We start from the raw sequence: 57,671 nt of genomic DNA, 5'->3' as shown, positions 1-57,671 counted from the left end.
ATCATTTTCCCCTTTTTTCAGCGATGACATGAGCGAAGTTGCTAGATAAATCTAACGAAAACGCAACATTGTTTCTTTAAAATATCCGTTATAATAAGCCGTTTTCAAGAGTCTGACTTCTTTCCCTTTCTGCTAACAGTAGGTTGCAACTTTTTCATGTTCAAACCCCTACCCCTTTTTATTGGTTTTCGTTATACCCGTGCGAAACGTCGCAATCACTTTATTTCGTTTATCTCTCTTACTTCCATGCTCGGCATTGCCTTAGGCGTGACTGCATTGATTACTGTGCTGTCCGTGATGAACGGCTTTGAAAAAGAATTGCGCGAACGGATGTTAGGCATGGCGGCGCATGTTGTGGTCACAACCTTTGATACAGGTTGGAGCGGTTGGCGTGAGTGGCAGGATAAATTAAAAACCTATCCACATGTCACAGGCGTTGCGCCTTTTATCCAAGGGCAAGGCATGATTACTTATAATCGCGCGGTTTATGGCACTTATTTCCAAGGGATAGAGCCAACCCTTGAAGCAAAAATTTCCCAAGTCACGAATAAAATGCAAGAAGGCAGTTTAGACGCGCTCAAAGCAGGCGAATTCGGCGTTGTGATTGGGCGCGAATTGCAAAAATCGTTACAAGCAAAGCTCGGCGATAAAATCACGTTGGTTGTGCCTGAAACCACAGTGACTCCCGTCGGGGTTTTGCCACGGATGAAACGGCTCACGGTTGTTGGTATTTTTGAAGTCGGTATGCACGAGTTTGATAGTGCTTATTTACTCATGCACGTTGATGATGCGGCAAAATTAATGCGTATTCCAGAGGGTGAAGTACATGGGCTTAATTTGAAATTAGATGATATTTTTTTAGCCAAGCAAGTGAGTTATGACATTCGTGAACAGTTACCATTTGGCGTGAGTGCTTATGATTGGACTTATCGCCACGCGAATTTTTTCAAAGCCATACAAATGGAAAAACGGGTGATGTTCGTGATTCTTGCCCTGATTGTTGCGGTTGCTGCTTTTAATATTGTTTCTACCCTCGTGATGGTCGTCACGGATAAACAAGCGGATATTGCTATCTTGCGCACGCTAGGCGCGACACCCTTCAATATCATGCTGATATTTATCGTACAAGGGACATTAATCGGCATTTTTGGCACGTTGCTAGGACTTGCGGGCGGGATTAGTCTTGCCCTGAATGTAGAAACAATTGTGCCTTTCTTAGAAAGAATGTTTAACGTGCAATTCCTACCGGGGGATGTTTATTACATCAGCGATTTACCCTCAGAACTACAATGGTTTGATGTTTACCGCATTACTATCATGTCCATGCTTATCAGCTTATTTGCAACCCTTTATCCTGCATGGCGTGCGTCACGCACCCAACCTGCGGAGGCTTTACGTTATGAATAATGCACCCGCTGACGATGTCGTCTTAATGTGTGACCAATTATCAAAAAGTTTTAAAGATGCAGGCTTATTTGTCGATGTCTTAAAACAAGTCAGTTTAAGCATTAAAAAAGGCGAACAAGTCGCTATTGTGGGCAGTTCTGGCTCAGGTAAAAGTACGCTTTTACACTTACTCGGTGGACTGGATAACCCAACAGAAGGGGATGTCTGGGTGGCAGGGCAACAAATTAATCATTTAAGTCCTGCTAAACGGGGCAAATGGCGCAATCAATATTTAGGATTTGTCTATCAATTTCACCATTTATTGCCAGAATTCACTGCTTTAGAAAATGTCGCTATGCCTTTATTAATTCGGGGTTTAGCGGTAAAAGTGGCGACAGAAAAAGCAAGTTATTTACTCGATGAAGTTGGTTTAGGGCATCGTTTACAACACAAACCTGCTGAGTTATCAGGCGGTGAGCGACAACGTACCGCGATTGCTCGCGCCTTAGTCACTGAACCACATTGTATTTTAGCGGATGAACCAACAGGTAATTTGGATAATCGTACTGCTGACCATGTTTATGAAAAAATGCTCACGTTAAATAAAACTATCGGAACGAGCTTAGTTTTAGTCACACATGACCCTAATTTAGCGGCGAAAATGGATAGAACGCTTCATTTAACCGATGGAATGTTGACAGGGGAGAAATAAAAAACAGGAAACATGGTTTTTTATTCAGGACTGCTAGTCCTTTGGCACATTTCAATAGACCTGCTAGGTTTTCAAAACCTAACAGGTCTTTTTTTGTTTGAATCAGGATTAGCAGGATTTTTAAAACCATGAAAAATAAGTGAATCAACTAGGAGTTTTTAAGTGAGGTTTATTTGGTTTCTACTTTGATTCTTTATGGCTTGAACCTTTCGTTCTGGTTGATGACACGCTCTAAGGCGAAACGAGAAAACTATATCAGTACTATTGTTTATCTTATTAACCACTAAAACATATCACTGCTTGCTTGTTCAGTACCACCCAATTTGGCTTTGGTGTGTTGAGTAGCTAATTTCATGAAGGAGATTTACGAATAAAAACGAAGTGCCCGCCTTCATCATCTAATTCAGGAATTTTATCATACTCAGGATGTAAGCTTATTTCTTTGTCACGGAGAATTATTTTTTCTTTTTGAATAGCTTCATGTATTTGAGAGAATAACTTATATGTAACTAAATGTGTTTCAGTATTATCTTTTAGAAATTGCAATAAATACTGCATAAAAATACTTTTACTAGGCACTTTATGTAATGCACCGCTAGTTAACGCTTTTCGGCTTTTTTTCTGAGAGGCTTGTTCGTATGTACTTAAATCATAATTGTCAACATTTCGAGTAATGCTACCTGCAAAACAAGTGTCATTAATTAGCAATATATGTTTAACATCCATTTGTTTTAAATGTAAACGAATGTCACTATACGTTATCCATTCTGCTTTATTCTTATCATGTGCTTCTGCATTTTTCGTTAACCAAAATCCTTCATCAAGCTTTTTATCCCAATAACCATGCCCAGAATAAAAAATAATCAAACTATCATTTTCTTTGAGTTTTTTCGTGAGCAACTCAAGTTGTTCAAAAATGTCTCTGCGGGTTGCATCTTCCAACATGATGATATTATCTTCATTAAATGAGTAATGAGACAATAATACTTCTTTTAACTCATGAGTTTCCTGAATAGGACATCTAAGTTTACTAATATACTCATAATCATTGATAGCAATTAACAAAGCATAAAAATGCTCTTTTGGTTCAAAGCTACTAATTTTATTAAAAATAATATCAAATAAATTGCCTTCACTCCCTTTATAAATATAACTATTTTTAAACTCTTGTGAATAAAATTCTTTTTTATGAAAAAAGAAATCATTGTTAATTTTTTTATTGAAAAAATCAATTACTTCTTCAAATAAAAAACCAGAAACGACAATAGTCTTTATAGCAGGATAGGCAATTTTAATGGATAAAAAGACATCTATTCCACCATACTCTGTTTGGTTATCTAACTGTAAGTCAATAATAATATAGCGAAATAACCCACTATTATCTCTTATAATTGATAGTGCCTCCTCTTTTGTATTAGCATTAATTACTTCATAGTTTTTTCTTTTAAAGAAATTAGAAAAATTTTCGCAATATTCTATTGTGTCATCAACCAATAATATTTTTTTCATTTTTACCCTTTTTACTTTTCTTTCTTCAATTTCTTCTAATTTAGATAGAGTAGCAATTAAATAATTTATCTCTCCACCTTTAGATATATAGTTTTCTTTAAATTCATTAAGTAAGATAGTTTCATTCTCAATTAAAGAATTATCTTTGATTTGTTCAATCAGTTTTTCTTTTATTTCTTCAGAAAATGGGTAGGCAGATAGAATTATAGGTATTACAGAAGGATATAGCTCTTTAATAGCAATATAAACTTGTATGCCTCCATATTCCGATGGATTGTCTAACTTTAAATCAATAATTGCATATTCAAAACTATGTTTTTTTTCTTTAATTAAAGAGATTGCTTCCTTTAATGTTGAAGCTGTAATTGTAGAAAAATTTTTCTTTATCTTTAGATAAGAAGCTAAATCTTCTCTAATAGATTTTTCATCATCAACAATTAAAATATTTGTCATAATTATTTCTCCTCCGTAATGGGGAGTGTAATTTCAAAACAAGCACCTGTTTCATTTTCCTGCTCACATAATTTAATTTCTCCGCCGTGTACTTCAATTGTCTCTTTTACAGTTGCTAAACCTAAACCAGTGCCCTGTGGGTGTGTAGAGTTAAACGGAATAAATATAGGAAAATCTTTAGCGATTCCAGAACCATTGTCGGCTATTCTTATTTCTATTGTTTTCCCATTTTTGCCAAGTTTTGTACAAATATCTACCGCGCCAGCAGGACGATTAGCTGCTTTAATTGCCCGTTCTGAATTTCTTAATAATTCTTTGATATTTTCAGAGAGCCGAGTGCCATCCAACATAGAAGTAGGAATGTTTAAATCTAGCGTTGGATTAATTTGTATAGAATGATTATCCGCCTTAAATTGCTCAATTTCTGATTGAATAATTTCATTAATGTTTACTTTCTCTTTTTTCAATTGTAATGGCTTACCATAAGAACGAAGCTCATTAATGAGTCTTTTTAAACCAACGGTTGTATTATGTAATCTATCCATTAACTTTAAAATGTTTTCATTGGGTGAAGGCAATAACTCTTTTATTTCTTCTCGTAAAAAAACCTCTATAGAATCATAGTTTGTAACTTGGTTGTTAATTCTATGCGCAGCTTTCGATGAAATCGTTTTGAGCAGTTTTTCTGTTTGTTCTTGTAGATTAGTTTTGTCAATTAGAAATGACTTTTCAATTGTCAATGCAATTACATTTGCGATACTTTGAAAGACTGTTACATCTTGGTCAGTGAAATCCCCTCCCTTTTTATTTTCTACCTTGATGACCCCTAGTAGTTTATTCCCTATTTTTAGAGGATATGCTAATAAATTACGAAATTCTTCTTGTTTACTTGGAGTTTTATATTGAATATCATCATATTTCCCTTTCCACTGTCCTTTTTTAATTTTCGCTTCTAATTCAAAACGACTTTTAATGTGAATAAATGTATCTTCTTTAGCTACTACCCCTGTTAAACCTTCACCGAGTGTATATTCAGCTATATCAACAATATTTTTTGCAAAACCAGAGCCTGCAACACATTTAAGTAAATTATCCTCAGTAAGTAAAAAAATAGAGCAAACCTCGGCATCTAAAGTTTTCATTGTTGTTTCAATGATTTTATCCAGTAATTCTTTACGATTTAATTGACCAACAACAGCACTGGTAACATCTGATAAAGCTTGGAGAATAACTTTTGATTGTTCTTCTGTTTTTTGGTGGGACTTAGCATTTTCTACGGCAAGCGCAACAACGTTTGCAATAATTTTAAAAATAGTCTTATCTGTTTCTGTAAAAAATAAAGAATCATGACATTCTTTTTTATTTTCAACTTTAATAACGCCAAGAATTTGGTCTTTAATTTTTAAAGGAATTGCTATTCCATTTCTGTATTGACTTTTTCCACCTGATTCACTCCATTGTTCTTTATCAAACTTACCTTTCCATTTGTTTTTAGTTGACAGTTTTTGTAGTTCATCTCTATTCTGAATATTAAATTCTTCTCCTAATGCTACTGAGCCTGTGAAACCTTCACCAATACGATACTCGGCAATTCCTACAATTTTTTTTGCAAAACCAGACCCTGCAACACATTCTATAACATTAGGATTATCTTTTTTTCTTAAGAATATTGAACAAACTTCAGCATTCAATGTTCTCATAGTCGTTTCTAATACTTTTTCTAATAATCTATCTAGTGCAAGTTCGCCAACAACATCACTTGCTACTTCAGCTAAAACTGCTGTAATATCTCTTGGATGTGCTTCATTTGTCATGGGCAAATACCTATAATGTATAGGGAGCAATAAAAATGAATAAAGAGTAATAAAAATATATCAAGTTAACTATTAAATATCAATATAGTAACCGTACAATAAAGTGATTTTACGCCTGAGTTCACTGTTTAATTGATGAAATCTCGCCGAACTCAGATTATTTATGTTTCATCACTAACAACGTGATGTCATCGAATACGCGATGTTCGGCAATATGTTTTTTTACGTCATCCACAATACATTGGCAAATATCAACAGCACTTAATTGTCTCACTTCTCTGACTAATTCTGCTAAACGAGTCGTACCGTAAAACTCGCCTTGTATATTTTCTGCCTCAGTAATGCCATCAGTATAAAAAATCACAATATCATCTTTAAATAAAGTAATTGGGTGTTTTTCAACAAAAGATTCGATGTTTTCTTCCAACCCAATTGGAAATCCTAAGTCTAAGGTATCAATGGTTTCTAATGTTCCATCAGCACGAACAATAATGACTTCTTCGTGTTGTCCTGATACGGTTAATATGCCTTGTTTATAATCCGCTAATAGTAGGGTCGACATTTGTTCAGACCCCATGCGTTTGACATTGTGGTAAATCGTGCGATTAATCGTATTAATAAATTTGATAGGATCTGATTCCTGATGTTCGACCAGTGTACGGATAGCTGTTTGTAACATGAGCATGACAACACCGCTTTCTAGTCCGTGTCCTGTGACATCTCCGACTCCAATTTTTAACCCTTCTTCATGGGTCAGCACATCGTAATAATCGCCACCAACTTCGTGACAGGGTTCCATAAAACCCGCAACATCAAGTTCTTTAATTTGTGCTAATTCGACTAATTTTGGCGTGAGCATCGCTTGTAATTTTTGTGTAACGGCAAGCTCTGCTCCCATTCGAGTATTTTCTTGTTTTAATTGTTGGTTTAATTGGGTAATTTCTGCATTTGCTGCGGTTAATTCTATCGTGCGTTCTTCAATTTTAATTTCTAATTCAACGACTAAATCTTGAATCTGGTCGGACATATTATTAAAAGCAATTGCTAATTGTCCAAATTCATCATCTTCTTGTACGGGAATACGGTAGCCTAGATGGTTATTTGCAAATGCTTGTGCACCTAAAATGAGTTGGTAAATTTTTTGGGTAAAGTTATTGGCAATCATAATTGCTGCGACAATTACCATGCCTAATAAGATAATGGCAATTAGTCCTACTTCAAAAGCGGTTTGATGTACCTGTTGAATGGCTTTATCTTCATGCGTTTCAATAAATGTTTGCATGGTTTTGCTTTGTTGTTCTAGTACAGTATGAATATTTTTTTCTATCCCTGTCGCGTCTTTGTGAAATTCATCTAAATTTGCGCCTATGGTGATAAAACCAAAGCCACGCGCAGATTTGCCATATTTACCTGTAAAATAAGGGATACTGGCAGCGGTGGTAAATTTTAAAACGCCTGCCCATGAGATAATAAAGGACCCGTATCCCCCTTGTTCTGTAATTTGAGACCATCCATGACATTGAGGGGCTTTATTGAGATAACGGCAGTCTAGGGCAATTTCTCCGCGATGTTTTTGTTCTTCATCAAGGGTTTGTTGTGTGCTTTGATTTTTAAAAGGGGGATACGTAGCGAGAAAGTCGTTGAGTGAGCTGATGCCTGATTGTTGCCATTCTTGGCGAGTTTCTATGGTTATCCATGGTGGAACTCGTTCTCCTGTTTCTGCATTAAAGCCGACAATAAAGTAGTCTCGCGCATGGGTGATACAACGCCCTAAATAATCCCACATAAAGGCGTAATTGCCCGCGCTTGCGTCTGATATATCACTGAGAATGCGATCATCGGGCATGATGTAGTCGGTAAATTCGCTGAGGTGACGATGATCTAAGGCAAGTGTTAAATAGCCAATTTTTTCGTTATTGTCATAAACTGGGGTTACAAAACGGATAATGCCTTCAAAGGGTTTACCAACAGGGTTTTCAATGCCTGCATAGGCGTATTTTTCTGGCTCAAATGCAATACCTGCGGCTTTTGCGCTTTCTGGGCTGAAAATTCCATTGATTGGAGAGCGTCGATATTCGCCAATAACATCGGATACATAGATTTCACCTTGTTTTAGCGATTGTGCTTCTTGATAGTAGGTTTCTGCTTTTAAATAAGTTTGATTGCGCTGTGAAATATCTTTGAGATGGGTATCAATACTAGAGGCTTTGTATTGTTCTTGCCCTTGTAGATTATAAAAACTAATTTCTTTATATAGGGGAATACGTTGTTTTTTAAAAGTTGGTAGGTTTTTTTTATGAAAAGCCCGTTTATTTTCCTCCAAAATATCTTTTGTTGTTATTGGGTTTTCAGCAATAACTGGTGTTGTATCAGTAACCCATTTTTTTAGTTCATTATCAAAGTGATAAGTGCCATGTACGGTAATATCACGAGTGTTTAAGCGTTGAAATTGCGTTAACGTATTTTGATTAATGGGTAAACTTGCTAATGTTAATAAGTCGTTATCGCGCTCGTAGAGAAATTCGGCGACATTGTGGGCAATCCGAATGGTTGTTTGTTCTTGTGTTACTTGGGACTTTTGGTCTAAGGCGTAAATACTGTCTGCAATGGTGCTACTCGCTGTTTCTTGAATAACACTTTCTGTTTTAGTCAGGAGTGCTTGTCCGTTTTTTGTAAACGTATTGCCAAGTTGATAAACAGAATAAGTTGCAATAAACGCAATGATAATTAAGGGAACGATTTTTAAAACGATGAACGTTAAAATCAGTTTCTTTTTTATTTTCATAGGGAATATCACAACACACTTGATGAGAACAAGAGATATCGTCGATTATTCATTCAACATAAGTTGAGCAACTGCGGGTAATACAGTCGATTGTCGAATGACATCATTAACAGAATGGAAAAAACGTTGCGATTGTTAGAGGCAATTATATAACAATTGTTTGCTAACAGAATGTGAATAAAATGAAATGAAGAAATAACTAGGGGATATATGGAAAGGAGTATTGTTTAAAATGGCGCGCCCGGAGAGATTCGAACTCCCGACCGCCTGGTTCGTAGCCAGGTACTCTAATCCAACTGAGCTACGGGCGCGTACTTTAAAGATTGAGCATTATATAACAGTTTTCTTACTTGTCAAGTTTTACTGAAAAACTATTAAAAACTTGAATGGCGGAGAGGAAGGGATTCGAACCCTTGATAGAGGTTTTTGCCCCTATACTCCCTTAGCAGGGGAGCGCCTTCGACCAGCTCGGCCACCTCTCCGTCTTGGTAAAGAGTGGAAATTATATTTAGCCGTCTTAAAAAAAGCAAGTTTATTTTTCCGTTTTTTCCAATTTTAAGGCAACTGAGTTCATACAGTAGCGTAACCCTGTGGGGGCTGGGCCATCATCAAAAACATGCCCTAAGTGTGCGTGACAGGTTGCACATAAAACTTCTGTACGTTGCATAAATAAACTATTATCCACTTTCATGGCTAATGCTTCTTGATGAATTGGTTGCCAAAAACTGGGCCAACCAGAGCCAGAATCGTATTTAGTCTCTGAACTAAATAATGGTGTTCCACAGCAAACGCAGTGATAAACGCCTGCATCTTTTGTCGCGTAGTATTCTCCTGTAAAAGCGTGTTCAGTGCCTTTTTTGCGACAGACAGCAAATTGTGTTGGGGTTAAAGTTGCTTGCCATTCGGCATCTGTTTTATTTTTCCAATCAGGGGTTGATGTCATTTGTGTAAATGCCTTTTGTGAGTAGCTGGATGTCTTGCAAGGTTATTCAAGCAATATCAAAACATCGTTATGATGAGAGCGTTTTATGTTCACTGTTTTTTATCATTGTCCACTCACAAGTATATAAGTAAAGGAAAACAAGATGCGTGTTTTAATCTATGGTTTTTATGCCTTATTGTTGTTGACGGTTTCTGTTAAAGCAGAACAAGCCGTTTTTGGGGATTATGTGGTGCATTATGCGGCAATCCCTACGGTTGCGATTCCTGAGGAAATGGCGAAAAAATACCAGATTATGCAGGGAGCACATTATGGATTATTGAATGTTTCTGTTTTTCAAACAGCGAAAGAGGGGGCGGATAAAGCCGTTTTTGCCAATATCAGCGCGACTATGCGTGAAGCAAATGGGAAAGAACAGGAGATTTTATTGCGTTTAGTGCAGGAAACAGGGATTTCATATGTGGGGGTGTTTCCTTTTCGTGAGGGGGCATCATTAACATTTACGTTAATGGTTGATCCTAATTTACAAGGAACAGTGCAGCAGATTACCTTTTCACAGTCATTTTTTAGTGACTAACTTTTTTCCCATGACCAAGCTAGCTAGAAGGATAAATTCGTATGTTAAAACATTCTCGTTTAATATTTTTAGGCTTGTTTTTATTTTTTCAGTCAATTGCTTATGTTGAGGCTGCCTCACAAAAAGTCGTGATTCAAGTGAGTTCACCAGACCCACAAGTGCAACAACTCGCGCTTAATGTCGCCACGAATTTATTGAAAGATGTGGGGGCAGAAAATATTAAAATCGAAATTGTTGCCTTTGGACCGGGTTTATCCTTATTTACGCCTGCAAGTCCTGAGTCTATCCGTGTACCGACTTTGGCGGCACAAAATGTTGTATTTTCTGCTTGTGGAAATACGATTAATGAGATAACTCGCATCACAGGGCGTACGCCCGTTTTAGTGCAAGGTGTGCAAGTTGTCTCTAGCGGTGCGACACAGATTATTAAATTACAAGAGCAGGGGTATCGGTATTTAAACCCTTAATCAGGTGATTGAAACTATAGTTGCGCTAAGAATTGATGATATAAATCAGTAACTTTAATTACATAGTTTTGTGTTTCTGGATAAGGGGGAATTGTATTCCCATATTTCATCACCGCGCCTTCCCCTGCATTATAAGCCGCTAAAGCAAGGCTTAAGTCGTTATTAAATAAATCCAATAAATAGCGTAAATATTTTGAACCTCCTTGAATGTTTTCTTGGGGGTTTGTGCTATCGAGAACCCCAAAACGGCTAGCTGTATTAGGCATTAATTGCATTAACCCTGTCGCGCCTTTGGGAGAAACTGCCATTGCATTATAGTTAGATTCTACTTTGATAACCGCATGTAATAAGGCTTCTTCTACACGGGTATCTAATGCCGCAAGCTGGATATAAGAGTCATAATCTGTTTTACGTGTTGCACGGATAGCCTGCGTTGTAACAGTGGATAAAGTCGCTACTTGGCGCGATGGCGGGGTAAAACGATTCGGTAATAAGAGGGCTTGTGGAATAGGGAGATAAACAGAACGTGGTGTTGGCGTGTCTAATTTATAACTGCGTGAATAGAGCATTGCCTCGTCTTGTGTTGTGATGGGTGGCTTGTTGCTAAGGTGTAATACGCCACGTTCATCAATGTATTTGTAAACAGTAACGCTTTGCGGTTTTTCCGTATCTGCTTTAACAGGTGGAATCATACAAACGCTAAAAGTACACAACAGCCATCCATAAATATGAGAATACCGAGCTATCATCCTAAAAACCAAGTGATTTAATCTAGCTGTCTATTGTAACGAAATCAATAAGTAACAGCTAGATTTATAAAGAAATCTTAATCTATTATTCTCATTGATAAATCAATTGCTTGTACGTGTTTGGTTAATCCACCTATCGAAATAAAATCCACGCCAGTTTCTGCAATCGCTTGTAACGTTTCTAATGAAACCCCGCCTGAGGCTTCTAAACTTGCCCGCCCTTGTGTCAATTGCACTGCCTCACGAAACATGGGTAAACTAAAATTATCCAATAAAATGCGCGTCGCGCCTGCGGCTAATGCAATTTGTAATTCTTGTAAGTTTTCAACTTCAATTTCAATCAGTAAATTTTTACCAATAGTGCGAGCCTTATCTAAGGCTTGTGGAATAGAACCTGCTGCAAAAATATGATTTTCTTTAATCAGAAAAGCATCATATAAACCCATGCGGTGATTCATTCCGCCCCCACAACACACCGCGTATTTTTGGGCTGTCCGTAATACGGGGATAGTTTTACGAGTATCTAAAATCTTCGTTTTGGTATGGCTAACTGCTTCAACATAAGTTGCTGTTTGTGTCGCTGTACCTGACAGTAATTGTAGAAAATTCAATGCAGTTCGTTCACCTGTCAACAGAGAACGACTTGCACCAGACAGTTTACAGAGCACTTGGTCAGGTACAACACGCTCGCCATCATGAGCAAACCATTGAATTTGTACTTTTTCATCTAATTGGCGAAAAACTTCGCTAAACCATGCAACACCACATAAAACGGCTGATTCGCGGGTAATGACTTGTGCAGTGGCTTGAGCTTGTGCATCAATCAATTGGGCGGTCACATCGCCACTGCCAACATCCTCCGCTAATGCCATACGTACAACGGTCTCAATATCCGCAGGAAGTGCAGGGGACGTTAATGTATTCATCATTTTTTAATGCCTTTATGGATGTTGACGAAGAATTAATTGATTACCGCGCTGAGTGAATTCAATTTGACGTAAAAAGCTCATTCCTAAAAGAATATCATCACCAGTATCTTGTGGATTAATGCTTGCACTAATGTCGCGCAATACAATATCTCCCAATGCAACAATGGCTAAACGGGTTGAATAGACAGTAATAGTTCCGTTTGCAGTACCCACTTGCATCGGGAGTCCCCGTTCTAGTCCTAATTTATTGGCAATGTGTAAAGGAATAGAGACTTGTGTTGCCCCCGTATCTAAGAAAAATGTAACAGCTTGCTGATTAATAAAGCCTTGTGCCACATAATGTCCAATAGAATTGCGGGTTAAAACAACTTCAATACCACCATCTAAAGCATGTGTGCTTTGAACGCGGGTATTTGGATTATGTTTCTTTTCTAAAATGTGATTAAAAAAAACGGTTAGTAATCCCAAACAGAGTAAACAAGCAACGACTATCATGCCCTTGCCTAAACGATTGGGTGTATCGGTTGACATGATAAAGCTCCCTGTCGCTGATTATCCAGTAGTGATAAGGCGACATTATGATGATAAAAGGTGTTTTACAATAATAGATATTATCGCGGAATGTTTGAATGATTAAAAAAACACTAATGAATAGGCTTAATGGGCAGGGGCAGGGATTCGTAAAGATTCTACACGATATAAATGTTCATTAGGTAATAGCTTAATATATAAGGCTTCGTCTAAAAAAACCTCAATAATTGGGTTATCAAATAAATCCCGTTTTTCCGTTTTAACTGTGCTAGGTTGCGCTAGTTTGGTGTCAATACTGCTATAAGCAAGTTGTCCATCCGCGTAGAAAAAAGGGATTTTTCCATCAAGTGTAAAATAGGCAAAGTCGTCTAAATTTTGTAAAGCAGAAAATTCAATTAATTCGGCATGGCTACTGAATAAATAAGAAAATTTATACTTGTCCATTCTCATCCCCCACAAAAATACGTTAACGCATTCAATCCTATAGACTAAATCGGTGCATTGGCTTGATACTGTGTTGGATCGACGACCCCTAATTGCCTAAAACCCTCCGCCCGTAATCGACAAGCATCGCAAACGCCGCATGCTTCGCCCGTTGGTGAAGGCTGATAACAAGAAATCGTTACCCCATAATCCACCCCCAGAGCTAAACCCGTTTGAATAATTTGGGCTTTGCTTAAATCAATTAAAGGGGTGTGTATCGTCATGCGTTGTCCTTCAACCCCTGCTTTTGTGGCTAAATTGGCTAATTGTTCGAACGCAGTAATAAATTCAGGACGACAATCAGGATAGCCCGAATAATCGACGGCATTCACACCAATAAAAATGTGGTGTGCTTGTAATACCTCTGCCCATCCTAACGCAATGGCTAAAAAAACGGTATTGCGTGCAGGAACATAAGTCACAGGAATCGCATCTCCAACGCCAGTGGTTGGGACGGCAATTTGTGCGTCTGTTAATGCAGAACCGCCAATGCTATCCATATTTAAACAAATGGTTTTATGCAAAGATGCACCTAAACGGTCGGCAATTGTTTGTGCGGCATTTAATTCCACTCGATGCCGTTGTCCATAATCAAAGCTTAAGGCAAAGCATTCAAACCCTTGCGATTTTGCAATCGCTAATGTTGTCGCAGAATCTAATCCACCAGAAACAAGTACAACGGCTTTTTCTTCTGCCATTTGTCCCATACCTTACAGCCCTTCTCGTCTAATTTTTTGGAGTCGCTCTTGTGCTAATTTTGCCGTTGCAGTGCCAGGGTAATTATCTAATACCTTTTCTAAAAAGGCTTTTGCTGCCTCTTTATCATGTAATTCATAATAAATATATCCCATCTTTAACAAGGCTTGTGGATGCTTCGCGCTGTTTGGATGACGTTCTACTAAAGTATTAAACGCATTCAATGCCACATTGAAATTTTTCAACGCATAATAGGATTCTGCCATCCAATACTGTGCGTTATCCGCGTTTCGACTTTGGGGAAATTGTTTTAAAAAACTATCGAAGGCTTTTGTCGCTTGGCTATAGTTGCCGTTCTGAATAAAATCAAATGCTTGTTGGTAGGCTGTATTTTCATCACCGCTACTGACTAATGGTTCTGTTGTTGGGGACGTGCTTGTATCAGTTGCAGAATCAGTTGTCGTATAAGCGGGATTAGTGACGGGAGCTTGTGCTAATGCCGTTTGTTGTTTTTGAATTTCTTTTAAACGATTATCGATATCAACATAGGTATCTTGTTGTTGTTTACGCAATTGTTCTAACTGATAAGTTAAAACTTCGTTGTCACCGCGTAGTTTTTGCAATTCAGTTTCTTGTTGGGAGAGTTTCGCATCTTGTTCTAACACCGTTTTCCGTAATTGATCCACCTGTTGCATCACTTGAAAGAGTCGTTCATACAAGGGATTACCAACGACTGTGTTATCATCTGGGGCAGCAAGAACCAACGACATAGCGCATGTGTTTAAACACAAAAACGCAATGAATTGACGTAATAACATGATGGACTCCAAGACAAGAAGGAAATTCAGACAAGTTGCGTGTGTTTCATAGTGAACACACGCACTTAGGATGAGAGACTGCTATTTATTGCTTAGGGATAAACTAATTCAACACGGCGGTTACGTTGCCATGAAGATTCATTATTGCCTAAGTCTAAAGGTCTTTCTTCACCATAGCTCAGGGTGGTTAAACGGTCAGCAGAAACCCCTAAAATGGTCAACATACGTTTTACAGATTCTGCACGACGCTCACCTAATGCTAAGTTATATTCACGAGAGCCACGCTCATCGGCATGACCTTCTAAACGCACTGCAGCAGTAGGGTTAGCACTTAAAAAACGCGCATGTTCTTCTAATAAATTACGACCTTCAGGACGAATGTCGCTACGGTCATAATCGAAGAAAACGATGCGGTCAGCAGGTGCGGTTAAACCAGATAAATTGTTGCTATCAACATTACCTTGATTGACACCTGTCGTGGAAGAGTCGCGGACAGGCGGGGCAACCATTTCTTCAGGTTTGGCTTCAGCGGGTTTTTCGCCGCCTTTAGAGCTACAACCTGCGAAAGCTAAAACAGCTAATAAAACAGCACTATAACGTAAGTACTTACTCATAACACACTAACTCCTTAAACATAACATAGCAATAAATGGACAGAGACAACTAAAAATGACATGCGTTATTTAAACGAACAGGGTCTAAATCACGCATGATAAAAACACCTTACTATTAACAAGCAATGAATAACATAATTTGTGAATAGTAAAAACCTAAAAAAAACTAATCTAAAAAAGGTGACCATGCAGGTTCACGTACTTCATCCCCTGCTTGTACTGCTAACCGTTGGCGAACACGCCCGTCAATAGATACTGCTGCAAGTTGTCGTCCTGTGCCATAAATCACCATGCTACCATTAGGCGCAAAACTCGGTGACTCATCTGAGGAGCTATCGCTTAATATGGACAATTGTCCACTGGCTAAATCCATGACCGCAATTTGATAACCACGTCCTCCATTATGTAGCATTAATAATTTAGTACCATCTGGGGAAACACGCGGGCGAGCATTGTAATTGCCTGTAAATGTCAAGCGTTGTGCGCCACCGCCTCCTAAAGATATCCGATAAATTTGTGGACTGCCTGTTCTATCTGAAGTAAAAACTAAACTACCCCCATCAGGTGTCCATTCTGGCTCAGTATCAATAGAGGCATCGTTAGTCAGACGGGTAAAAGATCGACTCCCTACATTAAATACATAAATTTCAGGGTTTCCATCTCGTGATAAGGTCATCGCAAGACGTGAACCATCAGGCGACCACGAGGGCGCACTGTTTAAGCCTTTAAACGCCGCAATACGATTACGTCGCCCAGAGCTAACATTTTGAATATAAACGCCTGCTTGTTTTCCTTCTAAGGACACATAAGCAACATTTTGTCCGTCAGGAGACCAAGCGGGAGAAAAAATAGGTTCGTTTGAATCTAACATCATTTGTGGGTTAGCCCCATCCATATCAGCAACATATAATTTATATTGACTGGTATTAATGCCACGACGCACGGTAACGTAAGCAATTCGCGTGCTAAAAATCCCACGTTCACCTAATAGGGTTTGGTAAATCACATCGCTGATTTTATGCGCAACTTGGCGCAAGGTTGCATTGGTTGCGGTATAGCTTAAGCCTACCAATTGCCCGCCTTTAAAAACATCAACCAGTTGAAATTCAATCGTATAATTACCCGCACCGCCCATAATTCGCCCAATGACAACATGAGGCATACCAACAGCTTGCCAACTGGGAAGATTTACTTGTAACAATTCCGTCGGCTGTTGGGGCATATTACCGATGGGTAAGGCTTCAAATTTGCCCGTGCGTTGTAAATTATTGGTAATAATACCCGCAATATCGACAGGTACGCTTGCTTGATTACCAAAAGGCACAATCGCAATAGGTTGTCCGCCTTGGCGACCGCCCACGATATCAATGACTAAATCGGCTCGAACAACCTGCGCCCAAGCTAATAATCCTAAACAAATGGTAAAAAGGAAATTACGCATATTGGTTCGCTTCATTGTGGTTTGAATTTAAAGGTAAAAGTTCTAAAATCATCCAGTAAATCAGGAGGAATAGGTAACGGTGATGCTTTGCGTACTGCTAACTCAGCAGAGTTATCAAAGCTAATATTGCCACTGCTACGGGTGACAATGGCTTCAGCAACCGCGCCATTAGGCATAATCGTGACTCGAATATCGCACGACAAGCCGTTTACAATCTCATCCGCAGGTCTCACCCATAAACTTTTTACCTTTTGCGCGATTAAGGCAATGATTTGTTGTTTACGGTTTTCTAATGCCTGTCGTGCTTCTGCTTCTTGTCCTGCTCTAGCCTCATCTGCGCGTTGACGGGCAAGCTCTTCTTGAATTTCACGTCGACGTTGGTCTTCAATTTCTTTGGCAATTCGTTTTTTCTCTTCTTCTTTACGCTTGGCTAATTCTTTTTCTTTGCGTTTTTTCTCCGCTTCTTCTTTTTCGCGCTCTTCTTTCAAAAACTGTTCTTTTGCCTCTTTTGCTAACCGTTCACGCTCTAATTTTTCTGCTTTCGCACGTTGCTCGGCTTCCGCTTTTAAACGAGCGGCTTCTTTTGCCTGTTCAGCTTTTGCACGTTTTTCTTCTTCTACTTTTTTCCGTAATTCTTGTAAACGTTGCTGTTCTGCAACGTCTGCTTTTTGTTTTTCAGTCAATGCGGCTTCTTTTTCTTGGCGGGCTTTTTCTTCTTCCGCACGGCGTTGTTTTTCCGCTTCTAGCTCTTTTTCTAACACGGCTTGTGCAAGGCGTTGTTTTTCTAACTCTGCTAATGACTTTTCTTGAGCTTCTTTAATCTGTGCGAGTTTTGCCGCTTCGGCTTGTTGAGCAGCTTTAATGGCATCTAAACGGGCTTGTTCTTCTGCTTGTGCGCGGGCTAATGCATCCGCCTCTGCTTGTTTTGCTTTTTCTGCATTAATAATACGTTGTTTTTCTAAAGCAACTTGTTTTTGCTGTTCTTTCTCGGCTTCTTCAATTTGTTTTAAATCTGCTTCAAACACGGCTTCATCTACCATTGTGGCTTGTGGTAGTTCAATAACCGTCATTGGTTGTTCAAATAGATTAACCCCGAAAAATATTAAGAAGAAAAACAATGCGTGCGCAAGCAGTGCAAAGATAAACGCGATTGCTGTATCAGCAGTTTTATTTGCCATAATTGTCTATTGTTTTTGAGTCACTAAACTCACTTCGTCAATGCCAACCGCTTTTAGCATTGCCATGATTTCAATTATTTTTCCATATTGTACAGAGGTATCACCACGCACATAAACTCGTGCTTTGCCGCCTTTTTGCTGAATGGTTTCTGCAAGAGCTTTAACACGGTTGGTTAATTCATTGGCACTGATGGCGGTTTCTTCCGCTTGTAAGTGTAATTGTCCCCATGAATCGAGGGTGACAATAATGATATTACCGACGTTACTCGCGTCTAAGGTTTGCGTCCCTTGCCCTGCTTTTGGCAGTTGTACATTAACGCCTTCAGTCAGTAACGGCGAGGTAATCATAAAAATAATGAGTAACACGAGCATCACATCGATATAGGGCACGACATTCATTTCTGCCATGCGATGTTTACGACGGGTTGAGCGAGCCATGAATTAGTTATCCTCCGCCATTAATGGGGAGTAATTTGCCATTGAATTCATGGGCGTTGCCATATTCATGGGTTGGGGGGAAGCCGTAGGATTATTCGGTGTTGGCATCACGGTTGGATTCATTCCACCCATTGTATTGTTCACAGGGGCAGCATGGGCTTGACGTTGTAACAAGCTGGTGAATTCTTCTAAAAAAGTGTCGTAACGGTTTTGTAAGTGGTCGACTTCATTGGCATAGTGGTTGTACGCCATGACCGCAGGAATTGCGGCAAATAAGCCCATTGCGGTTGCAATTAATGCTTCTGAAATACCGGGTGCAACCATGGCGAGGGTGACTTGTTGCATCCCCCCTAAGGCGTGGAATGAGTGCATAATTCCCCAAACAGTACCAAATAAGCCAATATAGGGGCTGACAGAACCGACGGTTGCTAATGGGGTTAATGCACTGTCTAAACTGTCACTTTCTTTATTAATCGCAACACGCATGGCGCGTTCTGCCCCTTCAACTAAACTGCTGGGCGTAATAGCAGGCTGTTTGCGTAAGCGGAAAAACTCTCGGTATCCATAAACGAAAATGCTTGCCATGCCTTCAGCCGCATTTTGGCTACCTGTAACACGGTTGTATAAACTGGCATAGTCTTTTTCTCGCCAGAAATTATCTTCAAATTCGTTGGCTAAACGGCGATACATGCTTAATTGTCTGGCTTTGCTCAGAATTAATGTCCATGAATATAAGGATATAAGCAGTAACAAGCCCATGACAATTTGAACTAATAAACTGGCTTGTAAGACTAAATTTAAAATCGATAAGTCAGCCATGCTGTTGTAACTCTTCGAGTAAGGAAAGGGGAAAAGGACAAGGGCGTAGCGTTTGCGCGTGTAAACACGCAATTTTAACGCTGGCAGTACATAACATGACCGTATCACGCGAAATAGTCTGATTTAAGACTAAACTAGCTTTGCCATGTTTTTCAACTTGCACGCTTACTGTAAGCCAATCGTCAAAAACGGCTGGTTTTAAGTATTCAATGGTTAATTGACGAACAGCGAGCACAATTTGTTGTTGCGCTTTTAAAACACTTTGTTCAAATCCATGCGTACGCAACCATTCGGTGCGGGCACGCTCTAAAAATTTTAAATAATTGGCGTAATAGACGATACCAGCCAAATCGGTATCTTCATAATAAACCCGTAAAGATAACTGAAAGTCGTTAGACATAAAATTATTGGTGAATCAAGGCGTATTCGTCTTGAGTTGCGTAGTGTCTGCGGTATTTTCAAATAAATCGAGTGCGGTGGGATTTTGGGGCGTTAATCCAAAATGTTGCCATGATAAACGGGTGATAACACGACCGCGCGGGGTACGCATCATAAAGCCTTGTTGTAATAAATACGGTTCAATCACTTCTTCTATTGTTCCCCGTTCATCTCCGATGGCGGCAGCGAGGGTATCAACCCCAACAGGTCCCCCATCAAATTTTTGCATAATGGACAGGAGCAACTTTCGATCCATCATGTCTAATCCATAAATATCAACATTGAGCAAATTTAACGCGCTTTGTGCAACTTGCTGAGTAATTTTGCCATTCGCTTTTACTTGGGCATAATCACGGACACGACGCAATAAACGGTTGGCAATGCGTGGTGTTCCCCGTGAACGTTTTGCAATTTCCATTGCGCCTAATTCATCAATATCCACATTTAAGATATGGGCTGAGCGTGTAATGATAATGGCTAAATCAGCACTATTATAAAATTCTAACCGTTGACTAATGCCAAAACGATCACGTAGCGGAGAGGTTAATAAACCTGCCCGTGTTGTCGCACCGACAAGGGTAAATGGGGGTAAATCTAGTTTAATCGAACGGGCGGAAGGACCTTCACCGATAATAATATCAAGCTGAAAATCTTCCATCGCAGGATATAAAATTTCTTCTACAACAGGACTTAAGCGATGAATTTCATCGATAAATAATACGTCGTGCGGTTCAAGATTTGTGAGCAAAGCGGCTAAATCGCCTGCTTTTTCTAGCACAGGACCTGAAGTTTGGCGCAAATTAACGCCCATTTCATTGGCAATAATATGGGATAAGGTTGTTTTACCGAGTCCAGGAGGGCCAAAAATTAAGACGTGATCTAAAGCTTCTCCCCGTGCTTTTGCCGCAGGAATAAAAATTTCCATCTGTTCGCGCACGCGAGGCTGACCTGTATAGTCGGCAAGCCGTTGTGGGCGAATTGCTCTATCGATAGCTTTATCTTCTGTGCTACTGACAGGGCTAATAATACGATCAGTTTCGATACTCACGGGGTGATAGGGGGATTAAGTGCAACTGTTGATGTAATAATACAACGGTTTATTATAACGTGTTTTGCAGAAATATAAAATTGCTTATCAAAGATATAGCAGGAGAAAAGTAGAGGTTTATATTTTATTCTACTGTTATACAAGCAGTTAATTTTTTGTGCTTTGCAAAAAAATTGGAATAACGGTGTTTTGCAATATAGATAGAATTATTAAGAATATCGCTTAAGAGTATCTTGATTTCTAGTTATTTTTTTAATTTTTTAATTTGAAAAAACCGCTTTTTTTCTACTGTTTATGATAAAGATGCATATTTATGCATCTTTATCATATTATCCCTGTGGTTTATTTACCACGTTGGGTATTTAACTGTTTTTCTTTTTCAAGGTCTATCCACCACGTATTAAATCCTAAGCCATATTTCGGCGCGATTTTAGGGTGCATGAACTTGTTCCAGTAGGCAACACGGAAAGTGCGGATATGCCAGTGAGGAATCACATAATATCCTGATAGTAATACACGGTCTAAAGCCTTTGTCTGTGCAATTAAACTTGCTCTGTCAGGTGCAACAATCAGTTGTTCTATGAGGGCATCAACCACAGGGTCTTTAATGCCTGCATAATTTCGTGTTCCGCGAATATCGGCTTTACTAGACCCCCAATAATCGCGTTGTTCATTGCCAGGGGATAAGGATTGCCCAACGACAGCAACAATCATGTCAAAATCAAATTCGTCTAAGCGATTTTTATATTGACTGGTATCCACGGTGCGAATGGTGGCTTTAATCCCTACCCGCTCTAAGTTTTTGGCAAAAGGCAGTGCAACCCGTTCAAAAGCAGGGCTATCTAGTAGTATTTCAAATTCAAAAGGTTTTCCCGTTGTTTGGTTTACTAATTTATTTTGTTTAAATTCCCATCCTGATGCATTGAGTAATGCCAGTGCTTTGCGAATATTGTCGCGAATATTGCCTGATGCATCTGTCGTCGGTGGTTGATAGGCACTGTTAAAAACGCGCTCAGGAAGTTTGTCTTTAAATGGTTCTAAAATTTTTAATTCTTCTGGGCTGGGTAAGCCATGTGCGGCGAGTTCAGAATTGGAGAAAAAGCTGTCGGTGCGTGTGTACGCGCCGTAAAATAGATTTTTATTTGACCATTCAAAATCAAATAAGTAGCTTAAAGCTTCGCGTACTTTTGGGTCTGCAAAGAGTGGGCGGCGCGTGTTAAAGAAAAAGGCTTGCATCCCTGTGGGTATTTCATGTTGAATTTCTTCTTTAATCACTAGTCCTGATTTAACTGCGGGAAAGTCATAAGCAGTTGCCCAATCTTTCGCGGTTAATTCTGAACGGAAATCATACTCACCTGCTTTAAACGCTTGTAAAGCAACCGTTGCATCTCGATAGTAGTCGTAACGAATGGCATCAAAATTTTCTTGTCCTGCATTGACGGGTAAATTTGCGCCCCAATAATCAGCGACTCGTTTGTAAACCACAAAACGTCCAGCTTCAAAACTATCAATTTTATAAGCCCCACTGCCTAATGGGGGTTCTAATGTCGTTTTATCAAACTCACGATTGCTCCAATAGGCTTTAGATAGAATGGGTAATTGTCCCATGATGAGCGGCAGTTCTTTATTTGAACCATCTACAAAGGTGAATTTCACCTTGTCATCTGCAATTTTTTCCACTTTTAAAACATTTTCATAATAAGAGCGGTAAAACGGATTGCCTTTTTCTTTAAGAATGTTGAAGGAGAAAATCACATCTTCAGGTGTGACAGGCGTGCCATCATGAAAACGAGCGATAGCACGCAGTTTATAGGCAACCCATGTTCTATCTTCAGGGACTTCAATGGTTTCAGCAATTAAACCATATACCGAAAAGGCTTCATCATCGCTGTTAATGGTCAGTGTTTCAAATAAACCGCCAATCCCCGCAGGTGGAATGCCTTTGATAATAAATGGGTTAAAGCTATCAAAAGTCCCAATATCTGCTAATCGTACCGTTCCGCCTTTGGGTGCATCAGGGTTTGCATATTCAAAATGTTTAAAATCAGGTGGATATTTCAAGTCGCCGTACATAGAAATACCATGCCCCACATACGTTGTGCTGTTACTTGGTGGGGTGGGGTCTGTTGCGAAACTCAAGGGGCTAATGCCCATGAAAATTAAAGTAACAAGGGATAAAACTCGCATACAAGCCTCGGAAAATCAGTGGAAAATTTATTAATGACACCTGTTAAGCCAGTACAGGCGCGCTTTTTTGTCAAACTGTTTACACAATACCACGTTAAGCTGGCAATTAATTTATAAGGTTTATACGCGATTAAAGCAATTTTTGTACGCTTTTATGAACAGGCAATATAAGGTCTTAGTGTCAATCATCATGGGTTTATAGGTGATGGAGAAATCTATTGTTGTCATCTTATTGTCATATTCACGGTGGAATAATACCAATTAAAGGTTTTATCTCGCAGTGTTTCTGCAAGTAGGTGGATAATGAAAAGTCTCAGTTATGTTTTAAAATCCTATTTATTCATGATATTGCTGATTATAGGTATATTAGGTTTATTGAGCATTATTGCGTCTTTATCGTCGTAAGGTGAACGCAAACAACCGTTTACAGTAAGAAATTATTAAATATTCAGGGTGTTATAACAGGAGACTTTAAGATGAACTTAGATAAAAACTTGCGGAAATATCTCAAGAAAACAGGAAAATCATTCTCTGTGCAATTTATCCCAGAGGATGATAAATGGTGTGTGATAGTTGGAGAGCATTCTACAAAAGCGGACAAACTAGCCGACGCATTGCGTAGCGTCTGGCTAGAAATTCCTGACTTTAATTCTGTTATTAAAGATTAGGCGTTGATTAAAAAGCTTTTGTTCTTTCAGCATCTTTGAGTTGGTCGCGTAATGTCGTCAATTGATCGACAACATCAGAAAACAATTTGGGGCTGAATTGCCCGCTGATAGTTTGGTTGTACATGAGTTGACTTAAATTAAGGATTTGTAGGCGTAAACTATCTTGTAACGTTTCTGTTTTTGATGATTGTTGTAAATTGGCGGCAAATTGTTCTAATAGGGCGTTATTGATTGTGGTTAAGACAATGCATTTATTGGGACTATCGCCAATTTTTTTGCCTATTTTTCCATGATGTTGAATCCAATAACGCTCTTCTCCACAGAGAATCTGATTTTCATGAATGGCGGTGACTTTCTTAAAGGCGATGGGTTTTGCCCCTTCTAGGCTGGATTCTTCAACTTCAATAAACCATTCGCCAATTGTGGGCTGTAGAATGGTTTTGCCCCATGTTCTCTTTCTGAGTTTTTCTAAAAAGCTCCTCTGATAATCTGACACTAACATAATAAATCACTCCTTATTGAAGACGGTATCGTCTCGCTTTTGCTTATTTAAGAGGGGTCTCAATATGCCGTTGATACAATGCTTAATCGTTCGTCTGTAATTACGCCTGAGAGACTATCGACTACACCATATTCACGGATAAATTTAATAATTTCATCGTGGTAAACCAAGCCTGTTTCTTCTTTTGCCAATGCGGTTACATCGAACCCTAAGGCAGGTCGTCCATCTTGGCGTGTTTGTCCTTTCCAATTTTCTCCACCTGCACCCCGCAAGGCGACAAAATCGCCAAAAGCCACACGGAATTTTTGCGTTAAAACAGACTCTATCGGCTGACCGTGAATATAAATCTGTTGTGCGCTTGCCTGTGCTGTCGTCGCGCCTAAAACAATTTGGTAACGAACTTGGCGTGAGAAATGGAGAAATCCATATGAAACAGCATAACCTGCTAATTCTGCTTGACTCACTACTTGTTCAGGACGTACCAAACGTTGGGCATTACTCATTAATAATTGTTGCACTTCTTGTCCTGTCATCGTGACAACAACGATTAAATCGGCAAAGGGCATTACTTTGTACCAATCGTTATAAGTAATCGGGTGTGCAGGTTTAACCCCTTGACATATACCTGATGCATTAAATACAGCAAAATCAACTTGCTGAGAACCATCTGCACGGCGGGGAAACTGGAAACTACGGGCGACAATGGCATCATTCATGAAGTTAGCAATTGCCAGTTGTCCTCGATAGCGCGTTTGAATAATCTGCGCGGTTTGTAAATCTGCTAAATCTCCCGCGTATCCAATCACTTCACCTAATTTATATTGTAATTTTTTATATAACGGAGACATGATAGTTGTTTCAAAATCGCTATCGATGTCGCTTTCTTGTTCATACTGCGTAGGGTCATATCCTGCTTGTAAACGAGCGGTTTCATCACGTAATTTTATTGGGTGTAAACAAGCCTCTATCGTTACTTTAGGCTTACGACTGGTCAATGATGGACTTACCTGAATCAGGATTTCGCCTAAGTGACTGCCATATCCCCCCGCTTGTGCAACAGGAATTTGATAATGATATGTCTCTAATCCTGCTGTATTTAGCTGAGTATGTGTATGTCCACCAATTAATAAGATAGGCTTTTCAATCGCTAATTCAGCAACAACTCGCGCCACATCTACATCACCACAAGCCAGTGCATGTCGTACTGTTCCATTCACCACACCGTTATAGCCCACATGTGATAACAACAAGACAATATCCACCTGTGGCGCAAGTACAGGTAAAACACGGCGCAAAATACTTAAAACATCTTCTGCTTTAAAATCAGGGTCATCTTTTGTGCCCAAGCGTGTTGCAATCACGGTTGTTAAGCCAACCATGCCAACCCGCAACCCATTTGCAGTAACCCCAATTAATGCGGGTGAATAATGTGCTGCGCCTAAATAGCATGAACCATATAAATTTGCGGACAATAAGGGAAAATTCGCATTTTGAATAATCGCCTTTGCCAGTAAAGCAGACCCTCGGTCTAACTCGTGATTGCCAATGACACCAGCATCTAATCCCGCCGCAGAATACGCATAATAAGCCGCACTTAGCTGGAAATTGTGTGCATCCGTTCCAAGCAACTCATCAAATGGATTTCCAATGTGATCATCACCCACAGAAATAAATAAAACATCTCCCTGTTGCGCCGATACTGCCCGCGCTTGATTAACATACTTAACCATTTGCGAAAAACGATGCGTATCCCCTAACTCTGGATGAGTAGAGCGCAATTCATGGTGCAAGTCATTAAGATGAAAGATGCGCAATGTATATATGCGATCAGGTTGCAGGGTACAAACAGGAAACGTGATATCTTTTGTTGTTTGCACACAAATGGGTAAATCTGCTTGTACAAAATCACCTGCTAGCAAATATAAGGTTTTAAAACCCCCACGCGGATTAGGATTTGCCTGTTTTAAAACAATACAAGATGTTGAAGATGTTTGTTGATGCCTATCAGTCGAATGAACTAAAACAGAGGGACTATCATCTATTCTCAATGTTAAAACCTCGTTTGCTTCGTTATGCTAAATCTGCGTTATCAAACATAGCACAACGACAAAACACTTCATTATAATCAAGGAAATTACAACTCATGGCTTACACCGCAATTTGTATTCCTTTTAGTGTTAAATAGCATCCGATAACCTGAGAACCAACGTGTTTCAATTACCTCAAATCCTGTTGAAGTCATAAGGATTATGCGTGTTCAGTTTTACAAAACGATGACGGTAACATAAGGTTATAGAATCGGATAAAAGAAAATAATGTTTTTTTACGATAAGGATAGAAAATGATAACGCCGCTTATATCAAAATCCCCAAAACTTGTTAAATTGCCTTTGCGTTTTAATCCCTATTTATATGCAATCTCTTTTGCAAGTCTTTATCTACTTTACTGTTTACTCTATATCTGGTTATCGAGTGAAATTGCAGCTAGTTTTGCTTTTTCTATTCAGCAACTGACGTTGATAGAACAGTGGAAAGGGACAATATTCGTGATATTGACCACCTTATTAATTTTTCTTATCCTCATTATGATGCTAAAAAGGATAGATGAGTATCAAAACCAAATTTTTATCCAGCAAAGCCTATTAATTCAATCAGAACGTAAAGCAACAGCTGGCATTTTTGCTGCCTCGGTTGCCCATGATATGAATAACTGCTTATTCTCCATCTCTGGCGCAATTGAAGTTTTTCAAGAAACAAACGAACTCTCAGAAAAACAACGCCAATTATTACGTACTGTTGAAACAGGACTAGCAGAACTGACAGAACTGTCGCGAACATTGGTACATGTTGAGCAAGAGGCTTTAGAAAAATCCTTTAGTTTTTTAAATTTAAATGCGTTTATTCAAGAGATTATAGAACTTGCTCAACATCATCAGCACGTGAAAAAATGTGCTATTCGTTTAGAATCCGCACAATTACCAAATATCATGATTGAAACGCATTTATTTAAACAAATGTTGATTAATATGATTATTAATGCAGCAGAGGCAATTCAACATGCGAATGGAATTATCGTACTCAAAACGACGTTACAGCCTGATGCTGTGATTTTAGAAATTCATGACAATGGCAGAGGCATTCCCCAAGATTTACGACAAAAAGTATTTGAACCCTTTTTCACGACAAAAACGGAAGGCTCAGGGCTTGGACTACTTTCTGTCAAAGTTTGCATGGATAAACATAATGGAAGCGTTAAAATCACCGATTCTGATTTACTTGGCGGATGTTGTATCCGTCTTACCTTTCCCATAGACATGACCCATTTAAATAAATCTTTTAGCTATCAATGAAAAATAATTGTCATACCCGTGAAAAACTGCTCGATGTTGCTTTTGAAACCTTTTATACCAATGGTTATAACGCGACAGGATTAAACACGTTGTTAGAAAATGCAGGGGTACAAAAAGGTTCGCTCTATCACTTTTTCGCCTCTAAAAAAGACCTTGCGCTGGCAGTGATTCGTGAACGCATTGCGCGACGCTTTGCCGAACGTTATGCCCATATTGCTCATGCAGAACAGCCCTTAAAAACCCTCTTTGATTTCCTCTCTACGCCCAGCAATTTTGATTTAAAACGTGGCTGCCCATTGGGTAAATTAGTGCAAGAACTGGCAGGCTTAGATGAAGATTTTCGTACTGCATTGACACAGGTTTACATAGGACATGAAGCCAATGTGGAAGAAGTCTTGCGTAAAGCAATAACACTTGGCGAATTACCAACGCATGAAAATGACGCTAAACGCCTAGCGACATTTATCGTGATTGTCCTAAGCGGCTCTATTCAACGCGCTAGACTCAGCGATGACGATAAATTATTCGTTGAATGTATCGAAACATTAAAAAAGCTACTTTTAAAACTTGACTAACTGGTCAAATAATCATTACAATCTTCTTGACCAATCAGTCAAGGAGATTTCTCATGCCCTACTTACAATTAAAACTCGCCAGTTCCTTAACACCCGAACAACTCACCCATCTCGCCCGCACACTCACGCAACTCATGGCGGACATTTTACATAAAGACCCCCAACTCACCGCGTTGAGCATAGAGCCATTGCCGAATAGTCACTGGTTTATTCATGGCGAATTACAGCATGTTGGCGCACATTTACAAATCAACATCACCAAAGGAACGAATACAGACGCGGAAAAAGCCCAGATGATACAAGCTGCCGCCGAACTGTTGCAGACAGTACTCAATGGACAATTGCCCCAAGCAACCTATATCATCATTCACGAAATCGACGCGACAGCATGGGGTTATGATGGCTTAACCCAAGCCCAGCGGAAACAAACCAAGCTCAAAGCCAAAATACAGCCACTGCCTGAACCTGTTCACTATGAAAAAACGGGAATAGAAGGCTTACCACTGATAGAGCCTCTGTGGCAACAACTTAATCAGTTGCACCTAGCCGAATCAGAAACATTCGCGCCTTATTACGCAACGCTGACTTTTCCTACCCGTCAACAAGCCTTATTAAACAAAGCGAAACAGGGGCAATTATTAGTACAACTAGCAAAATATGCTAATCAATATATTGGTTACTGCGTCAGCACTGTGACTGCAGGCATCGGCGAAATCGACTCTATTTTTATTGAACAAACCTATCGACATCTGAAAGTGGGCGAAACATTTTTAAAACAAGCCAGTGATTGGATGAATAATCTGAAGGTAGAGACAAAGCGCGTTACTGTTTATGCAGGCAATGAAAGCGTTTTAGCATTTTATGCAAAATATGGATTTCATAAAAAATATCTCATACTGGAGCAAGTGTAATGAGCACACAACAAGTGATTGGGCAATATGTCACACGTGAGCAAACCAGCCATAAACGTGCTTTATTAGTCATTGATGTGCAAAATGAGTATTTTACGGGACAAATGCCCGTCACTTATCCCCCACAAGCACAAGAGCGCGTATTACAAGCCATTGACATTGCGAGACAGGCAAAAATCCCTGTCATCGTGATTCAACACACCATAGACCAAGTTGCCCCTGTTTTTCAAAAGGGTACACATGGCTGGGCGTTACATGAAAGCATTGCACATCTACCCGCTGATTTTTATATTGAGAAAAAACTGCCTAGTTCATTTACAGGTACTGAATTAGAACATTATTTACGCAATCAACAGATTGATACTGTTGTTATTAGTGGTTATATGACGCAAATGTGTTGCGATACCACAGCAAGATACGCCTTTCATTTAGGATTTAATGTAGAGTTTTTAGCTGATGCAACAGCAACTTTAGGCTTTAGCAACCAAGCGGGCACTATCAGCGCAGAAGAATTACATAAAGCTATTTTAATTGTACAAGCAAGTCGTTTTAGCCGTGTGTTGCGTGTTGACGAATGGGCAGCGCAATTTGCGATTGCTCCCTAAACGGGATAAGTATTATCTTAATAACCTGAGTTCGGCGAGATTTTTTTTAAAAGACAAGCATTTGTCTGTATCAGGATTTTCAGAATTAACAGAATTTAAACCCTTAAACCAAAAAATTAAGGTGAATCACGCTTTTTAATTCTGAAAATTCTGTGAATTCTGATTCAGACAAAAGCCTTAAGATTCCAAGCAATATAGATTAAGGCAGAGTGCAATCACTTCAGCGATTTGACACCTGAACCTACTGTTTAATCTAAAAATATTGCAGAATTCTGGTTGAATTTAGGACGAACAGTCATTCGCATCGTTTTATAGCCCGTTAGCTATATTGAGTAGCTTGGATGTGCTACTAAAAAGCCTGAATATTATCCGCATTTTCAATCAGCAAATTATCACCAGATTGCTTGAATACAAAAAATCCAGATTCTTTTGCTTCATCCACTAACTCATCAGGTATGCTAAAACCTGCAATCGCGGCATATATTTTATGGTCGTTCTTGTCTGGGAATAACTTTCGGAAATTGGGGATTTTTTTCTCTTTCAAAGCCGATAAATGATTTGGGTGAACTTTGTATTTTGTCTCAACAATAATCACCGCACTTCCGTTCCAGAGCAGAATATCAAATTCATCTTCTGTATTTCCCTTTCTACGATGAACATTTTTGTCTGAATAGTCTAGTTTGATGCCATTCAGTTCTTTTTTATCTTTCAACGCATTCCAGAAAAATTCCTCCGCAACATCTCCGTTATTATTAGAGATGCCACCAACTTGTTTACATAAACGGTCAAGACGTTCATCTGTTTGTTTCATCTGCGCATCAGTCTGACGCTGAGACTCACGCAACTCTTTATTTGACTCTCTCAGTTCAGTAGTTGATTCTCGCAACTCAGTCAGTGATTTCAACAAACTTTCAAATTCTTTTTCAAACATGATTTCTTCAGTCTTTTGTAAAATGATTAGTTTAATTATATCATTTCATTCCCTCAGCCTTGCGAGTGAGGGATAGTCAGCTAAAAAGCCTGAATATTATCCGCATTTTCAATCAGCAAATTATCACCAGATTGCTTGAATACAAAAAATCCAGATTCTTTTGCTTCATCCACTAACTCATCTGGTATGCTAAAACCCGCAATTGCTGCATATATTTTATGGTCGTTCTTGTCGGGGAATAACTTTCGGAAATTGGGGATTTTTTTCTCTTTCAAAGCCGATAAATGATTAGGGTGAACTTTATATTTTGTCTCAACAATAATCACCGCACTTCCGTTCCAGAGCAGAATATCAAATTCATCTTCTGTATTTCCCTTTCTACGATGAACATTTTTGTCTGAATAGTCTAGTTTGATGCCATTCAGTTCTTTTTTATCTTTCAGTGCATTCCAGAAAAATTCCTCCGCAACATCTCCGTTATTATTAGAGATGCCACCAACTTGCTTACATAAACGGTCAAGGCGTTCATCAGTTTGTTTCATCTGCGCATCAGTCTGACGCTGAGACTCACGCAACTCAGTCAGTGATTTCAACAAACTTTCAAATTCTTTTTCAAACATGATTTCTTCAGTCTTCTGTAAAATTATTAGTTTAATTATATCATTCCCTCTCTGCTTGCACCGCCCCGTGAATAGACACTCAAAATGGTTAATTAACCTAAGTTCGGCGAGTTTCTTTTAGAAAGACAACAGTTTGTCTGTTAAATCTTGATAAAAAAAACAAGAGAGTAACCTCCGTCAATCCTTCAAACCTTTTCGCATGTTCCGACAGACCTACTAGGTTTTCAAAACCTAGCAGGTTTTTGTTTTGTAGAATGGCGGTTTAACCTTCGTTTAATAACAACTCGTCACGGGGACTTGATTCAGATTGATTATCTAAGCGATTTTCTAAAATCCAGAATAAAACAGGTAAGCACAAGGTTGTTAGAATAGATAACAAGCTCACTTGCCACATGCCAATTAAAGCCCCTGTTGTTGCTTGTGATTGCAACATCATTGCCGACAGCATTCCCCCCATTGCACTGGCTAAGTGTTGCACAGCCGCATTGACCGCCATAAATCCAGCCCGTTCCGTACTATTTGGTACTCTTGCAATGACAGTCGCAATTGCCACACTGCGCAAAGACATCGCCAGCATAAAGCCAGCAAAAATCACAATGACAGGTAATAGTATATTTTCTAAAGTAAATCCTACTATCATAACTAGCGTTAATAAAATACTCGCCCAAAACGCAACGATAAAACTACCAAAACGGTCAGCACAACGCCCAGCCAATTGCATGGCAATAAAACTCACTGTTCCGCCTGCTAAATACAGCAAACTTAGTTCTTCACGCGGATAATGCAAATTAAACTGCACATAGGCGGAGATATTAGGAATGATGAGAAAACCACCGAGCATCGATAAGCCTGTTAGCGAATAAGCAAGTAATGCATTGGTATGGGTAAAAAAACGGAATAAATTGGTTTTAGCATTGGCTTGTATCCCAATTAAATGGTTACGCATGGGCGGGAGAATCCATAAGGTAGCAATCGCCACGCATAAACTTAAAATAGAGATGACAAAAAAGGGAATTTGCCAACCACCTAAGTGGGCTAATTCCAAACCTATCGGCACGCCCAATACTGCCGCGATGGAAAAAGCACTAATGACCATCCCCATGGCTTGCCCGCGTCGTTCTGCGGGGACAACATCGATAATCATGGCAATGACTAAAGAGGTTAAAGGTCCTGCAAAAATCCCTGTAATGACTCGAATCGTTACCAGTTCAACAAGATTTGTTGCTAATGTACAAGCAGCCGTTGCAACAATAAGCCCAGCCATTGCGTAAAAAACAGCGGTACGGCGGTCATAACGGTCAAGAAAGAATGCGCTGATAATCGCAGAAACTGCCGCACCAATGGTATAACTACCACCAATAATGCCAATATGTGCCGCATCAATGCCTAAGCTACGAGCAAAATCAGCTCCTAAAGGCATGACCATCATGAAATCGACAATGTTGACAAATTGAATAGCAAAAACAATGGCAATGAGCGAGCGTTCAGAAATAGGGGGAGGGGTTTGCATGAGTGGTATAACTCTTAATGGTTTACAATAATTCGTTTTATCGCGTAATTTCTATATAAATAGCGTCTAATGTATAGGGCTTCAACGGGGAAAAATCCTTTTATTTTTGTGACAGAATGCCTAATGTGCTTTGAGTAAATGCTCTCGGTGTATAGGCAAAATCTTGCACGGCATCAGTAGAAGCAAAACATAAATCTGTTTTCATCCGACTCACCATCTCGCCTGATACATGGCGAAACATGGGGAAAATACGTAATAAATTCGCTAGTCTGTAAAAAATTTGTTCGGGAATGACCAGAATACGCGGTTTTTTCCCAAGTGTTGTGAAAACATGTTCAACCATAGCGCGATAACTTAAGGTTTCTCCACCACTTAAGTTGTAACTTTTATTAAAGGTTGTTGGATTATTTAAGACTTGTAAGCAGGCAAGGGCTAAGTCATCTGCATGAACAGGTTGTCGTAGTCCTACGCCTGAGCCGATGAGTGGAAAAAAGCCAAAACGTTGGATAAATCGTGCGATAAAAGAAATATTTTTATCTAAACCACAGCCATACACTAAGGTAGGGCGAAAAATCGTGTAGGGAATTTGACGGGCGAGACAAATATTAATAATTGCCTGTTCTGCTTGTGTTAATTGGGTAACAATTTGTTGTTCTTTGAAATTATTAGAATTGATTTTTGTAAAGCGACTGGTAGAGCTAAAGGTAATTAAGCGTTGCAAAGGCGCGTTATTGGGTAATTTTTCAAGTAAAACTGGTAATAAACTTAATGGGGCAATGTGAATTAGGACAGTAGGTTGATAAATAGACAATTCCGCCGTTTGTAAATCTAATTGTTGCCAATCTGGGCGTGTTGTTGCTTGACGACTGATAGCCGTTACTTGCCATCCTGCTTGTTGTAAATGGGGCAGTAAAAAATGACCAATTTGATTGCTTGCACCCGTCACAAGTACAGGCGTTTGAGCAGGTATCAGAGGGAACATATTGTTATCTAACTTGTTGCAGTTCATGCCACTCGTTTGTTAAATAGTAACGGTGATATACCTTGTTATATCACCGTTAAAATAACAACGAATTTCTGTTATTGACCCAGTTGGGTATATTTCAGGTCTTTTGCGTTGCCTTCAATCCCATCGGTCAATACAAAGGATTTATAATCGGGATTCAATGCTAACGATATGGCTAAGTCTTTTCCTTTGACTTGGTTTATCGTTCCGAAACAATCAGGCAAGCCATTATCCCCAGAAATAAAACCGACAATTTTAATCCGATTTTTGCCACCAACAGACTCTATGTAACGGTATTTTCCGCTCATGATTTGCCCTGAGGTGGATGTTGAGGTAAAGGTTCTATCCGCAGAGAAAACGACTGTTTCAGAGCAGACAGGATTAGTATTGTGTTGAATCTGCCAAGCACCAATAATGGGTTTACCCGCTAATGTGGTTAGCGTTTTTTCTTCAGTTGGGGTGTTGTGTACAGTGGTTGTATGCATGAGGTTTAACACTTGTGTTTTTAAACCTTCCCATTCTGTCAAAGCAATATTTAAAGCAATCGAGTATTGCACTTTATCTATAATGGTATCGGCTAAGACGATGCGGCGATCGAATGCATGATATTCACAAACTAGCCATTCTTGCCCATTAGCGAATTTTTCATACTCAACTTTATCAGCTGTTAAGGTGTTGTTACGTGTAAATTCTGTCCGACAACTTTCTTCCCGCTCTTTTAAAGTTTTTTTGGGGTCTGGTGTTTCTATTAACACAACACGGGGATGGTCTTCTAAATTGGTGTTGTTATAAATATCGATATATTCAGCTAAATTATATCGTGCGACTTCAGTGCTCCAACCTTGTGGCAGGGTGAAAGAAAATGCATTAGTTTTAATCTGGGTTTCTTGTTTAGCATTCAGATAGATTAAGCCATCCACTTTTTTATCTACCTGATATTGTGTTGTTTCTGCCTGTGCGAACCATGGCAAGCAGAATAAGAGAAAAGCTATTTTCTGATACATACGTAAATACCTTGTGTTAAGAAAAGAAAAATTATAGGGACATCTTAACGAAAAAAAACCTTGAATTGTAATAAGCCTATTTTTAGTCAGCCTTACTTGATTTCTCAACAGCGGTTTTTCTTCCATAAAGGAGTTTGTTTTATGAAAATTAAATTATTTTTAGCTTTATTCATAGTGCCTTTTTATTTCATGCAAACGGCAATGGCGGCGTTGCAGACTAAAATTGTGGAATACAGTATCGACAATCAGCAATTTGCCAGTACGTTGGTTTATGATGCAAGTAATACGCAAAAACGCCCTGCTATTATTATGGTTCCCAATTGGTTAGGTATTACCGATGCAGCATTAGCAGATGCGAAGAAGATTGCTGAACGGGGTTATGTGGTTTTCATGACCGATATGTATGGGGTTAATATTCGCCCCAAAAATACGGATGAAGCCAGTGCCGCCGCTAAAACGGTACGAAGCGATAGAGCCATGATGCGCACGCGGATTAATAAAGCACTCGATGAGTTAAAAGCCCAAGCGCAAACAGTGCCTGTGGATGTCAGTCAATTAGCCGCCGTTGGTTACTGCTTTGGTGGCGGGACGGTCTTAGAACTCGCTCGTAGTGGGGCAGATGTTGCGGGGGTTGTTTCATTCCATGGCAATTTAGATACGCCAAATCTTGCGGATGCGAAACAAATTAAGGCAAAAGTCTTAGTGTTGCATGGCGCAAATGACCCTTATGTGCCTGAAGAACAAGTGGCAACATTTAGTAAAGAAATGCGTGATGCCAATGTTGATTGGCAATTAGTGAGCTTTGGCGGTGCAGTGCATTCATTTACTGACCCTGACGCGAATAGTGAGGGAGCGCGTTATAATGAAAAAGTGGCAATACGTGCTTATCAGATGATGGATAATTTTTTAGCGGAGATTTTTAAACCTGTTGCTAAATAATTTGAGTTTGGCGGGTAGTCAAACTTAGATTGATGAATAGGATTAAAAATAAAGGACTGGCAGTCCTTCAAGGACTGCCAGTCCTTATTTTTTGAGATTATGGTGAACGGGTGTTCACTGCTTCAGTCTCATTTGTATTGCCTGTTTTTATCGTTCCACCATTTGCTGTATTTGTTTCTGCGTTATTTAACAGGTTAGGATTAAAAACAGGATTGTTATTTGCTAAACGATTACTGTCATTATGATTAGTCACAAAGGGCACTAGAATCGCGCCTGACGCGCCTCGACTGCTCCAGTTACCAGCCGCATCCACCCAACGCCATTCGACATGATTCGGTGTAATCGGTGCGGAAGAACGGGTATTTGCTGATTGAATAAATTCACTCCAAATCCGCATTGCACCCGTAGAGCCGCTTAAACCCATTGGTTTATTATCATCACGTCCTATCCACGTGACGGTTAATAATTCGCTGTCAAAGCCGACAAACCAACTATCACGTAATTCGTTTGTTGTCCCTGTTTTCCCTGAGATAATTAACTCTTTTGGTAACACTTTTGCCACTTGTCGCCCTGTCCCTTCACGAACAGCATTTTGTAAAGCGTAATTTAATAAAAAGACAGGGGCAGAATCAAAGCGTTGTTCAACGGATAGGGCATAACGTTGTAAAGGTTTGCCGTCATGGGTTAATACATTACGAATGGAACGCAAGGGCACACGAAAGCCACCGCTAGCAAGGCTTTGATACATTTGGGTTACTTCTAATGGTGTCAAGGCAACGCTACCCAATAACATAGAGGGATAAATCGTAAAGTCGCGTTCTACACCCATTCGTCGTAAGGTATTACGGATTTTTTCTAATCCTAACTCCATGCCTAAATGCACGGTTGCTAAGTTCAGCGAGTTTGCCAGCGCAAAATGTAAGGGGACGCGCCCCCGTGCGCGAAAATCATAATTTTTTGGTGTCCAAACTTGTCCCGTTTTACGGTCACGCCATTCATAAGCGGTATCGTTTAACATGCTGGTTAAAGAATATGCTCGAGTATTTTCTAACGCGGTTAAGTAAACGGCGACTTTGATTAAAGAGCCAATTTGTCGACGGGCATCTAAAGGACGATTAAAGCCTTCAAAAGTGGGATTTTTGCCATTGATTAAAGCCAATACTTCGCCACCTTCGCTACTGGTAACAACCATCGCGCCTTCTAATTCATTAAAACGACGATTGGTTTTTGCCAGTTTTTTAATACCGTCAATCATGGCTTTTTCTGCCAGATTTTGGATAAATGGGTCTAGCGTGGTAAAAACTTGTAGTCCTTCATTACGCAAATCTTCTTCACGATAATCTTCACGTAATTGACGGCGCACTAATTCTAAAAAGGCAGGATAGGGGAATACAGTGCCTTTTGCTTCTTCTGTAATATTTAAAGGGGCTTCTTTTGCCTGTTTTGCATCCGCTTCAGAAATAACACCCCGTTCAGCCATTAAATCCAGCACTAAATTCCGTCGCGCAATGGCACGGTCTGGGTGTTTACGCGGGTTATAAAGCGAGGCAGCACGCACAAGGCTGATTAATAGCGCAATATCAGGTAATTTGAGCTGTTCAATAGACTTATTGAAGTAAAAAGAGGAGGCAACACCCATTCCATGAATGGAGCGATTTCCATCTTGTCCGAGATAGACTTCATTAATATACGCTTCTAAAATCTGCGATTTGCTGTAGTGCCATTCTAATAATAACGCCATAACAGCTTCATTGACTTTACGGTCTATGGTGCGGTCAGCGTTTAAATATAAGTTTTTAACCAACTGTTGTGTGATGGTACTACCGCCTTGTACCCAATCACCTGCTCGCAGGTTAGCAACCATTGCCCGTAAAATCCCACGTGGACTTAAACCATTGTGTTCAAAGAAAGTTCTGTCTTCAACTGCCACTAACCCTTTTACTAATAAAGGCGGTAATTCATCATATTTGACTAAAATACGGTCTTCATTGTGTGTTGGATAAATCTTGCCGATCATCTTCGGCTCTAATCGAGCTAATGCGATACTTTTCTTCGTAGATTCATCGCGAATCCATTCCACTTTATTATCTTTTAAGAAACGAATTCGCATTTTTTGCGCGGGTTCATTCGCATCCCAAAATTGGAAAGCACGTGTCATAATGCTAATATCCGTACCCGCCCGATAAAACTGAGCTGATTCATTCAGCGCGGCTGATTCTACATAGCCAATCGCTTTGAGTTCATTAATTAAACTGTCAGGGTTTAATGTCATTCCTGCATAAATTTCAACAGGACTTGCATAAACACGTGCGGGTAATGCCCAACTATGCCCGTCAAAATCTTCTCGTACTTTCACATCCAGCCAACTGACATAAATCGCGGTTGGAATAAATACGAGAATCAGCATTAACCAACGCCAGCGAAAGCGAAAACTACGATTTTGGGGGGTGAAAGTGGTAGGACGACGACGAGCAATAACTTTTTTCTTTCGTATGCGTGTCATTTATTTATCCACTTTAAAAACAAGTTATTATGATTACAATGTAAAGCCAGATTAAATAAACTGGTCTTGTTTATTGATAATATTAGGCTTCCCTAAGCATACACTATAAGCAGTCAAAATGTTAAGCCTTGTATTTGATTTTTTTATTTTAAAAAGTTCATTTATTTTAATAAGATAAAATATACTTCTTAAAGTGATTTCTAAGTTTCAATATTGCAATGCAATATAACTCTTTCATGAATCAATAGAATTCGCCAAAATATGGGGCTTAATAAAACTGTAATTTTTTGTCTGCTTTGATGACTATTTTTTAATTTTGCAGTTTATATGCCGTTTCTTTTTCTTTTGACTTTATACGAAATAAAACAATGTCTTGGTTACAATTAGTCGTAAATACAGATGCAGAACACGTTGATGAGATTTCTGACAGTTTAACGGAGTTAGGGGCTTTATCGGTCACTTGGCAAGATGCTGCGGATCAGCCTGTGTATGAACCCCCTTTAAATACAACACCTATTTGGCAGAACACGCGAATTCTTGCGTTATTTGAAGAAGATACGGACCCTGAAAGTTTATTATTGCACTTTCATGCGGTTTTATCTGCCGATGTGCCATTAAGCTATGAATTACAGCGTTTAGCCGATCAGGAATGGACACGGGTTTGGATGAGTGATTTTCATCCTATGCGTTTTGGTGAGCGTTTATGGATTTGTCCAAGTTGGACATCTCCCCCAGAGCCTGATGCCGTTAATATTTTGCTTGATCCAGGGTTAGCATTTGGAACAGGGACGCATCCAACAACTGCGTTATGTTTAGAGTGGTTAGATGCTCAGACCAATTTCGCAGGAAAACGGGTGATTGATTACGGATGCGGTTCAGGCATTTTGGCAATTGCAGCAGCAAAATTAGGCTCGACAGAAAATTGGGCGGTGGATATAGACCCACAGGCATTGTTAGCAACTCGGGATAATGCTGAGAAAAATGGGGTTTCTGCAATGATTTATACGGCTTTACCTGAAGCATTTACATTGCCACAAGCCGATGTTTTATTAGCCAATATTTTGGCAAATCCTTTAATCAGTTTAGCAAAAACCTTTGCTGAGTATTTGCCTGCGGGTGCGCCCATTGTGTTATCAGGCATTTTACAAACACAAGCGGATATGGTTGTGACGGCTTACGCGACTTATTTTGAACAGTTAAGCGTGACTGAAAAAGAGGGCTGGGTTAGGGTTGTCGGATATAAACGTGGGTAAGTTGTCTTTGAATGGTTTTCAGATACGTAGGATTTATCTCATGTTGTATCTGCTTTACACTATATTTTATTTTCTAACGAGTTGAGAGTAGCCATGTACGCACAGTGTCCGCATTGTCAAACTATTTTCCGCGTTAATACCGCACATTTAAATGTTGCTCAAGGACATGTGAAATGTGCTAACTGCCAGCATGTTTTTGATGCTTCTAAAAATTTAATTAAAGAAGTGCCTAAAGAGAATAAAAAGAAAACAGCAACCGCTGCGAGTGTTCATCAGACAGCGACATTAACTGAGGATGATTTAACGGATGAAGATATTGCGGATGTAGTTAAAAATAGTAAAAAAAGCCGTTTAGGTACAGTGATTGTGTGGTCAATCATCAGTGTGTTTTTAATCGGTCTTTTAGGCTTACAGTACACATGGTTTATGTATCCTGAGGTGTTTTTGCAAAATGCACAATTACGTCCTGTTTTGGTTCAAGGTTGTGAGTTAGCAGGTTGTCAGTTACCTGAAACGCGCAATTTAGATGCCATTCATATGCAGGAGCGGATTGTGCAGATTCATCCAGAATCGCCTGATATGTTGCAAGTCAACGCAACGTTTGTGAATGATGCCCCTTTTCCACAGCCTTATCCTATTTTGGAACTGACGTTTGAAGACCGTCATGGCAAAGCGATTGCGCAACGACGTTTTACACCAAAAGAGTATTTAAATGTCGATATTAAAGAGGAAATGCAAGCGGGTGCAATTGTGCATGTTCGTTTTGATTTAATCGATATGTCGTATGTGATTGAAGGTAATAGCGTGATGGAAGGTTATCGATTTGAGTTTTTATAAGTGCAATATATAGTAAACGCCCTATAAAACGATGCGAAAGACTGCCAATCCTAAATTTAAATAATTTTATGATACGTTTACTATATCTTCCCAAGCATGAGGAAACATCAACATGACCGACAAATCCCTAGGCACATTCATCAACCCCTTCACCGATTTTGGCTTTAAAAAAATCTTCGGCAGTGAAGAAAGTAAACCCCTACTCATCAGCTTCCTCAATGATTTACTCCCCATCAAACATAAAATTGTCAGCTTAGAATTTAAAAATATCGAAAAACTCGGCATGTTAGAAGAAGACCGACGTGCCATCTTTGATATTTATTGTCGGGATGAAAAAAATCAGGAATTCATTGTCGAATTACAACGTGCGAAACAAGAACACTTTCAAGACCGCGCTACCTATTACGCCAGTTTCTTAATTCAAGACCAAGCCAAAAAAGGCAAATGGGATTTTGAATTAACCCCGATTTATTTCATTGGGATTTTAGACTTCTCCTTAGCCAGCTTTCCCGATGACCATTACTTACATTTCGGACAAATAACCGATATTTACAGTAAAGAAGTGATGTTTAAGAAATTGAACTTCATTTACATAGAAATGGCGAAGTTTAAAAAACAAGAATCCGAATTAGCGAACCATCTGGAATGGTGGTTATATTTTCTGCGTGAATTAGTGACATTTGACGATATGCCGAGAGAATTTCAAGGGGATATTATCGAAGACGCTTTTGCGTTAGCGAAATTAGCGAATATGAGTTATGAAGACCGTCATGCGTATGAATTAAGTTTGAAATACTACCGCGATTTCATCAATGTGCTTGATACCGCTAAACAGGAAGGAATTGAGATAGGGATGGAGAAGGGCATTGAGATTGGAATTGAACAAGGTGTTAAAAAAGGGATTGAGCAAGAAAGAATGAAAATTGCACAAGAAAGAATAAAAGTCGCAATCGCACTAAAGCAAAGCAATGCTCCTCTTGAACTCATTATGGTTGCGACGGGATTAACACGCGAGGAAATTGAACGATTATAGTAAATGCACTACAAAGCGATGCGGAGGACTGCCAGTCCTCCATGTTGTTTTATAATACGTTTGCTATATAAACATTAAAGACCTAATAACGCGAGTACGGCGAGATTCTTTTAAAAAGACAATAGCTTGTCTGAATCAGAATTTTCAGAATTAACAGAATTTAAACCCCTTAAACCAAGAAATTAATGCGAATCACGCTTTTTAATCCTGCTAATTCTGAAAATTCTGTGAATTCTGGTTCAGACAAAAAAAGACCTGCTAGGTTTTGAAAACTTAGCAGGTCTTTATGTTTTAAAAAATGGTTGACGTTCTTAAGGGAAGAATTAACGGTTAATATGTTCTAGTAGTTCTAGGATATCTACATGTGCTGTTAAACGCATCAGCTTTCCTGCACTTCTTGCTAATCCTGTCATATCACTGTTGATAATAATTTGTTTAACTTCTAATAATGCTTCAGGATTTACGCTAAATGAGCGTAATCCTAAGCCCAGCAATAAACGCACGTAGCGACTATCGCTCGCCATCTCACCACACATACTAATGGGTTTTTCATGACGACTTGCCGCATCAATACTCATTTTAATCAGGCGTAAAACAGCAGGATGTAAGGGGTCGTAGAGGTAATTAACACTGTCATCAACACGATCAATTGCTAAGGTGTATTGAATTAAATCATTAGTTCCTATGGAGAAAAAATCAGAGTGAGGGGCATATAAGTCTGTACAGGCAGCCACTGCAGGTACTTCAACCATTGCACCGATAGGCATTGCTTGGTCAAACTTAATCGATTTACGGGCTAATTCATTTTGTACTTCACTGACTAAGTTACGAACTTGTAATAATTCTTGAATGCCTGACACCATCGGTATCATCATGCGCACTTGTCCAAAAGCAGAAACACGGGTAATAGCGCGCAATTGAATTTTAAACATTTTTAAGTCTCTTAAGCATAAACGAATTGCTCGTAAGCCTAAGGCAGGATTTGTCGCTGTGGATAGGTCTTGATAACGGACTTGTTTATCTGCGCCTAAATCTAAAGTACGAATCGTAACAGGTGTTCCTTTTGCAGCTCGAATAACCCGCAAATAAGCGTCAAAATGTTCTTCTTCTGAGGGGGGCGTAGGGCGATTCATGTATAAAAATTCGGTACGATATAAGCCAACGCCTTCACCACCCACTCGCCGCACGGCAAGCATATCTTCAGGGAATTCAATATTTGCTTGCAAAGAAATAGGCGTACCATCTTTTGTAATTGTTGGCGCGTTTTTTAATTTACCTAATGCAGTACGATAGCGTTTTTCATCCCGTTGCCGATTGCGATAGTAACGTAATGCTCGTTCATCAGGGTCAGCAATTAACATTCCCTGTGAACCATCAATAATTAAAGTTTCACCGTGTTGGACATAGGCACGTGCACGACGCAGCCCCACAATGGCAGGGATGCCTAAACTACGCGCTAAAATTGCCGTGTGAGAGGTTGCGCCACCAAATTCGGTGGCAAAGGCTACGATGCCCCGATGTTGCATCAATGCGGTATCCGCAGGGCTTAAATCATCTGATAAGACAATCGCGTGAGAAAGACTTTCAGTAGAAAGGTCTTCGGCTAAATCAGGATATCCACGTAGCACGCGCTGAATACGATTAACAACTTGAGCAACATCATCTTTACGTGATTTTAAATAAGGGTCGTCCATCTCATCAAAAACACGAATGAGATAGTCATGATGCAGTTTTAAAGCCCATTCTGCATTGCATTGCCGTTCACGAATCAAGCGAACTGGGGATTCGATAAAAACGGTATCTTCTAACATTAATAAGTGGGTATCGATAAATGCAGCAACATCAGAGGCAGTTTGCTTTGAAACTTGTTGTCGAATCCGTTGCAACTGCTCACGGGCGACATCAACTGCACCTTCAAAACGTAATACTTCCCCTTCTAGGCTTTGCACTGACAAGGTATATTCACCAACTTCGATATGATCGCGGTTAATAATATGCACTTTGCCAATGGCAACGCCTTTTGAAACACCAATACCATGTAGCGTTAAGCTCACTCTGCCTCTCCAAAGCGACTTTCAATCAAATCAGCGATTTCAGCCATCGCGATTTCTTCATCAATACCTGATGTCGTTATATCCACTTCTGTGCCTTTTGCAGCGGCTAACATCATGACTCCCATGATACTTTTGCCGTTGACTTCACGCTGCCCACGCTTAATTTTGATATCACTATCAAATGCGGAGGCAAGCTTCACTAATTTAGCAGCGGCGCGTGCATGAAGTCCTAATTTGTTCACAATGGTGAAAGTTTGTTTTAACACGGTTATTTATTTTTCACTCCTTATACTTTATTAATACTAGGCAATTTTTTTTAAACTTATCGTGTTATGGATAAAATTTCCATGTACTTAGCCATCGCAGACAATCTGCCTCCTAAACAGTAGGTCTGAAGCTTGATAAGCTCAAGTTAGCATCCCCAACATGCATCGACTTTTTTACACTGAGCCGTCATTCACATGAAATTTAGGGAAATAATCTATTTGTTTTTCTAGCAATATTACGTGTAAGGTTCAAAACATAACAAAGTTAGCCCAATGATTAAAGCATTCATAGCAAGCAATGTCGCTAAATGGGGTTAATCCCACCTTTGTTCAGCAAGGCAAACAACCCACATTGTATAATGTTGTATCTCGTCTTGTTTACGAAATTGATGGATTATTTTTACTGAAATTTATGCTCGTGGAGAGGTTTGCATGTCAATCATAACTGGCGCGTTTCGCCTTGTTGGACAGGTCTTTTTCGCCCTGTTGAGTCTTATTATTTTAATTGTCCTCGCCATTTTCTTTTTTACAGGGTTAGGCATCGGTATCGGTGCAAAACTACAGCAGGGGGAATTAACGGATATCAATAATATAGCGTCGCAATATACTTATATTGCAGGGAATTCACAAAGTCAGCAGTATTTATTAAAACTCAATATTAATGGGATTATACTCGGCAGTCCAAATACCGAATTCGGTTCTCTCTCCTTTTTAGCCACAGGTGTCACTTACGGCTATCAAATTCAAGAGCAACTGTTAAAAGCGGCAAAACATCCTGAGATTAAAGGTATTTTTTTACATATCCAGACCGCTGGAGGCACTATTTATGGTTCTCGTGCCATTTTTGATGGTATCAAAGCGTATCAAAAGGCAACCCAAAAGCCTGTTATTGCTTATATTGAAGGTTTTGCCGCTTCAGGTGGGGTTATGGCAATGGTGGGCGCGGATGCAATTTATGCGGATTATGGGAGTATGGTTGGCAGTATTGGGGTATTAGGGATTTCTCTCACTTATTTTAATAAACCCATTGCGACAGATGGCGGGGTAATGGGAGGCGGAATTGTCACTGAGGAAGGAATAGAACAATATCAAATCTTTGCGGGGCGCGGTAAAGATTTAGGCAATCCTTTTCGCCGTCCTACCGATGAAGAATTGCAAAACCTGCAAGCAGGTGTCGATACGGAATATACGAAATTTGTACAACATGTTGCTGAGAACCGTCAAATTAATGCAGATGTCATTCGTAATAAAATGGGGGCGCAATTATTCAGCAATGACACTGCCGAACAATATCATTTAATTGATGGCACATTAAACCGTCAACAAGCCATTGATAAACTTGCACAGCTTGCAAAGGTTGGTGATGATTATCAACTGGTTTACCCACAAACGGATGAAACGAGTTGGTTAGGACAATTACTAGTATGGGCACATCCAGCAACCCCCACAACAAACGCACAAACGCCACAACAAGTCTTATGTAACACTGTATTAACTGTTCCATTGGTTTATCATGGTGATATTCATCAAGTCTGTGCACCATAAGAAAAATAAGATTTAATAGCAAGTGGTTATGTTGACAACGACATAACCGCTTTATGATGAGTTAACGCACTAAATTCAGATTTGTTTTAGCGTTTATTACTGCTCAGTTTCTCATTGCAGGAGAATTGAATGTTTGACCTACACGGCTATGGCGCGAGCATTTTGGCAGGGGCATTACTCACGATAGAAGTTTCTTTATTATCTCTTTGCATTGCAACAGGTTTAGGCTTAGTGGGTGCGTTAGCAAGATTATCTACCTCAAAAATTGCTTCTAGCATTGCAATGGTTTACACCACTGTTATTCGAGGGATTCCCGACTTAGTGTTAATGCTATTGATTTTTTATGGGGGACAATTACTCATCAATCAACTAGCAAATGCGATTGGATATGATGATTATATTGATATTAATCCATTTATTGCGGGCGTATTAACGATAGGTTTTATCTTTGGCGCGTATATGACTGAAACCTTTAGAGGGGCAATTCTCGCTATTCCACGCGGACAATTAGAAGCGGCTTATGCATTTGGCATGACACGTGGGCAAGTTTTTTGGCGTATTTTACTCCCACAAATGATTCCCCATGCACTGCCTAGTTTTGGCAATAACTGGTTAGTGTTATTAAAAGCTACCGCGTTAGTTTCAGTCATTGGCTTAGATGATATGGTACGTAAAGCCACACTTGCCGCTGGCGCAACACGACTACCATTTACCTTTTATTTAGTGGTCGCGCTGGGATTTCTTGGCTTTACAACCGTGTCGATTCTCTGCTTAAAATGGCTAGAACATCGTTATCGAATTCATACTAAAACTATCTAAACCATGAACTTTAGTGTCATTATTGATAATTTTCACCTATATTGGGAAGGTTTAGGGCTGACAATAGAATTAGTCTCTTTATCCCTATTGCTGGGCATTTTCATTGCCATTCCCTGCGCCGTGTTAGCAACCTTAAAAAACCCTTTCTATTCAATCCCCGTTTTTGCATTCAGTTACTTCTTTCGTGGTACACCTTTATTAATTCAAATTTACCTTATTTATTATGGATTAGGACAGTTTGATTGGATAAAAGCGAGTATTTTTTGGCACTTTTTACGTGAGGCTTATTGGTGTGCATTATTAGCATTCACGCTCAACACCGCCGCTTATACGATAGAAATTTTACGCGGTACTATCGTCTCAATGCCTATTGGTGAAATTGAAGCAGCAAAGGCATTTGGTATGTCACCTACGTTGATATATCGTCGTATTATTCTACCAAGTGCGTTACGGCGCGCGCTTCCTGCTTATGGTAACGAAGTTATTTTTATGCTACATGCAAGTTCTTTAGCCAGTGTGATTACGCTGATTGATATCACAGGAGCGGCACGTATCGTTAATTCACGTTTTTACATGCCTTATGAGGCTTTTTTAACAGCAGGTGCATTTTATTTAGTTTTAACTTTTACCTTAGTATTTTCTTTTAAATACCTAGAAAAACGATGGTTAAGCTATTTATAAACCTAATTATTGAGATTTAGCTTTTATTCTATATTTCAAAGAAAAAATTTTTCCATCAATAATAGGTAATATTACTTATATCAGGGATTAAACCATATTTAAGGAAAAAATTTTTCATATAAAAAAAGTTATAATTCTTTATTTAGTGCATAGCAACAAAAATTTAAACGTGTTAGCATTATATGGCAAAAATGAACAAACCAAACATTGATTAATGTTTTTAATATCAGTGTATTATTGAGCAATGCCTTATATTCATTTTGCTGATGTTGTGTTTTAGATGTGTTGTATTTCCCTTATCGCTATTATTTCAATCTAAAAAGGTGATTATGAAATCTATGTCTTTAAAAACACTGACAGTTGCAACTTCTCTTATTCTTTCTTTTCCAATCTATGCGGAAACTGTCAAGTTACCGAGCTACCAAGCTGATTTAAGTCAAACAACCGTTTCTGGTATTTCCTCTGGTGCATTTATGGCAGCACAATTAGGCGTTGCCTACTCTGCTGAAATTAAAGGCATTGCTACGATTGGCGGTGGTTTATACTATTGTGCGGGTTCTGGTGAAACTAAGAACATGATGGATTACATCATGACTTCAATTAATACCTGCATGAAAGCCGCTAGTGATGCCCCTCCCCCTAATCCAGAAAAAGCCCTAGAAAAAGCTAAAACCTTAGCATCTGCACATCAAATTGATGATTTAGCAAATGTTAAAGCACAAAAAGTCTATTTATTTAGCGGTACTAACGACAAGGTTGTCAATAAGTTAGTGATGGATAAAACCCTTGAGTTTTATCAACTCGCAGGTGTTGCTAAAGAACAAATAAAATATATAACGGATGTCCCTTCTGGTCATGCGTTTGTCACAAATAACCCTGATGATTTAGCGTGTGAAACAACGGCTCCACCGTTCATTAGCAAGTGTGGTTTTTTTCAATCACATCAACTGTTACAACATTTATATACAGATTTAAAACCTGCTGTTGAAGCAGGCAAAACCAGCGGAACACTCGTCTCTTTTGACCAAAAAGAGTTTTTAGATTCGGATAAAACCAGCATGGCAGATGTTGCTTATGTGTATGTCCCTAAAACCTGCGAATCTACTGCTTGTAAAGTGCATATTGCCGTTCATGGTTGTACACAAAGCGCGATAGAAATCGGTGACAAGTTCTATACCCGCACACGCTTTAATGAAATGGCAGATGCGAATAATCTGATTATTTTATATCCACAAGTTTTACGTTCTACAGAAAACCCGATGAATCCAAAAGGATGCTGGGATTTTTGGGGGTATTCCAGCCCCAATCCAGACCAACCCGACTTCTTCTCTAAAGAAGCTCCTCAAATGCGTGCGATTATGAAAATGGTTAAGCGTTTAGGGGAAACAAAGGTAGCTCATTAAATAATAAAGCTGTTATCGACCACAAATCACTAAGAGGATTACATGATGTTTCCATCAAAAAAATTGACAATCACTGGGTTACTTGTTGCGTTGTTTTATCAAGCACCTGCTTTTGCAGAAGATAAACTTGCAGGTTATGATGCGGATCTCAGTCAAACAACCGTATCAGGCATTTCTTCTGGTGGGTTTATGTCTGCACAATTAGCAACCGCTTATTCTAGCCTCATTAAAGGAGCTGGAATTGTTGCAGGCGGTCCTTTTTATTGCTCTGGTTCAACAGGCGCAAGAACAGCGATGGATTTTATTAACTCCTCTATTAGCACTTGTATGGGGCCTGCGACATCAGCCGTCGCGCCAAAAGCAGACAAGGCTTTAAAAAAGGCGAAGGAGTTGGCAACAGCGGGTAAAATTGATAGTGTTGATAATTTAAAAACGCAAAAAATTTATATTTTTACAGGGTCTAGCGACACCGTTGTTAAACCCATTGTTGTTGAGCAAACCTATAAATTTTATCAATTAGCGGAAGTTCCTGCTGACAATATTAAGTTTGTCAATACGGTTAATTCGGGTCATGCGCTGATTACGGGGAGTGCAGAAGATGCGGCATGTCCAACAAATGTACCGCCCTTTATCAATAACTGCGGATTTTTCCAATCCACTGACATTCTGACGCATTTATACGGTAAACTGAATCCTGCTGCTGAGATTGGTAAATTAAGCGGTAAAATTGTGGCGTTTAACCAAAGCGAGTTTGTGGACAGTGATAGAAGCAGTATGAGCAGTGCCGCTTATGCTTATATCCCTAAATCTTGTGAAACCAGCAAATGTAAAGTACACATTGCGTTACATGGTTGTTTCCAAGGGGCGCATGAGGTAAATGATGTGTATTACACCCATACCCGTTACAATGAAATCGCGGATACGAATAACCTGATTGTTTTATATCCACAAGCACAGGTTTCTAAAGAGATTCCTTTAAACCCTATGGGATGTTGGGATTTCTGGGGATATTCTAGCAAAGATCAAAATTCCCCTGATTTTTATAGCCATGATGCCCCACAAATGAAGGCAATTATGAAAATGGTGAGTCGTTTAGGTGAGCCTAGAGCCGCTCATTAAACGTTAATCGGCTTTAAAGGGACAATCGTTGAATATTTGATTGTCCCTGAGTAAGTTGTTATTTCTTTTTATTCAATTTTTGAAAGGTAATTGACGATGGCAGCAGAACTTCCTACCCAACAATGGGCAAACTTTAATCAGATGTATCTGAATGCGTTTAAACAGCTCAATGAAGCAGGGCTGAACACCATGAATACGCTGTTGCAAAACCAAGTTAAAATGGGGCAAGTTGCACAGTTAATGCAAACCACATTAAATTCTTTCCAAGACTTTAATCAAATTAATACTTCTACAACCAACGATTTGCTAAAACAACAAATCAATGCCGTTGATTTACAAACCCCCGTCAATGCCGTGAAAGAATTAACGGAACTCAGTACTGTTAGATTTACAAACATTATGAATCAACAAGTTGAGTTGCTCAATCAATGTATGACTGCTAGCGCGCAATCACTGGAAACATTAAAGAAAGCCAGTAGCAGCACAGAGATGATGAATGTGCAATCTCAATTAGCCACTGCATTGCAAGACAAAATCAAGATGACCGCAGGCGCGGCAATGATCGAATTGCAACGTTTTGGTTCAGATTTGCAAGTGTGGACACAAAACACATTAGATAACTTAATCGAAACTTCTAAAAAATAAGCGTCTCTCTCGCTTTATTTTGATATTTATTTGTAAAAATCCCCTCATTGATTGGCGAGGGGATTTTTAAGCCTCTCGTTCCCATACCCCTGATTTTCCGCCCGCCTTCTTTGTCAATTGTACCCGCTCGATACACATGCCACGGTCAACCGCTTTACACATGTCGTAAACAGTGAGTAGGGCAATTTGTACTGCCATTAAGGCTTCCATCTCTACCCCTGTTTGCCCCTGTGTTTTCACCGTTGCTTGACAATAAACGGCTTGTTTATCAGGTAGTGCTTGTAAATCAACGCTGACATGACTGAGCATGAGCGGATGACATAAAGGAATTAAATCGCTGGTTTTTTTACTTGCCATAATCCCTGCAAGGCGGGCAATTCCTAATACATCGCCTTTTTTATGCTCTCCCGCCATAATTAATTGCAGGGTCTGGGCTTGCATGGTAATAAATCCCTCTGCAATAGCGGTGCGTTGTGTACTGGCTTTATCACCAACATCAACCATATGGGCTTCGCCTGCGGCATTAAAATGGGTTAGTGAGTTCATAGCGATTTATCAATAGGGCTGGCTTGAAAACAACGAATGATATTTGCCTCAATAAATTGCACAATGTCGGTTGCATCATTCAGGTCTAAGCGTGGTAAAGTGGTTTCAACAGGCAGGGGCGCGTCGGACGCAATGGCGATAATAGAGGCATCATTAGGAAAAATTAAGGCTTTATTTAAACTAGGGCGATACAGTTCAATTTTGGGGAATTGTTCATGTTTAAACCCTTCAACAATGACTAAGTCTAATGTTTCTTGATTTAAATGCGGTAAAACTTGATGTAAATAAGGTTCATCAGTTTGCCCTGTCTCTGTCATTAATACCCAGCGTTGACGAGAGGCAATTAATAATTGTTCGACCTCGCCTTCTTTACGTATGCGATAGCTATCTTTTCCCGCTTGGTCGATTTCAAACTGATGATGTGCGTGTTTAATCACACCAACCCGTAACCCCTGCGCTTTTAATAAAGGGAGAATTTTTAAAATGAGGGTGGTTTTACCTGTCCCGCTATAAGCGGCGAACCCCACTAAAGGGACTTTAATCAATGGATGTAAGGACATTATGACGCTTGTAAACGTTCAACAATCGCTGCTTGTTCAGCAGGCGTATTAATATTTAAAAAAGTATCGGGGCTATCTGCAAAGTCGACCACTGTCATGGCTTGTGATTGATACCAACGGTCAATTTTACGCTCACCATCTGCCAGAAATTGGCGTAATGCCGTTAATAATTGTCGTTTGATTAGCGCGAAAACGGGTTGTAATTTCCCATCTGGAGAAGTAGCAACACTGATGTCGGCTTGTGCCGTTTGTAATCCTGTATATAAACGCTCGGCAAGGTTTGGTGTAATTAAGGGCGAGTCGCAGGGAACAAATAATACATACTCTGTTTGTGCATTATGTAATCCGCTTAACATGCCTGCTAAAGGTCCTTCATAATTGCCGTAATTATCAGCAACAACCATGCATTCTCCCAGATGTGCATATTCCATCTGATGACGATTTGCATTAATCAGCAGTGTAGAAACCTGCGGGCGCAATACATCAATAACATACTCAATCATTTTACGCCCATTAATCTCAATCAAGCCTTTATCTTGCCCGCCCATGCGTACAGCACGACCACCCGCAAGAATAACGCCTGTTATTTGTTGTTGATAATGACTTTCTTCCATAGAATATAAATTAATTAATTTCTTGTAATTCAAAAATATCCGTTAATAATACGCGATAAGCAAATGCACTTGGCGTTATTTTTTGTTGAATGATTAATTCTTTTGATGAAACACCAATTAAATAACCTTCTTGAACATTTCCATCTAGTTTTGTAATACGTATCCGTTTCTTTAAAAACTGTTGTGCTTGTTGTAAATCAATCGCAGGTTTTTCTGTCGTAGCAACTTCAGTGTCTGAGGAAGGTTCAGCAGTTTTATTTTTTTCTATCGCTTCTGCGGCTAAAGCACTGCTTTTATTTGTATTTACTCGTGCTTGTTGGCTTAACTGGTTTAAAAATGCCTCTGTAATCGTTGCTTTATGATGTGGGGTTTCTACTTGCATGGCTAACGATTGCCCTTGTTCCCCCTGTCTTACTATGGTTGAACAATTCAAGGCTTGCTGTTCAAAATAAGCAAGGCGTGCTTGTTCAGTGGGTTTAAACGCAACCGTATTATTTTGTTGTAGCTCCATAAAGGCAAGATATTTATCGGTTAGACAACGCATATCTGTTTGACACTGGCAAATAGCACGACTTGCTGTGGCAAATTGTTGAAGCACAGTAAAACGGGCAACTAATGCTTGCACGGGCGGTGGTGATAAACGCGCACTTAATCCAAACGCCCAAACCATGATAAACATAAAAACGGCTGAGACACCTAACCCACCCCCCATAATCATGATGCCATTTGCGGGAGAAGTACCCAGTAAACGCATAAAAATGAAAATGGTAATGCCTAGTGCTATCAGCAATAAAAAATATGCCCATGAGCCAATGAGATAACTGAGCAACCAAACAATGAGTAATAGTAACCACGCACTTAATAACGCTAAAAGACACCAACGCAAGCGTGTCCGTTTTGCTGTAAACCGCACGGCTAATAAATGAACAGGGTAAACAGCAACCGCCGTGCTTACAAATACTAACAAGAAAATTAAAAATAAAAGACTCACGTCGGTCTTCCTACCAAGGCATTATCGAGTATTTTCTAATTATCGCGGGATTTTTTACTGCACTGTACTAATAGGCTTTTTAATACCACCAACGAGTACAAGATAAGATTGAGCTAAATCAATCGCATATAAAATATTATACGTATAATCCCCATACATTATATGCAACTCGCCCATCTGAGCCTGTTCAGTTTGCGCCCGTTGCAAGGGAAGCGTTACCAACGTTTCGGGATTTAATAATTGAATGAGCACTTGATGGATGGCAGTTTGCTCATCAACGGCGAGCAATTCCCACCAACCCACAAAACCCGCAGTATAGTGTGGTGTTAATTTCATGTTTGCAGTATGGCGGGCAGCGACGTTTTTTGCAATTGTTTCAGTTGATATGCCAACTCAGCAGATTTTAAAACATGTATAGTAAACGTACCATAAAGTGATTTAAAGTTAGGGCTGGCAGTCCTCCGCATCGCTTTATAGTACATTTACTATAATCGTTCAATTTCTTCGCATGTTAATCCCGTCGCAACCATAATAAGCTCAAGAGGGACATTGTTTTTCTTCAGTGCTATTGCGACTTTTATTCTTTCTTGTTCGATGCCTTGTTCAATTCCTTTTTTGACACCTTGCTCAATCCCTTGTTTAACCCCTTGTTCGATACCTTGCTTAACGCCTTGCTCAATCCCTTTTTTAACGCCTTGTTCAATCCCAATCTCAATACCCTTCTCCATCCCAATCTCAATCCCTTCCTGTTTAGCGGTATCAAGCACATTGATGAAATCGCGGTAGTATTTCAAACTCAATTCATACGCATGGCGGTCTTCATAACTCATGTTCGCTAATTTCGCTAACGCAAAGGCTTCTTCAATAATATCGCCTTGAAATTCTCTCGGCATATCGTCAAATGTCACTAATTCACGCAGAAAATATAACCACCATTCCAGATGGTTCGCTAATTCAGATTCTTGCTTTTTAAACTTCGCCATTTCTATGTAAATGAAGTTCAATTTCTTAAACGTGACTTCTTTACTGTAAATATCGGTAAGTTGTCCAAAATGTAAGTAATGGTCATCAGGAAAACTGGCTAAAGAGAAGTCTAAAATCCCAATGAAATAAATCGGGGTTAATTCAAAATCCCATTTGCCTTTTTTGGCTTGGTCTTGAATTAAGAAACTGGCGTAATAGGTAGCGCGGTCTTGAAAGTGTTCTTGTTTCGCACGTTGTAATTCAACAATGAATTCCTGATTTTTTTCATCACGGCAATAAATATCAAAGATGGCACGTCGGTCTTCTTCTAACATGCCGAGCTTTTCGATATTTTTAAATTCTAAGCTGACAATTTTGTGTTTGATGGGGAGTAAATCATTGAGGAAACTGATGAGTAGGGGTTTACTTTCTTCACTGCCGAAGATTTTTTTAAAGCCAAAATCGGTGAAGGGGTTGATGAATGTGCCTAGAGATTTGTCGGTCATGTTGATGTTTCCTCATGCTTGGGAAGATATAGTAAACGTATCATAAAATTATTTAAATTTAGGACTGGCAGTCTTCCGCATCGTTTTATAGTGCGTTTGCTATAGTAACCTTACCATAAAGTGATTCAAATCTAGGACTGGCAGTCCTTCATGTCGTTTTATAATACGTTTGCTATATTAATTTTCTCTGATGTTTAAATAAAAACCCCCATCTTTTTAAAAAAGACAGGGGTTTTTATCACAGATACATAAAGTCAACTGTGTTTAATTACTGATTTACTCTGGAATCCAGCCAAATTCTTCAACGGTGCGGAACACGTCGGTATCGCTGACAATCCCAATCGGCGCACCATCTTTTTCAACCACAACACGACGGATATTATTATCCGTCATGATGCTGACGCAATCATGTAAAGATGTATCGACAGGTACCATTTGTAAAGGTTTAGTCGTGACTTCAGCCACTTTCACGCTAGCGGGTGAACGGTTAGCGTGAATGATTTTTGTCAACACATCTTTTTGTGTCATGATGCCCCACTTGCCATCAGCATCAGGATTCACAATTAAGCTACTGATGTGATGTTTACGCATTAAGTGCATGGCTTCTTCGACAACAGTGCTGCCATCGATAGAAATCAAGTTCGCAATCATGATATCGCCGACAGTGTGCGGGGTACGTCCAGAAGCAACCATTGCGGCTTGAGGGTCAGCAACCCGTTTTTCTTCGCGTTCTTTACGCTCTTGCTCAACGGCTTGACGACGTTGGCGACGTAATTCTTCAAAGTTTGCTGTGCCTTGAATTTGTGCAATTAAGGCATCACCAAAACCGCTGGTAGAAACTTCAACCGCGCCGTCCATTTGACGGGCAAAGTCATAAGTGACTACTTTTTGCTCAATGACTTGAGGATAAGCCAAGCTGATTAAATCAGCCGCTTCTTTCCAGCCGAGGTATTCCAACATCATCACGCCACTGAATAATAATGAACCGGGGTTCACTTTATCTAAGTTAGCGTATTTAGGTGCTGTGCCGTGAGTTGCTTCGAAAACTGCCACGTGGTCGCTGATGTTTGCACCGGGAGCAATACCAACCCCACCGACTTCAGCGGCGATTGCATCAGATAAATAGTCGCCGTTTAAGTTCATAGTGGCTAATACGTCGAACTCGTCAGGACGTAACAGCATTAATTGGAAAATAATATCGGCAATACGGTCTTTAATGACGATTTTGCCTTCAGGTTGTTTACCACCAAACTTGCTGTATAACTCTTCTTCGGTGATGGTGTACTCGCCAAACTCTTCACGAGCGACTTCATAACCCCAGTTACGGAAAGCCCCTTCCGTGTATTTCATGATGTTACCTTTATGCACTAAGGTAACGCTTTCACGATGGTTATCAATGGCATATTGAATAGCTTTACGGACTAAGCGTTTACTACCAAAGGGGCTAATGGGTTTAATCCCTAAACCGCAATCATCAAAGAATTTTGCTTTCATTTCTTCTTTGAGGAATTTTTCCACTTTACGCATTTCAGGAGAACCTGATTGGTATTCAATACCTGCGTAAACGTCTTCGGTATTTTCACGGAAAATCACGACATCAACTAATTCAGGATGACGTAAAGGAGAAGGAACACCTTGATAATAGCGGACGGGGCGGACGCAAGAATATAAATCTAAGTCTTGACGTAAAGCGACGTTTAAGGAACGAAAACCACCACCGACAGGGGTTGTTAAAGGCCCTTTGATGGAAACAACTAATTCTTTTAATAAATCACGGGTTGCATCAGGGAAAATGTTGCCGTCGTACATTTGCGCGGCTTTTTCACCCATGAATAATTCCATCCAATGAATCTTACGTTTTCCACCATACGCTTTTTCTACGGCGGCATCCCAAACACGTAAGCAAGCTTTAGTAATGTCAGGACCGATACCATCCCCTTCAATGTAACCCAGAATTGGATTATCGGGCACTACCATCTTGTTATCTTTAATTGTAATTTTTTGACCGTTTACAGGTAAGGTCAGCGTTGGAGCTGGCATAGTTCCTCCGTTATGGTTAAGGCATAGACAGGGTGAGAAAACAGTTTGAAGCCTTATAGTTTAATATATAACCTTATAAAATCGTATCCATAAATAATATTTATTTTGCAATTACCCTATTTCCTATCATCGTGCTTGCTACCGTTTGTTTTTTGCGGTGGTGCGACAGATAGCTGATAAAAAATATCCTTGTAATTGCTAATGGATATATTATGACTATCCGCTGATTATAAAGTAGTTACGATTAATTTTTTATAAAAGGTAGAAAAAATAATTGATTGGACTTATTAAGAAAATACTTATAGGGTAAAACGGAGCGTTAAACATGACTGATTCAACCGTGACAACAGAAAAAGTAACTTGGTTTCAACGGTTTTTAGGGTTGGGATGGATAGGGCGCGGAGTGGGAATTGCGCTGATTTTAGCGATAGGGTTATTTATTCTCAGCATTTTTTGGAGTATTGAACCTGCTCACTTTGATGTACAAGCAGTTGCACAAAATTACGCAACAGAACATAAGGAAAAAGTGGTTACGGGTTATATCAGTACCTATACCCTCATGGAAGTTGCACGCCGTGGATTACTTGATAAAGCAGGGGGATACTTAAGTAATGACAAATTCCCCCCCGCATTATTCATGGATAATATGCCTAATTGGGAATTTGGCGTATTACAACAAGTTCGTGATTTTAGCCAAATCATGCGCAATAATTTCAGTCGTTCCCGCACAGGTGGACAGGAAAATGCAGAATTAGCCATTGCACAACCTAAATTTAACGTTGATAACGCCGCATGGTTATTTCCTAGCGCAGAAACAGAATATCGAAGTGGTATTAAAGCCCTAGAAAAATACCTGCATAAATTAAGCGACGAGAAAAAACCCGAACAATTTTACACCCGTGCTGACAGTTTACGCACATGGTTAGATACGGTCACACTCCGTTTAAGCAACTTATCACAACGCTTAAGCTCCAGTGTTGGCGAATCTCGTTTAAACATAGAGTTAGCAGGCGACCCCGTCGGACGTAGTGCAAGCCCACAACCTTTAAGCACAAAAGAAAAAACCCCATGGACAGAAATTGATGATGTTTTTTTCGAAGCACGAGGGACAAGCTGGGCACTGATTCACCTACTGAAAGCCGTAGAAATTGATTTTAAAGACGTGCTCGTCTCAAAAAATGCACTGCCACTACTGCGTCAAGCCATTAAAGAATTAGAAGCTACACAAGAAACCGTTTGGAGTCCTATGATATTAAACGGCTCAGAGTTTGGATTATTCGCCAATCATTCGCTGGTTATGTCCTCCTATATTTCACGAGCACAAGCTATTATCAGCGAATTACGCGAATTAATGCCACAAGGTTAAAACCGCTTAACAAAATACCCCTCGTGAGACACTCATGAGGGGAAATACAGAGGAGAAATCGCCATGATAACCGTCATCGGCAATTTAAAAGGTGGTTCAGGAAAAAGTACAGTCACTTTTAATCTGGCTTTATGGCTACGACAAGCAGGGAAAAGCGTCACCGCTTACGATTTAGACCCACAATCTACCCTCTGCGATGCGGCACAAGTGCGCAAAGAAGAAGGTTATGAACCCGCTTTAACCATTCAAACCCGTCATAACAAACTCGAAAAAGACAATAGTGAACAAGAAATTC

At 39.5% G+C, this 57,671-nt stretch carries 57 protein-coding genes and 2 tRNA genes (2 of these 59 cut by a window edge); 21 read left to right on the top strand and 38 right to left on the bottom strand.

Features of this window, described 5'->3' with window-relative positions:
- Positions 1-5: the 5' end (the start) of a gamma carbonic anhydrase family protein gene (locus BEGALDRAFT_RS09705; protein ID WP_002686090.1), read on the bottom strand. 547 nt of this gene lie to the left of the window's left edge; only the first 5 of its 552 coding nucleotides appear in the window; it begins with the start codon at positions 3-5; its stop codon lies beyond the left edge, outside the window.
- Between the two features lie 151 nt (positions 6-156).
- Here BEGALDRAFT_RS09705 and BEGALDRAFT_RS09700 point away from each other — a divergent pair, with 151 nt between their 5' ends.
- Positions 157-1,407: a lipoprotein-releasing ABC transporter permease subunit gene (locus BEGALDRAFT_RS09700; RefSeq protein WP_002686089.1), complete on the top strand. Its 1,251-nt coding sequence runs from the start codon at positions 157-159 to the stop codon at positions 1,405-1,407.
- Complete coding sequence (gene lolD, locus BEGALDRAFT_RS09695; RefSeq protein WP_002686088.1) at positions 1,400-2,098, top strand: lipoprotein-releasing ABC transporter ATP-binding protein LolD; 699 nt, start codon at positions 1,400-1,402, stop codon at positions 2,096-2,098. The genes BEGALDRAFT_RS09700 and lolD overlap by 8 nt, the downstream gene beginning before the upstream one ends.
- A 351-nt stretch (positions 2,099-2,449) precedes the next feature.
- On the opposite strand, the gene BEGALDRAFT_RS09690 is transcribed toward lolD, so the two are convergent.
- The 6 genes from BEGALDRAFT_RS09690 to msrB form a co-directional block, all read right to left on the bottom strand.
- On the bottom strand, positions 2,450-4,060 hold the full coding sequence (locus BEGALDRAFT_RS09690) for a response regulator (RefSeq protein ID WP_002686087.1): 1,611 nt from the start codon (positions 4,058-4,060) through the stop codon (positions 2,450-2,452).
- Positions 4,061-4,062: 2 nt separating this feature from the next.
- Positions 4,063-5,874, bottom strand: a complete 1,812-nt coding sequence (locus BEGALDRAFT_RS09685; protein WP_002686086.1) for a GAF domain-containing sensor histidine kinase — start codon at positions 5,872-5,874, stop codon at positions 4,063-4,065.
- Between the two features lie 157 nt (positions 5,875-6,031).
- On the bottom strand, positions 6,032-8,659 hold the full coding sequence (locus tag BEGALDRAFT_RS09680; protein WP_002686085.1) for a PP2C family protein-serine/threonine phosphatase: 2,628 nt from the start codon (positions 8,657-8,659) through the stop codon (positions 6,032-6,034).
- A 233-nt stretch (positions 8,660-8,892) separates the two neighbouring features.
- Positions 8,893-8,970 (bottom strand) — tRNA-Arg (locus BEGALDRAFT_RS09675).
- A 76-nt stretch (positions 8,971-9,046) separates the two neighbouring features.
- A tRNA-Ser gene (locus tag BEGALDRAFT_RS09670) sits at positions 9,047-9,141 on the bottom strand.
- A 50-nt stretch (positions 9,142-9,191) separates the two neighbouring features.
- On the bottom strand, positions 9,192-9,602 hold the full coding sequence (gene msrB / locus BEGALDRAFT_RS09665; RefSeq protein ID WP_002686084.1) for a peptide-methionine (R)-S-oxide reductase MsrB: 411 nt from the start codon (positions 9,600-9,602) through the stop codon (positions 9,192-9,194).
- A gap of 142 nt (positions 9,603-9,744) precedes the next feature.
- On the opposite strand from msrB, the gene BEGALDRAFT_RS09660 reads away from it, so the two are divergent.
- Positions 9,745-10,176, top strand: coding sequence for a DUF4426 domain-containing protein (locus BEGALDRAFT_RS09660; RefSeq protein WP_002686083.1), 432 nt, complete (start codon positions 9,745-9,747; stop codon positions 10,174-10,176).
- 41 nt (positions 10,177-10,217) lie between these two features.
- Complete coding sequence (locus tag BEGALDRAFT_RS09655; protein WP_002686082.1) at positions 10,218-10,643, top strand: DsrE family protein; 426 nt, start codon at positions 10,218-10,220, stop codon at positions 10,641-10,643.
- Positions 10,644-10,657: 14 nt separating this feature from the next.
- Here BEGALDRAFT_RS09655 and BEGALDRAFT_RS18210 read toward each other — a convergent pair whose 3' ends face one another.
- The 14 genes from BEGALDRAFT_RS18210 to BEGALDRAFT_RS09585 all read right to left on the bottom strand — a co-directional run bounded on the left by BEGALDRAFT_RS18210 (position 10,658) and on the right by BEGALDRAFT_RS09585 (position 23,012).
- Complete coding sequence (locus BEGALDRAFT_RS18210; RefSeq protein WP_002686081.1) at positions 10,658-11,335, bottom strand: lytic transglycosylase domain-containing protein; 678 nt, start codon at positions 11,333-11,335, stop codon at positions 10,658-10,660.
- Between the two features lie 134 nt (positions 11,336-11,469).
- On the bottom strand, positions 11,470-12,321 hold the full coding sequence (gene nadC / locus BEGALDRAFT_RS09645; RefSeq protein ID WP_002686080.1) for a carboxylating nicotinate-nucleotide diphosphorylase: 852 nt from the start codon (positions 12,319-12,321) through the stop codon (positions 11,470-11,472).
- Positions 12,322-12,333: 12 nt separating this feature from the next.
- Positions 12,334-12,852 carry a retropepsin-like aspartic protease family protein gene (locus tag BEGALDRAFT_RS09640; RefSeq protein WP_002686079.1) on the bottom strand — a complete coding sequence of 173 codons (519 nt, stop codon included), beginning with the start codon at positions 12,850-12,852 and terminating at the stop codon, positions 12,334-12,336.
- A 126-nt stretch (positions 12,853-12,978) separates the two neighbouring features.
- Positions 12,979-13,296, bottom strand: a complete 318-nt coding sequence (locus BEGALDRAFT_RS09635) for a hypothetical protein (RefSeq protein ID WP_002686078.1) — start codon at positions 13,294-13,296, stop codon at positions 12,979-12,981.
- A 44-nt stretch (positions 13,297-13,340) separates the two neighbouring features.
- Positions 13,341-14,042 carry a 7-cyano-7-deazaguanine synthase QueC gene (gene queC, locus BEGALDRAFT_RS09630; RefSeq protein WP_002686077.1) on the bottom strand — a complete coding sequence of 234 codons (702 nt, stop codon included), beginning with the start codon at positions 14,040-14,042 and terminating at the stop codon, positions 13,341-13,343.
- Between the two features lie 3 nt (positions 14,043-14,045).
- Positions 14,046-14,849 carry a tol-pal system protein YbgF gene (gene ybgF / locus BEGALDRAFT_RS18205; RefSeq protein WP_002686076.1) on the bottom strand — a complete coding sequence of 268 codons (804 nt, stop codon included), beginning with the start codon at positions 14,847-14,849 and terminating at the stop codon, positions 14,046-14,048.
- A gap of 92 nt (positions 14,850-14,941) precedes the next feature.
- On the bottom strand, positions 14,942-15,463 hold the full coding sequence (pal, locus tag BEGALDRAFT_RS09620; RefSeq protein WP_002686075.1) for a peptidoglycan-associated lipoprotein Pal: 522 nt from the start codon (positions 15,461-15,463) through the stop codon (positions 14,942-14,944).
- A gap of 166 nt (positions 15,464-15,629) precedes the next feature.
- Positions 15,630-16,904, bottom strand: coding sequence for a Tol-Pal system beta propeller repeat protein TolB (gene tolB / locus BEGALDRAFT_RS09615; protein ID WP_040294936.1), 1,275 nt, complete (start codon positions 16,902-16,904; stop codon positions 15,630-15,632).
- A gap of 11 nt (positions 16,905-16,915) precedes the next feature.
- Positions 16,916-18,082, bottom strand: coding sequence for a cell envelope integrity protein TolA (gene tolA / locus BEGALDRAFT_RS09610; RefSeq protein ID WP_002686073.1), 1,167 nt, complete (start codon positions 18,080-18,082; stop codon positions 16,916-16,918).
- A 6-nt stretch (positions 18,083-18,088) separates the two neighbouring features.
- Complete coding sequence (locus BEGALDRAFT_RS09605; protein WP_002686072.1) at positions 18,089-18,520, bottom strand: ExbD/TolR family protein; 432 nt, start codon at positions 18,518-18,520, stop codon at positions 18,089-18,091.
- A gap of 3 nt (positions 18,521-18,523) precedes the next feature.
- Positions 18,524-19,339 (bottom strand): protein TolQ, encoded by an 816-nt coding sequence (tolQ, locus tag BEGALDRAFT_RS09600; RefSeq protein ID WP_002686071.1) that lies wholly within the window; start codon positions 19,337-19,339, stop codon positions 18,524-18,526.
- Positions 19,332-19,739: a tol-pal system-associated acyl-CoA thioesterase gene (gene ybgC / locus BEGALDRAFT_RS09595; RefSeq protein WP_002686070.1), complete on the bottom strand. Its 408-nt coding sequence runs from the start codon at positions 19,737-19,739 to the stop codon at positions 19,332-19,334. Before ybgC ends, tolQ begins: the two co-directional genes overlap by 8 nt.
- 15 nt (positions 19,740-19,754) lie before the next feature.
- Complete coding sequence (ruvB, locus tag BEGALDRAFT_RS09590; RefSeq protein WP_002686069.1) at positions 19,755-20,825, bottom strand: Holliday junction branch migration DNA helicase RuvB; 1,071 nt, start codon at positions 20,823-20,825, stop codon at positions 19,755-19,757.
- A 342-nt stretch (positions 20,826-21,167) separates the two neighbouring features.
- Entirely contained in the window at positions 21,168-23,012 is a 1,845-nt protein-coding gene (locus BEGALDRAFT_RS09585) for an extracellular solute-binding protein (RefSeq protein ID WP_002686068.1), read from the bottom strand.
- 476 nt (positions 23,013-23,488) lie between these two features.
- Here BEGALDRAFT_RS09585 and BEGALDRAFT_RS09580 point away from each other — a divergent pair, with 476 nt between their 5' ends.
- Positions 23,489-23,680 carry a hypothetical protein gene (locus tag BEGALDRAFT_RS09580; protein WP_002686067.1) on the top strand — a complete coding sequence of 64 codons (192 nt, stop codon included), beginning with the start codon at positions 23,489-23,491 and terminating at the stop codon, positions 23,678-23,680.
- Between the two features lie 7 nt (positions 23,681-23,687).
- Here BEGALDRAFT_RS09580 and BEGALDRAFT_RS09575 read toward each other — a convergent pair whose 3' ends face one another.
- Positions 23,688-24,182 carry a hypothetical protein gene (locus BEGALDRAFT_RS09575; RefSeq protein ID WP_002686066.1) on the bottom strand — a complete coding sequence of 165 codons (495 nt, stop codon included), beginning with the start codon at positions 24,180-24,182 and terminating at the stop codon, positions 23,688-23,690.
- 59 nt (positions 24,183-24,241) lie between these two features.
- A complete protein-coding gene (locus BEGALDRAFT_RS09570; RefSeq protein WP_002686065.1) occupies positions 24,242-26,230 on the bottom strand; it encodes a bifunctional metallophosphatase/5'-nucleotidase in 1,989 nt (662 codons plus the stop codon).
- A 293-nt stretch (positions 26,231-26,523) separates the two neighbouring features.
- Between BEGALDRAFT_RS09570 and BEGALDRAFT_RS09565 the strand changes: the two genes are divergently transcribed.
- From BEGALDRAFT_RS09565 to BEGALDRAFT_RS09545, 4 genes are read left to right on the top strand one after another with little or no spacing between them, the layout of a single operon-like run.
- Positions 26,524-27,531: a sensor histidine kinase gene (locus BEGALDRAFT_RS09565; protein WP_002686064.1), complete on the top strand. Its 1,008-nt coding sequence runs from the start codon at positions 26,524-26,526 to the stop codon at positions 27,529-27,531.
- Positions 27,528-28,106, top strand: coding sequence for a TetR/AcrR family transcriptional regulator (locus BEGALDRAFT_RS09560; protein WP_002686063.1), 579 nt, complete (start codon positions 27,528-27,530; stop codon positions 28,104-28,106). The genes BEGALDRAFT_RS09565 and BEGALDRAFT_RS09560 overlap by 4 nt, the downstream gene beginning before the upstream one ends.
- A 53-nt stretch (positions 28,107-28,159) precedes the next feature.
- On the top strand, positions 28,160-29,017 hold the full coding sequence (locus BEGALDRAFT_RS18200) for a GNAT family N-acetyltransferase (RefSeq protein WP_002686062.1): 858 nt from the start codon (positions 28,160-28,162) through the stop codon (positions 29,015-29,017).
- Positions 29,017-29,622: a cysteine hydrolase family protein gene (locus BEGALDRAFT_RS09545; RefSeq protein ID WP_002686061.1), complete on the top strand. Its 606-nt coding sequence runs from the start codon at positions 29,017-29,019 to the stop codon at positions 29,620-29,622. The genes BEGALDRAFT_RS18200 and BEGALDRAFT_RS09545 overlap by 1 nt, the downstream gene beginning before the upstream one ends.
- 349 nt (positions 29,623-29,971) lie before the next feature.
- Here the strand turns inward: BEGALDRAFT_RS09545 and BEGALDRAFT_RS09540 are convergent, their stop codons facing one another.
- From BEGALDRAFT_RS09540 to BEGALDRAFT_RS09520, 5 genes are all read right to left on the bottom strand, one after another.
- Entirely contained in the window at positions 29,972-30,553 is a 582-nt protein-coding gene (locus BEGALDRAFT_RS09540; RefSeq protein ID WP_002686060.1) for a hypothetical protein, read from the bottom strand.
- An 80-nt stretch (positions 30,554-30,633) separates the two neighbouring features.
- Entirely contained in the window at positions 30,634-31,173 is a 540-nt protein-coding gene (locus tag BEGALDRAFT_RS09535; RefSeq protein ID WP_002686059.1) for a hypothetical protein, read from the bottom strand.
- Between the two features lie 262 nt (positions 31,174-31,435).
- Positions 31,436-32,683 carry an MFS transporter gene (locus tag BEGALDRAFT_RS09530; protein ID WP_002686058.1) on the bottom strand — a complete coding sequence of 416 codons (1,248 nt, stop codon included), beginning with the start codon at positions 32,681-32,683 and terminating at the stop codon, positions 31,436-31,438.
- Positions 32,684-32,783: 100 nt separating this feature from the next.
- Complete coding sequence (locus BEGALDRAFT_RS09525; protein ID WP_002686057.1) at positions 32,784-33,692, bottom strand: NAD-dependent epimerase/dehydratase family protein; 909 nt, start codon at positions 33,690-33,692, stop codon at positions 32,784-32,786.
- Positions 33,693-33,763: 71 nt separating this feature from the next.
- A complete protein-coding gene (locus BEGALDRAFT_RS09520; protein WP_002686056.1) occupies positions 33,764-34,693 on the bottom strand; it encodes a hypothetical protein in 930 nt (309 codons plus the stop codon).
- Between the two features lie 141 nt (positions 34,694-34,834).
- On the opposite strand from BEGALDRAFT_RS09520, the gene BEGALDRAFT_RS09515 reads away from it, so the two are divergent.
- A complete protein-coding gene (locus BEGALDRAFT_RS09515) occupies positions 34,835-35,632 on the top strand; it encodes a dienelactone hydrolase family protein (protein WP_002686055.1) in 798 nt (265 codons plus the stop codon).
- Positions 35,633-35,729: 97 nt separating this feature from the next.
- Here BEGALDRAFT_RS09515 and mrcB read toward each other — a convergent pair whose 3' ends face one another.
- Entirely contained in the window at positions 35,730-38,135 is a 2,406-nt protein-coding gene (gene mrcB / locus BEGALDRAFT_RS09510) for a penicillin-binding protein 1B (RefSeq protein WP_002686054.1), read from the bottom strand.
- A 368-nt stretch (positions 38,136-38,503) separates the two neighbouring features.
- On the opposite strand from mrcB, the gene prmA reads away from it, so the two are divergent.
- From prmA to BEGALDRAFT_RS09495, 3 genes are all read left to right on the top strand, one after another.
- A complete protein-coding gene (gene prmA / locus BEGALDRAFT_RS09505) occupies positions 38,504-39,388 on the top strand; it encodes a 50S ribosomal protein L11 methyltransferase (RefSeq protein ID WP_002686053.1) in 885 nt (294 codons plus the stop codon).
- A 93-nt stretch (positions 39,389-39,481) separates the two neighbouring features.
- Positions 39,482-40,225 carry a DUF3426 domain-containing protein gene (locus tag BEGALDRAFT_RS09500; protein WP_002686052.1) on the top strand — a complete coding sequence of 248 codons (744 nt, stop codon included), beginning with the start codon at positions 39,482-39,484 and terminating at the stop codon, positions 40,223-40,225.
- Between the two features lie 112 nt (positions 40,226-40,337).
- A complete protein-coding gene (locus BEGALDRAFT_RS09495; protein WP_002686051.1) occupies positions 40,338-41,258 on the top strand; it encodes an Rpn family recombination-promoting nuclease/putative transposase in 921 nt (306 codons plus the stop codon).
- 323 nt (positions 41,259-41,581) lie between these two features.
- Here the strand turns inward: BEGALDRAFT_RS09495 and ptsP are convergent, their stop codons facing one another.
- The gene (ptsP, locus tag BEGALDRAFT_RS09490; protein ID WP_002686050.1) at positions 41,582-43,312 is read right to left on the bottom strand and encodes a phosphoenolpyruvate--protein phosphotransferase; all 1,731 of its coding nucleotides are present in this window, start codon (positions 43,310-43,312) and stop codon (positions 41,582-41,584) included.
- On the bottom strand, positions 43,309-43,578 hold the full coding sequence (locus tag BEGALDRAFT_RS09485) for an HPr family phosphocarrier protein (RefSeq protein ID WP_002686049.1): 270 nt from the start codon (positions 43,576-43,578) through the stop codon (positions 43,309-43,311). The genes ptsP and BEGALDRAFT_RS09485 overlap by 4 nt, the downstream gene beginning before the upstream one ends.
- Before the next feature lie 432 nt (positions 43,579-44,010).
- Here BEGALDRAFT_RS09485 and BEGALDRAFT_RS09480 point away from each other — a divergent pair, with 432 nt between their 5' ends.
- From BEGALDRAFT_RS09480 to BEGALDRAFT_RS09455, 6 genes are all read left to right on the top strand, one after another.
- Complete coding sequence (locus BEGALDRAFT_RS09480) at positions 44,011-45,123, top strand: S49 family peptidase (RefSeq protein ID WP_002686048.1); 1,113 nt, start codon at positions 44,011-44,013, stop codon at positions 45,121-45,123.
- A gap of 129 nt (positions 45,124-45,252) precedes the next feature.
- Complete coding sequence (locus tag BEGALDRAFT_RS09475; RefSeq protein WP_002686047.1) at positions 45,253-45,942, top strand: ABC transporter permease; 690 nt, start codon at positions 45,253-45,255, stop codon at positions 45,940-45,942.
- A 3-nt stretch (positions 45,943-45,945) separates the two neighbouring features.
- The gene (locus BEGALDRAFT_RS09470) at positions 45,946-46,623 is read left to right on the top strand and encodes an ABC transporter permease (protein WP_002686046.1); all 678 of its coding nucleotides are present in this window, start codon (positions 45,946-45,948) and stop codon (positions 46,621-46,623) included.
- Between the two features lie 338 nt (positions 46,624-46,961).
- Complete coding sequence (locus BEGALDRAFT_RS09465) at positions 46,962-48,026, top strand: extracellular catalytic domain type 2 short-chain-length polyhydroxyalkanoate depolymerase (protein WP_040294934.1); 1,065 nt, start codon at positions 46,962-46,964, stop codon at positions 48,024-48,026.
- Between the two features lie 42 nt (positions 48,027-48,068).
- A complete protein-coding gene (locus BEGALDRAFT_RS09460; RefSeq protein ID WP_002686044.1) occupies positions 48,069-49,145 on the top strand; it encodes an extracellular catalytic domain type 2 short-chain-length polyhydroxyalkanoate depolymerase in 1,077 nt (358 codons plus the stop codon).
- 96 nt (positions 49,146-49,241) lie between these two features.
- Entirely contained in the window at positions 49,242-49,790 is a 549-nt protein-coding gene (locus BEGALDRAFT_RS09455) for a hypothetical protein (RefSeq protein WP_002686043.1), read from the top strand.
- A gap of 66 nt (positions 49,791-49,856) precedes the next feature.
- Here the strand turns inward: BEGALDRAFT_RS09455 and moaC are convergent, their stop codons facing one another.
- The 7 genes from moaC to icd form a co-directional block, all read right to left on the bottom strand.
- Complete coding sequence (moaC, locus tag BEGALDRAFT_RS09450) at positions 49,857-50,336, bottom strand: cyclic pyranopterin monophosphate synthase MoaC (protein ID WP_002686042.1); 480 nt, start codon at positions 50,334-50,336, stop codon at positions 49,857-49,859.
- Positions 50,333-50,896: a molybdopterin-guanine dinucleotide biosynthesis protein B gene (gene mobB / locus BEGALDRAFT_RS09445; RefSeq protein WP_002686041.1), complete on the bottom strand. Its 564-nt coding sequence runs from the start codon at positions 50,894-50,896 to the stop codon at positions 50,333-50,335. Before mobB ends, moaC begins: the two co-directional genes overlap by 4 nt.
- Entirely contained in the window at positions 50,896-51,543 is a 648-nt protein-coding gene (gene mobA / locus BEGALDRAFT_RS09440; protein WP_198284630.1) for a molybdenum cofactor guanylyltransferase MobA, read from the bottom strand. Before mobA ends, mobB begins: the two co-directional genes overlap by 1 nt.
- On the bottom strand, positions 51,521-52,501 hold the full coding sequence (locus BEGALDRAFT_RS09435) for a hypothetical protein (protein ID WP_002686037.1): 981 nt from the start codon (positions 52,499-52,501) through the stop codon (positions 51,521-51,523). Before BEGALDRAFT_RS09435 ends, mobA begins: the two co-directional genes overlap by 23 nt.
- Before the next feature lie 54 nt (positions 52,502-52,555).
- Positions 52,556-52,837: a hypothetical protein gene (locus tag BEGALDRAFT_RS09430; protein ID WP_002686034.1), complete on the bottom strand. Its 282-nt coding sequence runs from the start codon at positions 52,835-52,837 to the stop codon at positions 52,556-52,558.
- Between the two features lie 149 nt (positions 52,838-52,986).
- On the bottom strand, positions 52,987-53,970 hold the full coding sequence (locus BEGALDRAFT_RS09425) for an Rpn family recombination-promoting nuclease/putative transposase (protein ID WP_002686032.1): 984 nt from the start codon (positions 53,968-53,970) through the stop codon (positions 52,987-52,989).
- 276 nt (positions 53,971-54,246) lie between these two features.
- Positions 54,247-56,010 (bottom strand): isocitrate dehydrogenase (NADP(+)), encoded by a 1,764-nt coding sequence (icd, locus tag BEGALDRAFT_RS09420; protein ID WP_002686030.1) that lies wholly within the window; start codon positions 56,008-56,010, stop codon positions 54,247-54,249.
- Between the two features lie 325 nt (positions 56,011-56,335).
- On the opposite strand from icd, the gene BEGALDRAFT_RS09415 reads away from it, so the two are divergent.
- Entirely contained in the window at positions 56,336-57,376 is a 1,041-nt protein-coding gene (locus tag BEGALDRAFT_RS09415) for a DUF2333 family protein (protein ID WP_002686029.1), read from the top strand.
- Between the two features lie 63 nt (positions 57,377-57,439).
- A protein-coding gene (locus BEGALDRAFT_RS09410) for a nucleotide-binding protein (RefSeq protein ID WP_002686027.1) crosses the window boundary here: on the top strand, positions 57,440-57,671 show its 5' end (the start). It continues 401 nt past the right edge of the window; only the first 232 of its 633 coding nucleotides appear in the window; its start codon is at positions 57,440-57,442; its stop codon lies beyond the right edge, outside the window.

The sequence above is a fragment of the Beggiatoa alba B18LD genome, from assembly GCF_000245015.1.
Taxonomy (GTDB): Bacteria; Pseudomonadota; Gammaproteobacteria; order Beggiatoales; family Beggiatoaceae; genus Beggiatoa; species Beggiatoa alba.
The sequence above is the reverse complement of the archived record's forward strand: the minus strand, read 5'-3'. Positions and strand labels throughout refer to the sequence as shown.

What these genes read in the sequence shown, in the direction of transcription:
- BEGALDRAFT_RS09700 (WP_002686089.1), top strand. Translation starts at nt 157, where the DNA reads ATGTTCAAACCCCTACCCCTTTTTATTGGTTTTCGTTATACCCGTGCG.
- lolD (WP_002686088.1), top strand. Translation starts at nt 1,400, where the DNA reads ATGAATAATGCACCCGCTGACGATGTCGTCTTAATGTGTGACCAATTA.
- BEGALDRAFT_RS09690 (WP_002686087.1), bottom strand. Translation starts at nt 4,060, where the DNA reads ATGACAAATATTTTAATTGTTGATGATGAAAAATCTATTAGAGAAGAT.
- BEGALDRAFT_RS09685 (WP_002686086.1), bottom strand. Translation starts at nt 5,874, where the DNA reads ATGACAAATGAAGCACATCCAAGAGATATTACAGCAGTTTTAGCTGAA.
- BEGALDRAFT_RS09680 (WP_002686085.1), bottom strand. Translation starts at nt 8,659, where the DNA reads ATGAAAATAAAAAAGAAACTGATTTTAACGTTCATCGTTTTAAAAATC.
- msrB (WP_002686084.1), bottom strand. Translation starts at nt 9,602, where the DNA reads ATGACATCAACCCCTGATTGGAAAAATAAAACAGATGCCGAATGGCAA.
- BEGALDRAFT_RS09660 (WP_002686083.1), top strand. Translation starts at nt 9,745, where the DNA reads ATGCGTGTTTTAATCTATGGTTTTTATGCCTTATTGTTGTTGACGGTT.
- BEGALDRAFT_RS09655 (WP_002686082.1), top strand. Translation starts at nt 10,218, where the DNA reads ATGTTAAAACATTCTCGTTTAATATTTTTAGGCTTGTTTTTATTTTTT.
- BEGALDRAFT_RS18210 (WP_002686081.1), bottom strand. Translation starts at nt 11,335, where the DNA reads ATGATTCCACCTGTTAAAGCAGATACGGAAAAACCGCAAAGCGTTACT.
- nadC (WP_002686080.1), bottom strand. Translation starts at nt 12,321, where the DNA reads ATGATGAATACATTAACGTCCCCTGCACTTCCTGCGGATATTGAGACC.
- BEGALDRAFT_RS09640 (WP_002686079.1), bottom strand. Translation starts at nt 12,852, where the DNA reads ATGTCAACCGATACACCCAATCGTTTAGGCAAGGGCATGATAGTCGTT.
- BEGALDRAFT_RS09635 (WP_002686078.1), bottom strand. Translation starts at nt 13,296, where the DNA reads ATGGACAAGTATAAATTTTCTTATTTATTCAGTAGCCATGCCGAATTA.
- queC (WP_002686077.1), bottom strand. Translation starts at nt 14,042, where the DNA reads ATGGGACAAATGGCAGAAGAAAAAGCCGTTGTACTTGTTTCTGGTGGA.
- ybgF (WP_002686076.1), bottom strand. Translation starts at nt 14,849, where the DNA reads ATGTTATTACGTCAATTCATTGCGTTTTTGTGTTTAAACACATGCGCT.
- pal (WP_002686075.1), bottom strand. Translation starts at nt 15,463, where the DNA reads ATGAGTAAGTACTTACGTTATAGTGCTGTTTTATTAGCTGTTTTAGCT.
- tolB (WP_040294936.1), bottom strand. Translation starts at nt 16,904, where the DNA reads ATGCGTAATTTCCTTTTTACCATTTGTTTAGGATTATTAGCTTGGGCG.
- tolA (WP_002686073.1), bottom strand. Translation starts at nt 18,082, where the DNA reads ATGGCAAATAAAACTGCTGATACAGCAATCGCGTTTATCTTTGCACTG.
- BEGALDRAFT_RS09605 (WP_002686072.1), bottom strand. Translation starts at nt 18,520, where the DNA reads ATGGCTCGCTCAACCCGTCGTAAACATCGCATGGCAGAAATGAATGTC.
- tolQ (WP_002686071.1), bottom strand. Translation starts at nt 19,339, where the DNA reads ATGGCTGACTTATCGATTTTAAATTTAGTCTTACAAGCCAGTTTATTA.
- ybgC (WP_002686070.1), bottom strand. Translation starts at nt 19,739, where the DNA reads ATGTCTAACGACTTTCAGTTATCTTTACGGGTTTATTATGAAGATACC.
- BEGALDRAFT_RS09585 (WP_002686068.1), bottom strand. Translation starts at nt 23,012, where the DNA reads ATGCGAGTTTTATCCCTTGTTACTTTAATTTTCATGGGCATTAGCCCC.
- BEGALDRAFT_RS09580 (WP_002686067.1), top strand. Translation starts at nt 23,489, where the DNA reads ATGAACTTAGATAAAAACTTGCGGAAATATCTCAAGAAAACAGGAAAA.
- BEGALDRAFT_RS09575 (WP_002686066.1), bottom strand. Translation starts at nt 24,182, where the DNA reads ATGTTAGTGTCAGATTATCAGAGGAGCTTTTTAGAAAAACTCAGAAAG.
- BEGALDRAFT_RS09565 (WP_002686064.1), top strand. Translation starts at nt 26,524, where the DNA reads ATGATAACGCCGCTTATATCAAAATCCCCAAAACTTGTTAAATTGCCT.
- BEGALDRAFT_RS09560 (WP_002686063.1), top strand. Translation starts at nt 27,528, where the DNA reads ATGAAAAATAATTGTCATACCCGTGAAAAACTGCTCGATGTTGCTTTT.
- BEGALDRAFT_RS18200 (WP_002686062.1), top strand. Translation starts at nt 28,160, where the DNA reads ATGCCCTACTTACAATTAAAACTCGCCAGTTCCTTAACACCCGAACAA.
- BEGALDRAFT_RS09545 (WP_002686061.1), top strand. Translation starts at nt 29,017, where the DNA reads ATGAGCACACAACAAGTGATTGGGCAATATGTCACACGTGAGCAAACC.
- BEGALDRAFT_RS09540 (WP_002686060.1), bottom strand. Translation starts at nt 30,553, where the DNA reads ATGTTTGAAAAAGAATTTGAAAGTTTGTTGAAATCACTGACTGAGTTG.
- BEGALDRAFT_RS09535 (WP_002686059.1), bottom strand. Translation starts at nt 31,173, where the DNA reads ATGTTTGAAAAAGAATTTGAAAGTTTGTTGAAATCACTGACTGAGTTG.
- BEGALDRAFT_RS09530 (WP_002686058.1), bottom strand. Translation starts at nt 32,683, where the DNA reads ATGCAAACCCCTCCCCCTATTTCTGAACGCTCGCTCATTGCCATTGTT.
- BEGALDRAFT_RS09525 (WP_002686057.1), bottom strand. Translation starts at nt 33,692, where the DNA reads ATGAACTGCAACAAGTTAGATAACAATATGTTCCCTCTGATACCTGCT.
- BEGALDRAFT_RS09520 (WP_002686056.1), bottom strand. Translation starts at nt 34,693, where the DNA reads ATGTATCAGAAAATAGCTTTTCTCTTATTCTGCTTGCCATGGTTCGCA.
- BEGALDRAFT_RS09515 (WP_002686055.1), top strand. Translation starts at nt 34,835, where the DNA reads ATGAAAATTAAATTATTTTTAGCTTTATTCATAGTGCCTTTTTATTTC.
- mrcB (WP_002686054.1), bottom strand. Translation starts at nt 38,135, where the DNA reads ATGACACGCATACGAAAGAAAAAAGTTATTGCTCGTCGTCGTCCTACC.
- prmA (WP_002686053.1), top strand. Translation starts at nt 38,504, where the DNA reads ATGTCTTGGTTACAATTAGTCGTAAATACAGATGCAGAACACGTTGAT.
- BEGALDRAFT_RS09500 (WP_002686052.1), top strand. Translation starts at nt 39,482, where the DNA reads ATGTACGCACAGTGTCCGCATTGTCAAACTATTTTCCGCGTTAATACC.
- BEGALDRAFT_RS09495 (WP_002686051.1), top strand. Translation starts at nt 40,338, where the DNA reads ATGACCGACAAATCCCTAGGCACATTCATCAACCCCTTCACCGATTTT.
- BEGALDRAFT_RS09480 (WP_002686048.1), top strand. Translation starts at nt 44,011, where the DNA reads ATGTCAATCATAACTGGCGCGTTTCGCCTTGTTGGACAGGTCTTTTTC.
- BEGALDRAFT_RS09475 (WP_002686047.1), top strand. Translation starts at nt 45,253, where the DNA reads ATGTTTGACCTACACGGCTATGGCGCGAGCATTTTGGCAGGGGCATTA.
- BEGALDRAFT_RS09470 (WP_002686046.1), top strand. Translation starts at nt 45,946, where the DNA reads ATGAACTTTAGTGTCATTATTGATAATTTTCACCTATATTGGGAAGGT.
- BEGALDRAFT_RS09465 (WP_040294934.1), top strand. Translation starts at nt 46,962, where the DNA reads ATGTCTTTAAAAACACTGACAGTTGCAACTTCTCTTATTCTTTCTTTT.
- BEGALDRAFT_RS09460 (WP_002686044.1), top strand. Translation starts at nt 48,069, where the DNA reads ATGATGTTTCCATCAAAAAAATTGACAATCACTGGGTTACTTGTTGCG.
- BEGALDRAFT_RS09455 (WP_002686043.1), top strand. Translation starts at nt 49,242, where the DNA reads ATGGCAGCAGAACTTCCTACCCAACAATGGGCAAACTTTAATCAGATG.
- moaC (WP_002686042.1), bottom strand. Translation starts at nt 50,336, where the DNA reads ATGAACTCACTAACCCATTTTAATGCCGCAGGCGAAGCCCATATGGTT.
- mobB (WP_002686041.1), bottom strand. Translation starts at nt 50,896, where the DNA reads ATGTCCTTACATCCATTGATTAAAGTCCCTTTAGTGGGGTTCGCCGCT.
- BEGALDRAFT_RS09430 (WP_002686034.1), bottom strand. Translation starts at nt 52,837, where the DNA reads ATGAAATTAACACCACACTATACTGCGGGTTTTGTGGGTTGGTGGGAA.
- BEGALDRAFT_RS09425 (WP_002686032.1), bottom strand. Translation starts at nt 53,970, where the DNA reads ATGACCGACAAATCTCTAGGCACATTCATCAACCCCTTCACCGATTTT.
- icd (WP_002686030.1), bottom strand. Translation starts at nt 56,010, where the DNA reads ATGCCAGCTCCAACGCTGACCTTACCTGTAAACGGTCAAAAAATTACA.
- BEGALDRAFT_RS09415 (WP_002686029.1), top strand. Translation starts at nt 56,336, where the DNA reads ATGACTGATTCAACCGTGACAACAGAAAAAGTAACTTGGTTTCAACGG.